This window comes from Streptomyces sp. NPDC051315 (genome assembly GCF_044455165.1).
Lineage (GTDB): Bacteria > Actinomycetota > Actinomycetes > Streptomycetales > Streptomycetaceae > Streptomyces.
Map to the genome: position 1 here is coordinate 396,774 of NZ_JBITEN010000004.1, position 55,093 is coordinate 451,866.

Sequence of the window (55,093 nt, forward strand, 5' to 3'; positions counted from 1 at the left end):
GGCATCCGCGAGGACACCTCGTACGACAGGCTCGCCGCGCTCAAGCCGGTCTTCCGGCCGGGCGGCACGGTCACGGCGGGCAACGCCTCCCCGATGAACGACGGCGCCGCGGGCCTCCTCCTGGTCAGCGAGGAGGCCCTGGACGAGCTGGGACTGGAGTCCCTCGGCCGCTACGTCGCCGGCGCCTCCGCCGGCGTCCACCCCGACGTGATGGGCATCGGACCGGTTCCCGCCACCCGCAAGGTGCTCGGCCGCGCCGGATGGAGCGTCGACGACCTCCAGGACGCCGAGTTCAACGAGGCGTTCGCCGCCCAGGCACTGGCCTGCGTGGACCAGTTGGGCATCGACCCCGACCTGGTCAATCCCAGCGGCGGCGCCATCGCCCTCGGTCATCCGCTGGGCTGCTCGGGCGCCCGGATCCTGACCACCCTGCTGCACCGGATGCGCAGGACGGGCGCGGAGCGGGGACTGGCGACGATGTGCGTCGGAGTGGGACAGGGGAGCGCGGTGCTGGTGGAACGGCGGTAGGAGGAGCCCGGCGGAGGACGAGCGCGCGGACCGTCAGCCGGGACGCTCCTCACCGGTGCCGGTTGGTTGGCCGTAGCATCGGTCTCCGCATGAACACGATGACGCACCTCACCGGCTGGGAGTTCGCCGCTCTCGCCTCCGCGGCCCTGCTGGTCGGCTTCTCCAAGACCGCCGTGAGCGGGGCCAACACGGTCAGCCTGGCGATCTTCGCAGCCGTCCTGCCCGCCCGCGCCTCCACGGGCGTACTGCTGCCCATCCTGATCGCCGGGGACGTCCTCGCCGTCCTCACCTACCGGCGGCACGCCCACTGGCCCACGCTGTGGCGGCTGTTCCCCGCGGTCGCGGCCGGCGTGGTCGCCGGCACCGCGTTCCTCATGTGGGCCGACGACGCGGTCGTACGGACGTCGATCGGCGCGATCCTGCTGTTCATGGCCGCGGTCACCGTGTGGCGGCGCCGCACGGCGGAGGCGGCCGACGACCCCGACGCCGTCGTCACCCGGGCGGGCCGCCTCAAGGCCCGCTCCTACGGCGTCCTCGGCGGCTTCACGACGATGGTCGCCAACGCGGGCGGCCCCGTGATGTCGATGTACCTGCTCTCGGCGGGCTTCCGCAAACTCGGCTTCCTCGGCACCTCCGCCTTCTTCTTCCTGATCGTCAACGTCTCGAAGGTGCCGTTCAGCGTGGGCCTCGGCCTGATCGACGGCCACTCGCTGCTGCTGGACGCCGCGCTCGTCGTGTTCGTCGTCCCCGGGGCGCTGCTCGGCAAGTGGGCGGTGCACCGCATCAACCAGCGGCTGTTCGAGCAGCTCGTCATCGCGGCGACCGTGGTCGGCGGTCTGCAGCTGCTACTGCCCTAGGCCCAGCAGCCGCGGCAGATCCGCGAAGGAGTCGACGACCCGGTCCGGGGTGCCGTCGGCCGCCTCGAGCGTCTCCGGCAGGAACTTCCCGGTCCGCACCAGCACCCCGGGAATTCCCGCCCGCTGTGCCGCCAGCACGTCCGACTCGACGTCGTCCCCCACCATCAGCGCCTGGTCCGCGCGCACCCCCAGGTGCCCGAGCGCCGCCGCGAAGAACGCCGGCGACGGCTTCCCCGTCACCTCCGCCTCCACCCGCGCGGCCGCCTCGAGCCCGGCCACGAAGGCGCCCGAGTCGAGCCGCAGCCCGTCCTCGGTACGCCAGTACGGGTTCCGGTGCATCGCCACCAGCCGCGCGCCCCGCTGGAGGTGTCCGAAGGCCCGGTCCAGTGCCGCGTACCCGAACTCCGGGCCGGCCCCGCCGAGGACGACCACGTCGACGTCGGCGGCCTCCCCGGCGTCCCCGTCGTCGTCGATCAGCGTGACCCCGGCCAGGTCCTCGCGGACGTCACCGCTGTTCAGCAGCGTGCAGCGGGCGCCGGGGTGATGCTCGGCGAGGTACGTGGCGGTCACCGCGGGGGCCGTGAGGATGTCGTCGGCGTCCACCGGGAACCCCGCCTCCGCCAGCGTCCGGGCGATCGTGGCCCGGGTCCGCGAGGTCGTGTTGGTGACGAGGGCGACGCCGAACCCGGCGTCGCGGACCGCCCGGAGCGCCTCGACCGTCCCCGGCAGCGGCTTCCAGGAGACGGTGAGGACCCCGTCGACGTCGATCAGGACGGCACGCACCGCATCCACCCGCACTGCACCCATACCGGGACGATAACGCCGGGCTCGGCCGTCCGCCGGAAGGACCGTGCAGGCCGTGGCCGGGGTCGTGGCCGCCGTCATGGTCGCGGTCGTGGTCCTGACCGGGTGGGCGGACGGTGGGAGAGGGCTGCCCGTCGGCCGGTTCCCCCGGGCGTCTTCCTAGACTGACGGCGTGACGAACGGACCGAGGCGTGCGGAGACCACCGGATCCCACGGGCGTGCGCAACCCACCGGGACGCGATCCACCGGAACCCCGCACACCCACGTGCTGGTTCTCGGCGGCACCACCGAGGCACGGGAACTCGCCGCCGCCCTGGCGGCCCGCCCCGGCGTCCGGGTGACCTCGTCGCTGGCGGGGCGGGTGTCCCGGCCGGGGGTGCTCGCAGGGGACGTTCGGATCGGCGGGTTCGGCGGAGCGGAGGGCCTCGCCGGGTGGCTGCGCGAGCAGCGGGTGGACGCGGTGGTCGACGCCACCCACCCCTTCGCCACCGGCATCACCGCCAACGCGGCACAGGCCGCGACCACCACCGGACGCCCCCTGTTCGTCCTGCGCCGGCCGGGCTGGCGGCCCGGCCCCGGGGACCGCTGGCACACCGCCGCCTCCCTGGAGGACGCGGCGGAACTGCTGCCCGGTCTCGGCCACCGGGTCTTCCTGACGACCGGTCGGCTGGGCCTCGCGGCCTTCGCCCGTCTCACCGGACTCCACTTCGTCGTACGGTCGGTGGAGCCCCCCGAGCCGCCGATGCCGCCGGACGTCGCCCTCGTCCTGGCCCGCGGCCCGTTCACCGTCGCCGACGAACTGGCGCTGCTGCGCGAGCACCGCGTCGACGTGGTCGTGACCAAGGACAGCGGCGGAGCGGCGACGGCCGCGAAGCTCACGGCCGCGCGGGAACTCGGGCTGCCGGTCGTGGTCGTACGGCGGCCGCCGCTGCCGGACGCGGTGACCGTGGTGCCGGACGTGGCGGGGGCACTGGAGCGGCTGGGGCTCGACCGGCCCTGACCGCCGGTCTCAGCGTGCCGTGACGGAGGCGCGCAGGCGGTCGATCGCGCGGAGCACCTCCGCGCGGTTCTTGGCGCTCTTGATCCAGGCGGGGAGACGGGCCACGTAGGTCATCTTCCGGCCGTGCTCGTACCACGGGTCCCGCTCCCGCAGTGAGGCGGCCACGAACCGCCTGAGCAGGTCGAGGTGTTCCAGGTTGTACGCCCACACCACTCCGTGCCGGGTCCTGGTCCGCAGCCACAGGGGTGGCTGGAACAGCCGACCGGGAGCCGACGGTCCGGTGGAGACGCGGCACAGGCCGCAGGAGCGGCACACCAGACGGAGCTCGAATCCGCTCCGGCCGCGGGCGTCGGGGGCGAGGCCCGTGCGCCGCTCGAAGTGGGCGACGCGCCGGCAGCGCGGGCAGTGGACGAGCGCCGACGAGGCGTAGGCGCACGCGGTGGTGCCGGGGTCGTGGAACCGGACGGGGGCGGCAGACATGCGGTGAGTATGACGGCCGCCCGCCCGGCCCGGCACGGGATTTCGCAGGGCGCGGCCAGGGCCCGGGCCGGCTGCGCCGCCCGGCGGGGGAGGTCGTGGGCCGGCGCGGGCGGCCGCACGGCCGGCGGCGGTGACCCCGCCGGTCCTGCCGGTTCCCGGGTGGCTGTCACGAGGGCACGGTCACACCGTCCGCCCGGCACCGCGTGCGGGAACCGTCCGCCCGTGTCCCGCCCCCGTGCGCGCCGCCCCGTACACGCACGCCCCGTACGCGCCGCTCCTGGGCCTGTCCGGCGGGTCACGTCGCGGGAGACCGGCGAGGCGGAACATCGGCAGCCGACGACAATGCCGCAGACGGGCGTGCGGATCGCCGCGTCTGCGGCATGATCCGCCGGACGGGACAGGCCCTAGACGTCCCCGGGGTTGCGGCGCAGCAGGTACGTGTCCATGATCCAGCCCTTGCGCTCGCGCGCCTCGGCCCGCAGCCGCTCGATGCGGGGGCCGGCCTCGGCGATCGGACCGGAGACGAGGATCTCGTCCGGGGTGCCGATGTAGGCGCCCCAGTAGATGTCGACGTCCTCCTCCGCGTACTTGCGGAAGGCCTGGTGGGCGTCGAGCATCACCACCACGTCGTCCACCCCCTCCGGGAAGCCCTCCGCGAGCCGCCGCCCCGTGGTGATCTGCACGGGCCGGGCCACCCGGTTGAGTCCCGTGCGGTGCCGGGCGACGAGCGCCGAGACACTGCTGATCCCGGGCACGACGTCGTACGTGAACGCCACCGTGCCCCGCGCCAGCACCTCCTCCAGGATGGCGAGCGTGCTGTCGTAGAGCGCAGGGTCCCCCCACACCAGGAACGCGCCGCTCTCGTCCTCGCCGAGCTCCTCGGAGATCAGCCGCTCGTAGATGTCGGCGCGGGCGCTGCGCCAGTCGCCGACGGCGGGGGAGTAGGCCGCGCCGCCCGCACCGCGGTCACGCTCGGGATCGCGGGCCTCGACGACCCGGTACGTCCCCTCCGGTATGTGCGTGTCCAGCATGTCCCGGCGCAGCCGCGTGAGGTCGCTCTTCACCTCGCCCTTGTCCAGGACGAAGAACACGTCCGTGCTCCGCAGCGCCCTGACCGCCTGCAGGGTCAGCTGGTCGGGGTCGCCCGCGCCGATACCGATGACATGAATCTCTCGCACGACCACGAGTCTGCCGTACGCCACCGACAGTGACGGCACCGGATCCGCCCCTCGGTCACCGGGCGCCGGCGGCGGGCCGTCCTCTCACCGCAGGCGCGGTGCCGACTCGCGCGCGTCCACCGCGGTGCCGGCGCCCTCCACGGCCTCGGCCCGTTCCCGCGCCCACGCGGTGAGACCGGCGAGATCGAGCCCGTGCGGACGCCGCCGTCCCGTGTCCCGGGCCCACTCCTCCAGCGCCCCGGCTCCGCGCCGCAGCAGCCGCGCGCCGCCCGTGACGTTGCCGCGCGCCGCGTGGGTCAGGCCCACCGCGAGCTGCGCGAGCCCCCGCCACAGCGTGCGCTCCGTCTCCGGACCCGACTTCCAGGCGTCCTCGAACACCTCGTGCGCGTGGAACGGTTTCCCCGCGTCCAGCAGGGCCTGCGCCTCCTCGACCGTCTGCCGCGGCGTGCGCACGACGCCCTCGGGCTGCCGCTCCACCCCGGGCGTGCCGTACGGCAGGGGCCGCCCCAGCCCGTCGCGGGGCCTGGCGTTGCGTGCCCGCCCCTCGTCGTCCCGGTCCCGCACGCCGGAGAGCCGGTCGTCGTCCCTGCGTCCTGTGCTGCCCATGGGGCGATTGTCCCGCGCCGGCGCCCCCTTCGGCGCAGCGCCCGGTGTGGGGTAAAGTGCTGTTCGCGCGATCACGCGGAACTCCGCGGGGAGCGCACCGGGACGTGGCGCAGCTTGGTAGCGCACTTGACTGGGGGTCAAGGGGTCGCAGGTTCAAATCCTGTCGTCCCGACCAGCTTCATCGCAGGTCGGAAGCCGCTTTCTCATCACTGGGAAGGCGGCTTCGGTGCGTTCGGGGGCGGGCGTCGCCCCGGCGGCGACCCGGTCGGGGGGCAGGCCGCCGGCAAAGGGTCTTGCCTTGGAGCGCACTTCAGCATGAAGACTCCCGTGCGAGCCGGCGAGGACCGTCGGCCCGACGGGAGGGTTCCCCATGAAGTACCGCACCATCGGCAGCGACCCCGCCACCCGGCGCGAGGTCAGCGTGCTCGCGCTCGGCGCCATGCTGTTCGGGTCGGTGACGGACGAGAAGTCGTCCTTCGCGATCCTCGACCGCTACGTCGAGGCCGGCGGGAACTTCGTCGACACGTCCGACAACTACGCGTTCTGGGTGGACGGCGGGCAGGGCGGCCAGAGCGAGGAACTGCTCGGGCGCTGGCGGCGCAGCCGCGGCGTCGGCGACGAGATCCTCGTCGCCACCAAGCTCGGCGCCCGCCCGCTGGCCCCGGGCACCGGCTACACCGACAACGCGGAGGGGCTGTCCGCGCGGGTGATCCGGGAGTCGGCCGAGCGCAGCCGCGAGCGGCTCGGGGTGGAGAAGCTGGACCTGCTCTACGCCCACATCGACGACCACACCGTCCCGCAGCGCGAGACCGTCGAGGGGTTCGCCGCGCTCGTCGCGCAGGGCACGGTCGGCCTGCTGGGAGTGAGCAACCAGGCCGTGTGGCGCGTGGAGCGGGCCCGCGCCCTCGCCGCCGCAGCCGGCCTGCCCGGCTACGAGGTGCTCCAGTACCAGCACAGTTATCTGCGGCCCCGCTTCGACGTGCCCAGCGAGCTGTTCCCCGACGGCAGCCTCGGCCACGCGGGCGGCGAGCTCCTCGGCTACCTGCGGGCGGAGCCCGGCCTGACCCTGGTCGCCTACTCGCCGCTGCTCACCGGCGCCTACGTCCGCCCGGACAAGCCCCTGCCGCCGGACTACGACCACCCGGGCACGCCCGCCCGACTCGCCGTGCTGCGGGAGGTGGCGAAGGAGACCGGCGCCACCGCCAACCAGGTCGTGCTGGCCTGGCAGCTCGGCGCGGAGCTGCCGGTCGTCCCGCTCGTGGGGGCGTCCTCGGTGGCGCAGCTGGAGGAGAACCTGGCCGCCGTGGACCTGGAGCTGACGCAGGACCAGCGGGCGCGGCTGGACTCGGCGCACTGAGGGCGTCCGGAGCCGGGCGGCATGGCGCGGGTGCGGCGCGGATAGGCTGGGATCATGCCGTCCCCCCGCCGCACCGCCCGACAGGCCGACCTGCTGGAACGACTCGTCACGCTGGTGACGGCGGAGGGGTTCTCGGACCTCACCCTGGACGACCTCGCCGAGCGGCTGCGCTGCTCCAAGACCACGCTGTACCAGCTCGCCCGCAGCAAGCAGGGGCTGGTCGTGGAAGCGGTCAAGCATTATTTCCGCGGGGCGACCGAGGCCGTCGAGAAGCGGGTGGCGCAGACCGTCGACCCGTCGGACCGCGTGCGGGTGTACCTGACGGCCGTCGCCGAGCAGCTGCGCCCGCTCTCCCGACGGTTCCTCGACGACGTGGCGGAGTTCCCGCCGGCCCGTGAGGTGTACGAGGCGAACACGCGGATGGCCGCCGAGCGGGTGCGCCGGCTGATCGCGGAGGGCGTCGACGGCGGCGCCTTCCGCGAGGTGCACGCCGCGTTCGTCGGCGAGGTCGCCGCCGCGACCATGCGCCAGATCCAGCAGGGCGAGCTCAAGGCGCGCACCGGGCTGACCGACGCCGAGGCCTACGAGCAGCTGGCCTCGCTGATCGTGCACGCCGTCTCCTCCTGACGCCGAGGCGACGCCCACGCCGACGCGACGCGAAGTCGACCCCCCCGTTCCCCCACCGCCCGCGCCGGCCGCCCTCCCACCTCCACGGCACCTTTCCCGCCCCAGCGGATGCCGTGGTGTGTCCCGGTGCCGTACTGTGAATGATACGTTCGTACGCACTCCAGTATCACTCCCAGTACTCCAGTACTCCTACGTGGAGGTCACCATGCCTGCCACTCGCGCCCTGCCGACCGAGGAAGCCGTCGAACTCATCCAGCTCACGCGCACCCTCGCCGCCAAGGAACTCGCACCCCGGGTCGCCGACGCGGAGGCGGACGGGGCGTTCCCCCGGGACGTCTTCCGCACGCTGGGCCGCAGCGGGCTGCTCGGGCTGCCGTTCGCCGAGGAGGACGGCGGCGCCGGACAGCCGTACGAGGTGTACCTCCAGATGCTGGAGGAGGTCGCCGCGGTCTGGTCGAGCGTCGCCGTGGGCCTCTCCGTCCACGCGCTGTCCTGCTTCCCGCTGGCCCGGTTCGGCACCGCGGACCAGCGGCGCACGTGGCTGCCGGAGATGCTGGGCGGGGAACTGCTCGGCGCCTACTGCCTGTCCGAGCCGCACGCCGGCTCCGACCCGGCGGCCCTGCGCACGCGCGCGGTGCGCGACGGTGACGTTTACGTCCTCAACGGCGCCAAGGCGTGGACCACGCACGGCGGCTACGCCGACTTCTACACGGTGATGGCCCGCACCTCCGACGACCGCGCCCACGGCATCTCCTGCTTCCTGATCCCGGCAGACACCCCGGGTCTGAGCGCCGACCCGCCGGAGCGGAAGATGGGTCTGACCGGCTCGGCGACCGCCACCATGCGACTCGACGACGTGCGCGTGCCGGTCGAGCGGCGGATCGGGGAGGAGGGGCAGGGCTTGAGGATCGCGCTCGCCTCCCTGGACTGCGGCCGCCTCGGCATCGCCGCCGTCGCCACCGGCCTCGCCCAGGGCGCCCTCGACCACGCGGTGCGCTACGCCCGTGAGCGGGAGACCTTCGGCAAGCCGATCATCGAGCACCAGGGGCTGGCGTTCGTCCTCGCCGACATGGGCGCCGCGATCGAGTCGGCGCGCGCCACCGCCCTCGCCGCCGCCCGGCTGAAGGACCTCGGTCTGCCCTTCACCCGGGAGGCCTCCATCGCCAAGCTCGTGGCCACCGACAACGCCATGAAGGTGACCACGGACGCCGTGCAGGTCCTCGGCGGGTACGGATACACGCGCGACTTTCCCGTCGAGCGCTACATGCGCGAGGCGAAGGTCATGCAGATCTTCGAAGGAACCAACCAGATCCAGCGCATGATCATCTCCCGTGCGCTGGACCGGAACGAGGGCGGTGTGCTCACCGTCCTCGGCAAGGAGTGATGATGCAGCTCGAGAACACCGCCGCCCTCGTCACCGGCGGTGCGTCCGGCCTCGGCGCGGCCACCGCGAAGGCGCTCGCCGAGCGGGGCGCGCGGGTCTTCGCCCTCGACCTCAAGGACGGGATCGACAAGGCCCCCGAGGTTCCGGGCGTCACCTACGTCCCCGCCGACGTCACCGACCCCGAGCAGGTGCGCGCCGCCGTCGCCACCGCGGCGGGCGCGGGCGTCCCGCTGCGCACGGTCGTCAACTGCGCCGGCATCGGCCCCTCGATGCGGATCCTCGGCAAGAAGGGCGTCCACGACCTCGGCCTGTACGCCAAGGTGATCCAGATCAACCTGATCGGCACCTTCAACGTGCTCGCGCTGGCCTCGGAGGCCATCGCCCAGACCGAGGCGGACGACAACGGGCAGCGGGGAGTGATCGTCAACACCGCGTCCATCGCCGCCTACGACGGCCAGATCGGCCAGGCCGCCTACTCCTCCTCCAAGGGCGGCGTCGTCGGCCTGACCCTCCCCGCGGCCCGCGACCTCGCCCAGTACGGCATCCGCGTGTGCACCATCGCCCCGGGCGTCGTGGAGACGCCCATGCTGGCCACCGTCTCGGAGGAGTTCCGCGCCTCGCTCGCCGCCGGCGTGCCCTTCCCGCGCCGGCTCGCCCAGCCGGAGGAGTACGCCCAGCTCGCCCTGGCGATCGTCGACCACGACTACCTCAACGGCGAGACCATCCGGATGGACGGCGCGCTGCGGATGGCGCCGCGCTGAGCCCTCCTACGGGCGCACCAGCAGCTGGAAGTCGAACGCGTACCGGGACGCGCGGTAGATGTGCGTCCCGTACTCGACCGGCCGCCCGGTGTCGTCGTATGCGGTGCGCTGCATGGTCAGCAGGGCCGCCCCCTTCTTCTCCGTGAGCAGGGCGGCCTCCTCGGCGGTGGCGGAGCGGGCGCCGATGGTCTGCCGGGCGCTGTGCAGGGTGATGCCCGCCGCGCGCAGCAGCCGGTACAGGCCGGTCTCCTCCAGCTGTGCCGTGTCGAGGTCCAGGTGGGCCGGGGGCAGGTAGTTGCACAGGAAGGCCACCGGGTGTCCGTGCGTCGAGCGCAGCCGCTCCAGGAGCGTGACCTCGGTGCCCTCCGCGATCCCGAGCGCGGCCGCCACCCCGGCGTCGGCCGGGACGCGTTCGTTGCGTACGACGCGGGTGGTCGGCCCCTGTCCGGCCGCCTCGAGGTCGTCGTAGAGGCTGCTCAGCTCCAGCGGCCGTTTCACCTGGCTGTGCACCACCTGCGTGCCCACTCCGCGCCGGCGCACCAGCAGGCCCTTGTCGACCAGGGACTGGATCGCCTGGCGGACCGTCGGGCGGGACAGGCCGAGGCGCGTCGACAGGTCGATCTCGTTGCCGAGCAGGTTGCCGGGAGCGAGCGCCCCGTGCTCGATGGCCGCCTCCAGTTGCCGGGCGAGCTGGTGGTAGAGGGGCACCGGGCTGGTGCGGTCCAGCGTGAAGCGCAGCGCGTCGAGCGCGGAGCCGGACGCGGTACGGGCGCGGTCGCCGGTCCTCGCCATCGGGGCACCTCCTGGGGTGGTGGGTGACGCCCGTGCGCACGGGGTAAGGATCGTTCCTCAGGTGTAGGGCGCGGCGGCCCGCGTGTCAACAGTTTGTTCTAACATTCGGACCTGCTCGTGAAATGATGTCCTAACAAAGTATTGACAGTGGCCGCCCCAGGGGATTGGATCCCGTCCCAACAGCGGTACGGTCCCTACCCTCGCGGATCAGGGCTCCGGACCCGCGCACGTCGACTCCCCTTCCCCGTCGTTTCCCCTGTCGCACAGTGAGGTGCAGGAAAGATGGACAGCTCTCCCTCCCGCTCCCGCAGAATCGCCCCGGTCGTGGCCATGGCCGCGGCGGTGGCCCTGACCCTCGCGGGCTGCTCCAGCAGCTCCGGCGGCAAGAAGGCCGAGGAAGGGGGGAGCGAGGCCGCCGCGGGCAAGGCCACCACGCCCCGCATGACGGTGGCGCTGGTGACCCACCAGTCGCCCGGCGACACCTTCTGGGACATCGTCCGCAAGGGTGCCGAGGCCGCCGCGGCCAAGGACAACGTCAAGCTGGTCTACTCCGCCGACCCCAACGCCGGCAACCAGGCCAACCTGATCCAGAACGCCATCGACCAGAAGGTCGACGGCATCGCGGTCACCCTCGCCAAGCCCGACGCGCTGAAGGACGTCATCAGCAAGGCCAGGGCCGCGAACATACCCGTGGTCGGCCTCAACTCCGGTGTCAGCGAGTGGAAGAAGCTCGGTCTGCTCGAGTTCTTCGGCCAGGACGAGACGGTCGCCGGCGAGGCCCTCGGCAACAGGCTGAACACCCTCGGCGCCAAGAAGGCCGTCTGTGTCATCCAGGAGCAGGGCAACATCGGCCTCACGCAGCGCTGCGACGGGGTGAAGAAGACGTTCTCCGGATCCCTCGAGAACCTCTACGTCAACGGCACCGACATGCCCTCGGTGAAGTCGACGATCACCGCCAAGCTCAAGCAGGACAGCTCCGTCGACCACGTCATCACCCTCGGCGCGCCCATCGCGCTCACGGCCGCGCAGGCGGTGTCGGAGGGCGGCAGCAAGGCGAAGATCGCCACCTTCGACCTGAACAAGGACCTGACCGGCGCCATCAGCAAGGGCACCATCGAGTTCGCCGTCGACCAGCAGCCCTACCTCCAGGGCTACCTGGCGATCGACTCGCTGTGGCTGTACAAGAACAACGGCAACTACATGGGCGGTGGCGAGCAGCCGGTGCTCACCGGTCCCGCCTTCGTCGACGAGTCCAACGTCGAGGCGGTCGCCGGCTACGCCGCGAAGGGCACCCGGTGATGAGCATGACCCAGCATGCCGGGCCGGCGGTGACCACACCGCCGGCCTCCGGCCCGAAGGAGACCGACGGCCGAACCACCCGACGACCCCTGGCCCTGCGACTGCTCGCCCGTCCCGAGGTGGGTGTCTTCCTCGGCGCCGTCGCGGTGTACGTGTTCTTCCTCGTCACCGCCTCGCCCGTGCGGGACGGCAGCTCGATGGCGAACATCCTGTACCAGTCGTCGACCATCGGGATCATGGCGCTGCCCGTGGCCCTGCTGATGATCGGCGGCGAGTTCGACCTGTCGTCCGGCGTCGCCGTCATCAGCTCGGCGCTCACCGCGGCCATGCTCAGCTACCAGCTGACGCTGAACGTCTGGATGGGCGTGATCCTCGCCCTGGTGTTCTCGCTCGGCGTGGGCCTGTTCAACGGCTGGATGCTGGTGAAGACCGGGCTGCCGAGCTTCCTGGTGACGCTCGGGACGTTCCTCATCCTCCAGGGCGTCAACCTCGCGGTGACCAAGCTGGTCACCGGCAACGTGGCGACCGACGACATCAGCGACATGGACGGCTTCGGCCAGGCCAAGGCGGTCTTCGCCTCGTCCTTCGACGTCGGCGGCGTCCAGGTGAAGATCACCATAGTGTGGTGGCTGGTCTTCGCGGCGCTGGCGACCTGGGTGCTGCTGCGCACCAAGTACGGCAACTGGGTCTTCGCCGTCGGCGGCAACAAGGAGTCCGCGCGGGCCGTCGGCGTCCCGGTGACCTTCACCAAGATCTCCCTGTTCATGCTGGTCGGCTTCGGCGCCTGGTTCGTCGGCATGCACCAGCTGTTCTCCTTCAACACCGTGCAGTCCGGTGAGGGCGTCGGCCAGGAGCTGATCTACATCGCCGCGGCCGTCATCGGCGGCTGTCTGCTCACCGGCGGCTACGGTTCCGCGATCGGCCCGGTCTTCGGCGCGTTCATGTTCGGCATGGTGCAGCAGGGCATCGTCTACGCCGGCTGGAACCCGGACTGGTTCAAGGCCTTCCTCGGCGTGATGCTCCTCGGCGCCGTCCTCATCAATCTGTGGGTCCAGCGCACGGCGACCCGGAGGTGACCCCCATGACGACCGACAACACCGGCACGCACGGAGCCGTCCTCGCGGACACCCCGCCCCCGGACGCGGACCGCCCGCTGGTCGAGCTGCGGAACGCGGGCAAGTCCTACGGCAACATCCGCGCCCTGCACGGCGTGAGCCTCGCCGTCCACCCCGGCAAGGTCACCTGCGTCCTCGGCGACAACGGCGCCGGCAAGTCCACCCTCATCAAGATCGTCTCCGGGCTGCACCAGCACACCGAGGGCGAGTTCCTCGTCGACGGCGAAGCCGTCCGCTTCGCCACCCCGCGCGAGGCCCTCGACCGGGGCATCGCCACCGTCTACCAGGACCTCGCCACCGTCCCCCTCATGCCGGTCTGGCGGAACTTCTTCCTCGGCTCCGAGATGACCAAGGGCCCCTGGCCGATCCGCCGGCTCGACATCGACCGCATGAAGAAGACGGCCGACGAGGAACTGCGCAACATGGGCATCGTCCTCGACGACCTCGAACAGCCCATCGGCACCCTCTCCGGCGGCCAGCGCCAGTGCGTCGCCATCGCCCGCGCCGTCTACTTCGGCGCCCGCGTCCTCATCCTGGACGAGCCCACCGCCGCCCTCGGCGTCAAGCAGTCCGGCGTGGTGCTGAAGTACATCGCCGCCGCCCGCGACCGCGGCCTCGGCGTCATCTTCATCACCCACAACCCCCACCACGCCTACATGGTCGGCGACCACTTCAGCGTGCTGCGCCTGGGCACCATGGAACTCTCCGCCGACCGCAGCCGGGTCAGCCTGGAGGAACTCACCAACCACATGGCCGGCGGCGCCGAACTCGCCGCCCTCAAGCACGAACTGGCCCAGGTACGCGGCGTCGACGTCGAGGAGCTCCCCGAGGAGACGGACCTCACCGCCCCCGTGGCGGGCAGCGGTGAGGGGAAGCCCTGAGACGGCGGCCGCGCTGACCGCGTCCGGGTCGGTTCGGCCCCGGCTCCCCGGGCGTCCGGTCCCGGACGACCCCCGGCAGGTGCTCTGGGAACACTTTCTCGGCGAGGTCACCGAGGCGGGCTGCTCCTGGTCCTGACCGGGTCCGCCCGGCTACCTGCCGACCGGCCGGGCCCGCCTCACCGACGAGGTCCCGCGCCCCGGGCGGGCCTGAGCCCGCGTCACCTACGCTCAGGACATGGACGACACCGAGATACGCCTGGCGGCCGCCGGCACCCCGTCGGCCTCCGCCCTGCTGCTGCGCCCGTGGCGCCCGCGGGACGCGGACGGTCTGGCCGACACGTACGGGGACCCCGTGATGCGCCGCTGGTCGGGCGTGACCATGGACGACGCGGCGGACGCGGAGCGCTGGGTGCGGGAGCAGCGACGGGGCTGGCGGACGGGCGAGCGCCTCGCCTTCGCCGTCCTGGAGGACCGGCCCGGCGGCGGGGAGGGCCGGTTGGCCGGGCATGTCGTCCTCAAGACCCCCCACGGCCCCTCCCCGGAGGTCGGTTACTGGACCGCCGCCCACGCCCGCGGCCGGGGCGTGGCCTCGCGGGCGCTCGGCGCCCTGACGGAGTGGGCCTTCACCGCCTTCCCCGGGCTGACCCGCCTCGCCCTGCTGCACCAGGTCGACAACACCGCGTCCTGCCGGGTCGCGGAGAAGACCGGCTACGGACTCGACGGCGTGCTGCTCGCCGCGCCGCCCGCGTTCCCGCTCGACGGGCACCTCCATGTGCGGGTGCGCGGCGCGGGCGACGGGCCCGCCGGGCGTGCCGGGCAGGGCGGCGAGGCGCCGGCGGCCGGATTGGGCGCGGTCACCCCGTCAGGTCCCGCGTGAACACCACCCGTGGCTGATCCGGCCCGTTGTACTCCTCCTCCAGCCGTACCGCGAAGCCGAGGCGGCGGTGGAAGGCGAGGGAACCCTCGTTGCCGGGTGTCGTGATCGCCTTGAGGCGGACGGCGCCCTGGGCGCGGACCGCCTTCGTGAAGGCCTCGTACAGGGCGCGGCCCAGGCCGGTCCCGCGGGCGTCGTCACGGGTGGCGACGAGGTGGACGTAGCCGGTGCGGTCCGGGGTGACGAAGCCGATGAGGTAGCCGAGGACGCCGTCCGCGGTGCGGGCGACCAGACAGGTGGAGCCGAACTCGTGGACCAGCGGCAGCAGATGGAGCGCGCGCAGGTCGCGCTCGCCCCAGTAGCGGTGGTGGTCGTCGAGGGCCTGCCGGATGTCGGCGACACGGGCGGGGGTGATGGGCACGGACATGGCGCCGATCCTGGCAGAGGTGTCCGGCGGGGCGGCGCCCGGGCGTCTGCCCGGCGCACGCGGGGGGCGGCGACCGCGCCGACGGGCAGCGGCCCGGGTGCGCTCCTATGCTGGTGCCGTTGGGCCGCACGCGGCCCGTGCCCCTGGTGCGGCTGTGGCCTGCGGCGACGTCTCCTCGTGGAGGAGTGAGCCCATGACACGACCGTGCACGCGACTGCGCAGGGTGGCGGTGGTCGCCACCGCGGTGGCAGCGCTGGTGGCGCCGGGCGCGGGCGGGGCCGCGACCGCGCTGCCGTCCCCGGCCCCCGTCGGGCAGACGCCCTCGCCGTCCCCGTCCGGGGGCGAGGTCCGAGAACTCACCCCCGCCGTCCAGCGCCAGATCGACCAGGCCGTGCGGCGGGTCATGCGACAGGCGAACGTCCCGGGTGTGAGCGTCGGCGTCTGGACGCCCGACAAGGGCCAGTACGTGAAGTCCTTCGGTGTCGCCGACAAGGACACCGGTGAGCGGATGCGGCCGGACCTGTACATGCGGATCGGCAGCGAGACCAAGACGTTCACCGTCACCGCGGTCCTGCAACTGGTCGACCAGGGCAGGATCGGCCTCGACGACACCATCGACGAGTACATCGACGACGTGCCCAACGGGGACAGGATCACGCTGCGTCAGCTGGCCGGCATGCGCAGCGGACTGTTCAACTACTCGCAGGACGACGACTTCTACAAGGCGCTGACGTCCGACCCGCGGCGGTCGTTCACCCCGCAGCAACTGCTCGACTACGCCTTCGAGCACCCCGTGCTGTTCCCGCCCGGGGAGAAGTTCTCCTACTCCAACACCAACCTCATCCTGCTCGGCCTGGTCGTCGAGAAGATCAGCGGGCAGTCGCTCAACGACTACATCCAGGAGCACGTCCTGTATCCGGTGGGTCTCAACGACACGCTCTTCCCGGCCGGCAGCGAGTTCCCGAAGCCGCACGCGCAGGGCTACACGGACCAGACCGCGAGCGGCAAGGTCGAGGACACCGCCGACTGGGACCCGTCCTGGGCCTGGGCCGCCGGTGCCATGATCTCCACGCTGGAGGACCTGCGCCTGTGGGCCCGCACGGTGGCCACCGGCGAACTGCCGGACGGCGGGCGGCTGATCAGTCCCGCCACACAGAAGCAGCGGCTGACCGCACCACCGACCCAGATTCCCGGCGCCGGCTACGGACTCGGCATCTTCGACGTGCAGGGATGGATCGGCCACAACGGCTCGCTGCCGGGCTACGAGTCCCTGACGATCTACCTGCCGTCGGCGCGCACGACCCTCGTCGTGGTGCTGAACACCGACATCGACTACAAGAACGAGGAACCCAGCACCCTCTTCGGCGACGCGATCACCACGATCATCTCCCCGGACCACGTCTTCGACCTGCCGGCGGAACCAGCGGCCCGGTGACCACCGTTATGACGGGTGAGAAAGGGTGAGAACACCGCGGCGGGGAGGACACGTTGACGCACGAGGAGCACGAGGAGCACGAGGAGCACGAGGACGCCACCCAGGCGGAGGACACCGCGACGACCCTGCGCCGGGCCCGGTTCGGCGCACTGCCGGAGCGGATCCGCCCGGAGGACACGGTCGAGGAGAGGCCGGCCACCGCGCCGGACCCGGCACGGGACGCCTACAACCCGGACGAGTGGATGGTCCGCTACTGCCTGTGAGCCACGTGGGGGAGACGCACGGGACCACGCGCCTCCCCCACGGCCCGTACGTCAGGCCGAGCGCACCTCCGCGATCGTCACCGGCCGGTGCTCCCGCAGCGACAGCGTGCACGCCTCCGCGATCCAGCCGGCCTCCAGGGCGTCCTCGATCGTGCACGGCGAGGGCCGGGTGCCGGCCACCACCTCGGTGAACGCGGTGAGTTCGGCGCGGTAGGCGGCGGTGAAGCGGTCCATGAAGAAGTCGTGCGGGGTGCCGGACGGGAAGGTCGCACCGGGCTCCACCGAGCGCAGCGGCAGCTTGTCCTCCAGACCGACCGCGATGGAGTCCCGGAAGCCGTGGAGCTCCATACGGACGTCGTAACCCCTGCCGTTGTGGCGGGAGTTGGAGACCACCGCGATCGTGCCGTCGTCGAGGGTGAGGACCGCGCCCGTGGTGTCGGCGTCGCCCGCCTCCCTGATGTAGTCGGCGCCCCGGTTGCCACCGACCGCGTACACCTCGGTCACCTCGCGGCCCGTCACCCAGCGGATGATGTCGAAGTCGTGCACCGAGCAGTCCCGGAAGATGCCGCCGGAGGCGGCGATGTACGCGGCGGGCGGCGGCGCCGGGTCCAGCGTGGTCGAGCGGACGGTGTGCAGCGTGCCGAGCTCGCCCGCCCGGACGGCGGCGCGGGCGGCGACGAAGCCGGCGTCGAAACGGCGGTTGTAGCCGATCTGGATCGGCACGTCCTTGTCCTCGACGGCCCGGAGCACCTCGACGCCCTCGGCCATCGTGCGGGCCACGGGCTTCTCGCAGAAGACGGGTACACCCGCCGCCACGGCGGCGAGGATCAGCCCCGGATGGGCGTCCGTCGCCGCGGCGACCACCACCGCGTCCACCCGGGCGGCCAGCACCGCCTCGGGGGAGTCCGCGACCTCCGCGCCGAACCGCTCCGCGGCCGACTTGGCGGCCTCGGCGAACGGGTCGGCGACGACGAGCGACTCGACGGCGTCGAGTCCGGACAGGGTCTCGGCGTGGAAGGTGCCGATGCGGCCGAGGCCGAGGATTCCGATGCGCATGGGGGTGCAGCTCCTTGGAGGTCGTACGAGGAGGGGGAGGTCCAGGACGTGTCCGGCGGATCACGCCGCGCCGGTGAGTCACCACCGGTCTGCTGCGACGTGGTCCGCCGGACAGGCCCTAGTCGAGGCCGCCGAGCACGTTCTGGTCCCAGTCGATCACCGAACCGGTGACCACGCCCGACCGGTCGGACAGCAGGAACACCACGAAGTCGGCGATCTCGTCCGGCAGGCCGAGCCTGCCCATCGGCAGCCGCGCGGCCGCCTGCTCGCGCCAGTCGTCCCCGGCGCCGTGGAAGGCCCGCTGCGTCGCGTCCTCGCCCTCGGTCGCCGTCCAGCCGATGTTCAGGCCGTTGACACGGATCCGGTCGAAGCGGTGGGCGTGCGCCACGTTGCGGGTCAGACCCGCCAGCCCGGCCTTCGCGGCCACGTACGGCGCCAGGAACGGCTGCCCGCCGTGCGCCGAGGACGTGATGATGTTGACGACCGTGCCGGGCGCACCCCGGCCCAGCATGTCCGCGACCGCCGCCTGCATGGCGAAGAACGGCGCCCTGAGGTTGATCGCGATGTGCTGGTCGAACAGCTCGGGTGTGGTGTCCACCAGCGTGCCCCGCGAGGTCAGCCCGGCGGAGTTCACCAGGCAGTCGACCCGGCCGTAGGCCTCGACCGTCCGGGTGACGGAGGCCTTCGCCTGCTCGGCGTCGGCCAGGTCGGCGCGGAGGAACGTCGCCTTGCCGCCGGCCGCCGCCAGTTCCGCCACCAGGGCCTCACCCGGTTCCGGGCGCCGGCCGGTGACCGCCACGACCGCGCCCTCGCGGACCGCGGCCCGTGCGACGGCGGCGCCCACACCCTGGCTGCCGCCGTTGACGAGGACGACCTTGTCGTCGAGAAGTCCCATGAATGGGGTTGTCCTTTCCGTTCGCGCCGTTCGGACGTCAGCTCTCGCGCCGCTCGGCGCCGGCCCTCAGTGCGTCCCGCAGTGCCCGCGGGGTCCATGTCTCCCGCAGCGCCCGCCGTACCGTGTCCGCCGGGGAGGGCGGGGCCAGGCCGTCGACCGGCGGGTCGCTGTCGAGGTTGGTCGGGAAGGGGTAGCCCTCGGCGCTCGCGGCGACCACCCGCTCCAGCCAGGCCTCGTCCGCGCCGTCGGCCGCGCGCGCGAGCAGCACGGGGTAGACCGCGTTCGTGATCGCCTCGCGGTCCACGGTCTCCATGGCCCGCCCGAACGCGGAGGACACCTGGAGCAGGTTGGCCGTGCGCCGGATGCCGGTGGAGCGGTTGGTGCCGGCCGCGTGGAAGAGGGCCGGGTTGAAGAACACGGCGTCGCCCTTGGCCAGCGGGAGCTGGACGTGATGGGCGTCGAAGTACGCCCGGAACTCCGGCAGCCGCCACGCCAGGTAGCCGGGCTCGTACTTCTGCGAGTGCGGCAGGTACATCGTCGGGCCGGACTCGACGGGCATGTCGCAGTGCGCCACCGCGCCCTGCAGGGTGAGCACGGGGGAGAGGCGGTGGACGTGCGCCGGATAGGCGGCCGCGGCCTCGTTCGGGAGGAATCCCAGGTGGTAGTCGCGGTGCGCGGTCTGTGCCGCGCCGCCGGGGTTGACCACGTTGACCTGGGAGGTGACCTGGTAGCCGGGGCCGAGCCAGGCGGCCGAGACCAGGGCGAGCAGGTCGTTGGCGTAGTAGTCGGCGAAGGCCTCCGGGTCGAGCAGCGCGGCCTTCTCCAGGGCGTTCCAGACGCGGTCGTTGGCGCCCGGCCTGGCGAAGTGGTCGCCGGCGGTGGCGCCCGAGGCGCGCTGCTCGGCGATCAGGGTCTCGAAGACGGCCGTGAGCCGGTCGACGACCGCGGGGTCGGGGAAGGCGCCCCGCAGGACGACGATGCCGGGACCGTCGGCGAGCGCGCGGACCAGTTCCGTGCGCAGCGCCGGCCCGTCGGCGGCGCGCATCCGGTCGCCGTCGTAGACGGGGACGTTGCCCTCCACCGAGGTGGCGTGGGGGTGGTCGGCGAGGTCCGTGGCGCGCTCGACGAGCCCGCGGAAGGCGGCGAGGTCGCAGTCCCGTTCGCTCAGCCAGGCGGAGGGCGCTGCGGAGGTGAAGGACATCGTCGTCCCTTCGGTCACGGGGAGCCGGGCGGCTCTGTCATTCTTGTCAGTACAAACCCCTCGAACAACCGGCAGCGAGCCATCAAAAACCCCTCAGGAGCCTGCGGTGGGCCACCCCTTCCCGATCCGTGAGATCGCACGTCAGGCAGGTCTGAGCGAGGCCACCGTGGACCGGGTCCTCAACGGCCGGGGAGGGGTGCGCGCGTCCACCGCCCAGGAGGTGCACCGGGCCATCGCCGACCTCGACCGGCAGCGCACCCAGGTCCGGCTCGTCGGCCGCACCTTCATGGTCGACGTCGTCGTCCAGGCGCCGGAACGCTTCACCACCGCCGTGCGCGCCGCCCTGGAGGCCGAGCTGCCCGCCCTGCACCCGGCCGTGCTGCGCTCCCGCTTCCACTTCCGCGAGACCGGTCCCGTCGAGGAGCTGACCGCCACGCTGGACCGGATCGCCCGGCGCGGCTCGCAGGGCGTCGTCCTCAAGGCGCCCGACGTTCCCGAGGTCACGGCGGCGGTCGGCCGGCTGGCGGCCGCCGGCATCCCGGTCGTCACCCTCGTCACCGACCTGCCCGCCAGTGCCCGCCTGGCGTACGTCGGCATCGACAACCGGGCCGCCGGCGCCACCGCCGCCTACCTCGTGGGACAGTGGCTGGGCGAGCGCCCCGGCCATGTGCTCACCAGCCTCAGCAGCGGCTTCTTCCGCAACGAGGAGGAGCGCGAGATGGGCTTCCGCAGCGCCATGCGCGCCCGCCACCCCGAACGCTCCCTCGTCGAGCTCACCGAGGGCCAGGGTTTGGACGCCACCCAGTACGACCTGGTCCGCGCCGCCCTCGCCCGCGACCCGGACATCCGGGCCGTCTACTCCATCGGCGGCGGCAACATCGCCACCCTGCGCGCCTTCGCCGACCTCGGCCGGAAGTGCGCGGTGTTCGTCGCGCACGACCTCGACCACGACAACACGCGCCTGCTGCGGGAGCACCGGCTGTCCGCCGTCCTCCACCACGACCTGCGCCACGACCTGCGCGAGGCCTGCCACGTCGTGATGCGCGCGCACGGCGCGCTGCCGCCCGCGGGTCCCGTCCTGCCGTCCGCGATCCAGGTGGTGACGCCGTACAACATGCCTCCGGCGCCGCCGGGCTGAGGAGCGCGCCCGCGAGGTGACCGCGGCCGGGGCTACGACGCCCGCACGTCCACCCACGCCCCGCTCTGCGCCGAGCGGGTCATCGCGTCCAGCACGGCCGCGCTGTGCACGGCGTCCGCGAGCGTCGCCCCGTACGGCGTGCCCTCGGCGATCGAGCGCAGGAAGCGGTACGCCTCGATCACCTTCAGGTCGTCGTAGCCCATGGCGTTCGCCGCGCCCGGCTGGAACGCGCCGAACTCGCCGGCGTCCGGGCCGACGTACACCGTGCTGACGGGCTGGTCCTGGTAGGTCGTGCCGCGGCTGACGGCCAGTTCGTTCATGCGGCGGAAGTCCCAGAAGACGGCGCCCCTGGTGCCGTGCACCTCGAAGCCGTAGGTGTTCTGCTCGCCGACCGAGACGCGGCAGGCCTCCAGGACGCCGCGGGCTCCGGAGGCGAAACGGAGCAGGCAGTTGACGTAGTCCTCGTTCTCGACCGCGCCGAGGTCGCCGCCGGTGGCCAGGGTGTGGCCGGCGGTGGCACCGGTGGGCCGGGCGCGCCGCGGCAGGAAGACAGCGGTGTCGGCGGTCAGCGAGGTGATGTCACCGAGCAGGAAGCGAGCCAGGTCGGCGCCGTGCGAGGCCAGGTCGCCGAGCACCCCGCTGCCCCCGCGCTCCCGTTCGTAGCGCCAGGTCAGGGCGCCGTCGGGGTGGGCCGCGTAGTCGCTGAAGAGGCGGACGCGGACATGCGTGACCGCGCCGATCTCCCCCGAGGCGATCAGCTCGCGGGCCGCCTCCACGGCGGGCGCGTTGCGGTAGTTGAAGCCGACCGCGGCCTGGACGCCCGCCTCGGCGACCGCGTCCGCGACCGCGCGGGCGTCGTCGGCCGTGAGGCCCACCGGCTTCTCGATCCACAGGTGCTTGCCCGCCTCGGCCATCGCGACGCCGATCTCGCGGTGCAGGAAGTTCGGCGCGGTGACGCTGACCGCCCGCACGCGCGGGTCGGCGGCGACCTCACGCCAGTCGCGGGTCGTCGACGCGAACCCGTACCGCGCGGCGGCCTCCTCCGCCCGGCCCGGGACCTCCTCGGCGACGGTGACCAGCTCCGGCCGTACGGTCAGCCCCGGGAAGTGGTGGAGCACGCGCGCGTACGCCTGTGTGTGCACCCGGCCCATCCAGCCGAACCCGACGACCGCGACACCCAGCGCATCCCGCATGACGGCCCCTCTCAGTCCCTCTTTGGACCGATCCACATCCTGTGCAGGCCACCCTGGGGGCCGTTCGCCGCAGGTGTCAAGCCTTTGACAAGGGGGAGGAGTCGTGGAACGGTCCAATCATGAGACCGCCGACCATCCGTGACGTCGCCGAGCGGGCCGGGGTGTCCAAGTCGCTGGTCTCCCTGGTGCTGCGCGGCTCCGGCCAGGTGCGTGCCGAGAAGCGGGAGGCCGTGCTGCGGGCCGTGCGCGAGCTGGGCTACCGGCCCAACGCGGCCGCCCGCAGCCTCAGCGAGCAGCGCGCCCTCCCCGAGTCCCGGCCGCGTTCGAGCGGGGGGAGCCCCATGGTCGGCGTCCTCCTGAACGACCTGCGCAACCCCTGGTACGTCGACCTCCTCGACGGCCTCAACTCCCTGCTGAACGCGAGCGGCCGGCACATGCTGCTCGCCGACGCCCGTCTGAACCGCCGGGTCGGCCACGACCTCGCCGGCCCCTTCCTCGACCTCGGGGCCGACGGTCTGGTCGTCGTCGGGACGCTGCCCGACCCTGCCGCCCTGGACGCGGTCGCCGCCCGCATCCCGGTCGTCGTCGCGGCCGCCCGTGAGCCGGTGCCGGCCGGTGTGGACGTGGTCGCCAACGACGACGAGCGGGGTGCCCGGCTGGTCACCGAGCACCTGCTCGGCCTCGGCCACCGGCGGATCGCGCATGTCGCGGGCTACGGCGCCGTCGGCGAACTGCGCCGGCGCAGCTTCGAGGCGACGATGCGGGCGCACGGCCTGGACCGGCCGCCGGTCGAGCCGTGCGACATGACGGAGGAGGGCGGTTACCGCGCCGCCGTCCGGCTGCTGGCCCGCCCCGACCGGCCCACCGCCCTCTTCGCGGTGAACGACATGGCCTGCGTCGGCGCCCTGTCGGCGGCCGGGGAACTGGGCCTCGCCGTCCCGCGCGACCTGTCCGTCGCCGGTTACGACAACACGAGCGTCTCCCGGCTGCGCCATGTGTGGCTCACCACCGTCGACCACGCCGGCCACGAGGTCGGCCGCCGCGCCGCCCGCTGCCTCCTCGACCGCCTGGAACGGCCCGGGGGAGAGGGGCGGGTGCGGCTGGCGGCGCCGACGCTTCAGGTGCGGGGGACGACGGGGCCGCCCCGAGGGGGCGGCGACTGATCCGCGGAGTGGGGAGTGACGCAGGTCGTAGGCCCGGTGGTGCCGTCGCGCCACCGGGCCTCCGTCGTTCGTGCGGCCAGATTCGTCCCCCAATACAGCGGACAAAATTGTTGACAATCTTGTTTGGCTAGATTTAGGTTCGACAGGCACTCACTCAGGGAGGGCACACATGCCGAAAGAAGCCCGTCCGAGCACCGGGGAGCAGGCCAAACAGCACGCGCTCGCGCAGCTGAGGCAGGCGATCCTGCACGGCGAGATGGCACCGGCACAGCGGCTGGTGGAGAACGAACTCGCCGAGCAGCTCGGTGTGACGCGGGCCAGCATCCGCGCGGCACTCATCGACCTCGAGGCCCAGGGCCTCGTCGAACGGATCCGCAACCGCGGCTCGCGGGTGCGAGTGGTGACCGTGGAGGAAGCGGTCGCCATCACCGAGTGCCGCATGGTCCTGGAGGGGCTGTGCGCCGCGAAGGCGGCCGTCGGGGCCAGCGACGAGCAGCTGGGCGAGCTGAAGGAACTCGGTACGGCGATGACCAAGGCCGTGGCCGACGGCGAGCCGATGACCTACTCCGAACTCAACCAGGCCCTGCACGCCCGTATCCGGGAGTTCTCCGGCCAGCAGACGGCCGTGGACCTGCTGGAGCGGCTCAACGCGCAACTGGTGCGCCACCGTTTCCAGCTGGCGCTGAGGCCGGGGCGTCCGCAGCACTCCCTGAACGAGCATCTGGCGATGATCGAGACGATCACGGCCAGGGACCCGCAGGCGGCCGAGGCGGCCGTCCGCGCCCACCTCACCAGTGTGATCGAGGCGCTGCGCGACTGAGCGCCGGAGCACGCGAGGCGGGCGCGTCCACCTGTCACCAAGGAGATGTCAGCATGACCCAGGCCAACGCGCCCGCCACCCCACGATCGACCCTCGTCGTCACCGCGCACGCCGGGGACTTCGTGTGGCGTGCGGGCGGCGCCATCGCCCTGGCCGCCTCCCGGGGAGAGAAGGTCACCATCGCGTGCCTGACCTTCGGCGAGCGCGGCGAGTCCGCCAAGGCGTGGCGCGAGGGCAAGAAGCTCGACGAGATCAAGGCGATACGCCGGGACGAGGCCGAGCGCGCCGCCGCCACCCTCGGCGCCGAGGTCCGCTTCTTCGACGCCGGCGACTACCCGCTGGTCGCCACCGCCGAGCTGACCGACCAGCTCGTCGCCGTCTACCGCGAGACCCAGCCGGACGTCGTGCTCACGCACCCGACCGAGGACCCGTACAACGGTGACCACCCCGCCGCCAACCGCATGGCGCTGGAGGCCCGGGTCCTCGCCCAGGCCATCGGCTACCCGGGCGAGGGCGAGATCATCGGCGCCCCGCCGGTCTTCTACTTCGAGCCGCACCAGCCCGAGATGAGCGGCTTCAGGCCGGAGGTCCTCCTCGACATCACCGAGGTGTGGGAGACCAAGCGCAAGGCGATGGAGTGCCTCGGCGCCCAGCAGCACCTGTGGGACTACTACACCGACCTCGCCGTCCGTCGCGGCGTCCAGCTCAAGCGCAACGCCGGCCCGAACCTGGGCCTCGCCCACAAGACCATGGCCGAGGCGTACATGCGCCCGTACCCGCAGATCGCGAAGGAGCTGGCGTGAGCGGCGTGATCGTCACCAACCCGCCGAAGGCGGACCTGAAGGACGTCGACGCGCTGGCCGGTTTCGGGGTCGCGACGGTCAGCGAGGCGATGGGCCGGACCGGCCTGCTGGGCCCGGGCATCCGCCCCGTCCAGCAGGGCGTACGGGTCGCGGGCACGGCCGTCACCGTGCTCAGCTGGCCCGGCGACAACCTCATGATCCACGCCGCCGTCGAGCAGTGCGGCGAAGGCGACGTCCTGGTCGTCACCACGACCTCGCCGTCCACCGACGGGATGTTCGGCGAGCTGTTCGCCACCGCGCTCCAGCAGCGCGGGGTGCGCGGCCTGGTCATCAACGCCGGCATCCGCGACACCCAGGAGCTGCGCGAGATGAACTTCCCGGCCTGGTCGCGGGCCGTCTCCGCGCAGGGCACGGTGAAGGCCACCGGCGGGTCGGTGAACGTCCCGGTCGCCGTCGACGGCCAGGTGATCCGCCCCGGTGACGTGATCCTCGCCGACGACGACGGCGTGGTGGTCGTCCCGCGCGAGCGCGCCCGCGCCACCGTCGAGGCGTCCGAGGCCCGCGAGGCCAAGGAGGCGAAGTCCCGCGCCGCCTTCATCGACGGCGAACTGGGTCTGGACCGCTACGGGTTGCGCGACACGCTCAAGCGGCTCGGGGTCGAGTACCGGACCTACGAGGAGTACACCGGCGAGGGGGCGGGGTCGTGACCCGCGTGCCCGAGGAGGTGCCCTGCCTGCTGATGCGGGGCGGCACCTCCAAGGGCGCCTACTTCCTCGCCGGTGACCTGCCCGCCGAACCGGCCCCGCGCGACGAACTGCTGCTGCGGATCATGGGCAGCCCCGACGACCGCCAGATCGACGGGCTGGGCGGCGCCCACCCGCTCACCAGCAAGGTCGCCGTGATCTCGCCCTCGGCCGACCCGGACGCCGACGTCGACTACCTCTTTCTCCAGGTCGTGGTCGACCGGCCCGAGGTGAGCGACCGTCAGAACTGCGGCAACATCCTCGCCGGTGTCGGCCCGTTCGCCGTCGAGCGGGGGCTGGTGACAGCGGGGGAGGAGGAAACGTCCGTCCGCATCCGCATGGCCAACAGCGGCGACCTCGCCACCGCCACCTTCCCCACCCCCGGGGGCCGGGTCGACTACACCGGGGACGCCGAGATCTCGGGTGTGCCCGGCACGGCGGCCCCGGTGGTGATCGAGTTCCCGCCGAGCGCGACCCCGCTGCTGCCCACCGGCAACGTCCGTGACGAGATCGACGGCGTCCAGGTCACCTGCGTGGACAACGGCATGCCGACCGTGCTCATCGCCGCGACCTCGCTGAAGGTCACCGGGTACGAGACGCCCCGGGAGCTGGAGGGGGACGCGGCGCTCGCGGACCGGCTGCGGACGATCCGTCTCGCCGCCGGCCGGCTGATGGGCCTCGGGGACGTCTCGGACGCCACCGTGCCCAAGCTCACGCTCCTGGCGCCGCCCCGCGACGGGGGCGCGGTCACCACCCGCACCTTCATTCCCGTGCGCTGCCACCCCTCGATCGGGGTCCTCGGCGCTGCCAGCGTGGCAGCAGGCCTGCGGATCGAAGGCGGCGTCGGTGCGGACCTCGCGCGACTCGATGCCGGAGGTGACCGAGTCCGCATAGAACATCCCACCGGGTTCCTCGACATCGAAAGCAGCCTCGGGGCCACACCCGACGGCCTCCCCTCCGCCCGCCGCACCGCCGTGGTCCGCACGGCCCGCAAGATCTTCGACGGCACCGTGTTCCCCCGGTCCGCCGAGACGGCACCGATCCCCCCGCAACCCCAAGGAGGTCAACGATGACTCCGCCGCTCGGCGACATCGCCCACATCGGCCACGCCCAGCTCTTCACCCCGGACCTGGACGCCAGCGTCGGCTTCTTCACCGACTACCTGGGGCTCACCGTCAACGGTCAGGCCGGCGACACGGTCTACCTGCGGACCTTCGACGACTACGAGCACCACAGCCTGGTCCTCACCGCCCGCGAGCAGCCCGGCCTCGGCCGGCTCGCGCTGCGCACCTCCAGCGAGGAGGCGCTCCAGCGCCGTGTCGAGGCGGTCGAGACGGCGGGCGGCACCGGCACCTGGGTCGAGGACGAGCCCGGCCTCGGCAAGCTCTACGTCACCACCGACCCGGACGGCCACGAGCACGCCCTGTACTGGGAGAGCGAGTACTACCGGGCCCCCGACGAGCTGAGGCCCGCGCTGAAGAACCAGCCGCAGGCCAAGCCCAACCGGGGCGTGGGCGTACGGCGCCTGGACCACATCAACTTCCTCGCCGCCGACGTCCTCGCGAACGCCGAGTTCCAGCAGAACGTCCTCGGCGCCCGGCCGACGGAACAGATCCGGCTGGACAGCGGGAAGATCGCGGCGCGCTGGCTGACGTACACCGACAAGTCCTACGACGTCGTCTACACCTCGGACTGGACCGGCTCCGCCGGGCGGCTGCACCACATCGCCTTCGCGACCGACACCCGCGAGGACATCCTGCGCGCCGCCGACCTCGCCATCGACACCGGTGTGTTCATCGAGACGGGCCCGCACAAGCACGCCATCCAGCAGACGTTCTTCCTGTACGTCTACGAGCCCGGCGGCAACCGGATCGAGCTGTGCAACCCGCTCACGCGGCTCGTGCTGGCGCCCGACTGGCCGCTGATCACCTGGACCGAGGAGGAGCGGAAGAAGGGCCAGGCCTGGGGCCTGAAGACCATCGAGTCCTTCCACACGCACGGCACCCCGCCGGTCGCGTAGCGAGGGGTTCGGCACCAGGGGGGTGGGTCGCGCACGAGGTCGTGCGCGCCCGCCCCTTTGCCGTGTCCCACCCCGCTCATCACGGTTGCGGATCGCTGATGAGATTGTTGACAAAAGCGTTGACACTCCTGGGGTCGGTCCTTAGCGTCTAGCGCACCGGGTCAGCCGCACGAGCCGCGTCGACCCGCCTCATCGAGTCCCCTTCCAGGGAACGCCTCCTGGACGAGAGGAAAACAAAGATGTCCTCCTCCCCCGCTCTGTCCGCCCGCGGCAGCAGACTGGCCTTCCTGGTCGTCGGCCTGTGCTGGCTGGCCGTCCTCTTCGACGGCCTGGACATGTTCATCTACGGCTCGGTGCTGCCGCACCTGCTGGAGACGAAGACGTTCGGCCTCACCCCGGACCAGGCCGGTGACCTCGGCAGCTACGCCACCTTCGGCATGCTGGTCGGCGCCCTCACCGCCGGCACCGTCGCCGACCGGATCGGCCGCAAGAAGCTGATGGTCGCCTGTGTGGCCCTCTTCTCGCTGGCCTCCGCGGTGTGCGCGACAGCGGACAGCGTCGCGGTCTTCGGCCTCGGCCGGACCGTGGCGGGCGTCGGCCTCGGCGGTCTGCTGCCGACCGCGATCAGCATGGTCTCGGACTACGCCCCGCGCGGCCGCGGCGCCATCGTCATCGGCCTGCTGATGACCGCCCACCACGCCGGCGGCATCCTCTCCGCCTACGTCGCCAAGTGGCTGATCGACCCGGTCGGCTGGCGCGCGGCCTTCTGGGTCTGCGTGCTGCCGCTGCTGTTCGCGCCGGTGCTCGCGAAGTTCCTGCCCGAGTCGCTGAGCTTCCTCGTCGCCAAGGGCCGCACCGAGGAGGCCCGTGAGCTGGCCGCCCGCTACGACGTCGAGCTGCCCGCCGCCAAGTCCGGCAAGGAGGGCGCGGCCGACCGCTGGACCAACCTGCTCAACCTCTTCCGCGGCGGCGAGTGGGTGCAGACCGTGCTGTACTGGCTGGCCTCCTTCGGCGGCCTGCTCCTGGTCTACGGCGTCGCCACCTGGCTGCCCACCCTGATGCGGGCCGAGGGCTACGAGCTGGGCTCCGCCCTGTCCTTCGTGGTCGTCTTCAACCTCGGCGGCATCGTGGGCATGGTGGTGGCCGGCCGGGCCGCGGACCGCTTCGGCGCCCCGCGCATCTCGGCGATCTGGTTCGCGCTGACCGCCGCCGGCGTCTTCCTGCTCAGCGTGCACATGCCGCTGACGGTGACGATGATCGTCGTCTTCCTCACGGGCGTCTTCCTCAACAGCGCCCAGACGATGATCTACGCGACGGTCTCCATCCGCTCCCACCCCGACAGCCGCGCCACCGCCGTCGGCTGGACCTCCGGCATGGGCCGCTTCGGCGCCGTCTTCGGCCCGTGGCTCGGCGGCCAGCTGCTCGCCGCGAACCACGGCGACTGGGGCTTCACCGCCTTCGCGCTCGCCGGTCTCTCCTCCATGGTCTTCATCGGGATCGCCGCGCTGCGCACCCCGAAGGCGACCGGACAGAGCACCGGTCAGCAGGAACTCGTCGGGACGCACTGACCACCGCGACCGGACCGACCGGGGGTACGGACGAACGCCGGCCACCGCACGAGCGAGGTGCGGGGGCCGGCGTTCGGCGTGCGCGGCCGAGACCGTGAGGAGGGCGGGGCCTCTCGGGTGTCGGCGCCGTCGCGGCGATGCCGGGCGCGGGATCCGGGCGGCGGTCGGACAGCCGACGTGGTGCCCTTCTTCTTCGGTGGGTCTTCGGTGGGTTCGTTGCCGGCCGGAGGTGGGCGCCGGCGGGGAAGAGGGCGTGGCCGGGGGCGACGAGCAGGCGGAGCCCCCTCGTGGCCGACGAGGTCGGCGTCGTGCGGCTCGGGGAGACGAGGTCACGTCGTACGGCTCGGGCCGACGGGGTCACCGCCGTACGTCTCAGGGGCCGTGGGCCGGGCGCGCAGTCGGTGGGAGTCGGCCGCCGGGTCAGTCGTCCGAGCCCATCTGGTCCTCCGCCGACAGGTGTTCCACCGTCTTGCCCGTCTCGGTGAACGTGCGGGTCACATGGCCCGAGGAGTACACCCACAGGATGCGCAGCGGGCGGTCGCCGACGTTGCGGAAGAGGTGGGGGACGGGAGAGGGGATGTACGTGGTGTCGTACTGCTCCAGTCTGGTCGCCACGCCGTCGACCCAGACCTCGGCCTGGCCGTCGAGGATCGTCACGTGCTCGTCGCAGTTGTGCGAGTGCAGGGGCGCCCCGGAGCCGACCGGGTAGACGCTCATCCCGCTGGTGATCCGGTTCTCGCCGTTCGCCGACGGCGTGGTGATCAGCGGCGTCGTGACGACCGAGCCGCCGCGGTCCAGCAGCGGGACCGACGCGACCTTGATGATGGTGGTCATGCGGAGTTCCTCGTTCCTCTCCACTTCGCAGGGCATTGCGTCGAACGACGTTAGGTCGCGGCCCCGTGAATGGGGGGCCTCCGGCGCGCAGCTTTACCTTGCGTTCCGAGAAGGGTGAGCTGCTCGAACACGGCTGTACCTTCACCTGCACCGCACGGCATCACGACCCGTGCCCGTCATGCGCCGGAAAGAAAAGGCAGGTATCGGCCGATGAGGCTCCCCGTACTCGACGAAGAGGAAATGGATGCGCGGCAGCAGGAGCTGGCCGCCCGCATCGCCGGCCGCCGCGGTGCCGTCCGCGGTCCCTTCCGGGTCTGGCTGCACAGCCCGGAGATGTGCGAACGGGCGGAGTCACTCGGCGCCTTCGCCCGTTTCGACTGCAGCCTCCCCAGGCATCTGCGCGAGCTGAGCCTGCTGATGGCCGCCCGCAACTGGGACGCGCAGTACTCGTGGAACGCCCATGTGCACCAGGCCATCGAGGCCGGCATCCCGGAGGCCGCCGTGAAGGCGATCGCCGAGAAGCGGCAGGCCGTCTTCGACAGCGAGGCCGACCAGGCCTTCTACCAGTTCTGCCGCGAGATCCTCCAGGACCACTTCGTCACCGACGAGACCTTCGCCCGCGCCCACGAGCACTTCGGCGCCAAGGGCCTGGTCGACACCATCGGCGCGCTCGGCAACTTCACCATGCTCGGCATGTGCCTGAACACCTTCCAGGTGGACCTGCAGGCCGACAAGGAGCCCCCCTTCCCGGACATCCGCGGCTACGGGCGCGTGGCCCCCGACGGCGACCAGCCGTGACACCCCTCACGGACGAGAGCACGCAGGGAGGCACCGCTGTGACCCCCAGGACACCGGCCGGGTCCCCGGCCGACAGCGGCGCCGGCGCGGCACCCCGGGACGCGGTCATGCGCGTCCGGGGCGTCACCAAGAGCTTCGGTGGGGCCGCCGCGCTGAAAGGCGTCGATCTCGACCTGTACCCCGGTGAGATCCACGCGCTGATGGGCATGAACGGCGCCGGCAAGTCGACCCTGGTGCAGGTGCTGTCCGGCGTCCACCAGGCCGACGGCGGCAAGATCGAGGTCGACGGACGGGAGCAGCACGGGGTCACCGTGCGCAAGGCCCGCAAGCTCGGCATCGCCTGTGTGCCGCAGCGCCGCGAACTGGCCACGGGACTGACCGTCGCCGAGAACGTCATGCTCGGTGACCTGCCCACCCGCGGCCGTACCGTGCGCTGGAAGGAGGTCCGGGACGAGGCGCGCAGGGCGCTGACCGACCTCGGCATCGCCATCGACGTCGACCGGGTCGCCGGCACCCTCACCGTCGCCGAGCAGACCATGGTCGAGGTGGCCCGCGAGGTCCGCCGCGGCGGGCGCATCCTGATCCTGGACGAGCCGACCGCCTGCCTGAGCGCCAAGGACGCCCACCAGATCCGCTCCCTGGTGCGCACCCTGCGGGACGACGGTGTCGCCGTCGTCTACATCTCGCACTACATCGACGAGGTCATGGCCGTCGCCGACCGGCTCACGGTCCTGCGCGACGGGGCGGTGGTGACCAGCGCCCCGGCCGGGGCGATGGACCCCGCCTCCCTGGTGCGCAGCATGGTCGGCCGCGACGTCGTCTCACGCAGGCCCGAGCGCCCCGCGGCGAAGGACGAGAGCGGCCTGTCCGTACGCGGTCTGAGCCACGGCCGGGCCATCCAGGACTTCACCGTCGACGTGCGCAAGGGCGAGATCGTCGCCGTCCTCGGACCGGCGGGCGACGCCCAGTCGCGGCTGTTCGACCTGCTCTCCGGACGCCTGCGCCCGGACGGCGGCGAACTGCGGGTCGACGGCAGGGCCGTGCCCTTCGGCCGGATCCGCGCCTCGCTCGCCAGCGGCCTGCGCTGCGTCACCGGTGACCGCCGGACGCTGGGTCTGGTCCAGGGGATGTCCCTCGACGAGAACCTGATGCTGGCCGGCGACCGCTTCGCCCGCCGCAGGCTGCACCGCCGTAGTGAACTCGCCCGCCGCGCCGCCCCGTTGCGCGACAGCTACGGGGTGGTCTCCCTCGCCGGCAACCCGCCGGTGGGTGCGCTGTCCGGCGGCAACCAGCAGAAGGTCCTGCTCGGCAAGTGGCTGGAGACGGAGCCGGTCGCCTGCTTCCTCGAAGACCCCACCAACGGTGTCGACGTCGCCGCCATGGCCGACATCCACACCCTGGTCGACGACCTCGCCTCGCGCGGCGTGGCCGTGCTGCTCGCCTCCTCCTCCGCCGAGGAGGTCATGCGCCTCGCCGACCGTGTCGTCGTCGTCAGCGCCGGCCGCACGGTCGCCGAACACGACATCACCGCCATCACCCGCGACGAGCTCGTCGCCACTGCACTCGGAGGTCAGCCGCAGTGAGCCTCAAAGCCCCTTTCGCCACCCCGGACGTGGAGGCCGGCCCTCCGGAGCGCCCCACGCCCCGCCTGTCGGCGCAGGCCCTGCTGCGGATCCCGCACGGCGGTCTGATCGTCGTCCTCGTCCTGGTCGCGGTGTTCACCGCCGTCCAGGCGGACTCCTTCACCAGCTCGCAGAACCTGCTCAACGTGCTCCGCCAGATCAGCGTCACCGCCGTCATCGCGGCCGGACTGACCCTGCTGATGACCGCCGGCGGCATGGACTTCTCCATGGGCAGCAACGCGGCCGTGACCGTGTCGGTCGGTGCGACCCTGCTGCACGACGGCCGGTCCACCTTCCTGACCGTCGTCGTCACGCTGCTCCTCGCCACCGTGATCGGCCTGGTCAACGGCCTGGTGGTGACCTACACCCGGGTCGCCCCGTTCGTCGCCACCCTCGCCTCGGCGATGCTGCTGGACGGTGTCGCCCTGCTCGTCCTCAACGGCGAGTCCCTCACCATCGGCCAGCGGATGTGGGCGCTCGGCAACGACAAGGTGCTCGGCATCCCGTATCTGTGCGTCGTCGCGATCCTCGTGCTCGCGCTGATCGGGCTGGCGATGCGGTTCACCACCTTCGGCCGGGACGCCTTCGCCATGGGCGGCAACGAGCACGTGGCCCGCCTGAGCGGCATCAACGTCTCCGGACGCAAGCTCGCCCTGTACGCCCTCGCCGGTGCTCTGGCCGGTCTGGCCGGGCTCATGCTGCTCTCCCGGCTCGGCGCCGCCGCGCCCAACACGGGCGGCCTGCAACTGCAGTTGACCGCTGTCGCGGCGGTCGTCATCGGCGGCACCTCGCTCGCCGGCGGCCACGGCACCGTCGTCGGCACGGTCCTCGGCGTGGTCCTGCTCGGTGTGGTCGCCAACGCGCTGAACCTGCTCCAGGTCAACAGCTACTACCAGTTCGTCGTGACCGGCGGGGTGCTCCTCGTCGCCGCGATCATCAACGAGTTCCAGCGCACGTCCTCGCCGGGCCACTAGCGCCGTACGGACAGCAGCGCTCCGCCGGGCCCGCGCCTCCCCCTTCCCCGCCGCGCGCCCCCACGCCGTCGCACCACCACCTTCTCTTCGACGATGCAGGAAAGGCCCACCCCATGAAGCCCATCGCCCTCCCCCGCGCTCGAACGCACTGGCGCGGGGGAACCCCCCGCCGCACCGCCGCGGTCTCCCTCGTCGGCACCGCCGCCCTGGTGCTCGCCGGCTGCGGCCCGGCGAACGACGCAGCGGGTTCCGCCGAGGGGTCGGTCACCCTCGGATTCGTGAACGGCGCCAACACCCATTTCCACCAGTGTCTGCTCAAGTCCGTCGAGCAGACGGCCAAGGCGGAGGGGGCCGAGGTCCTCACGGCCAACTCCAAGCAGGACGCCGGTACGGAGCTGTCCAACATCGAGGACATGATCTCCCGGAGCGTGGACGCCCTGATCGTGCAGACGGTCAACGTGGACGCCCTCGAGGGCGACATCGCCAAGGCGAAGAGCGCCGGTGTGCCGATCTACCTGACCTCCGTCGCCACCTCCGACACGTCGGACGTCCTGGGTGTCGCCAAGGTCGACCTGAAGAAGGTGGGCGCACTGGACGCCGGCTGGATAGCCGAGGACGCGGCCGGCGAGGACGTGCAGGTCGGCATCGTCGCGGGCGCCCCGGGGGCGGCCTCGGACCTGCTCGTGGGCGGCTTCAAGGGGGCGCTGCCGGCCACCGCGAAGGTGGTCGCGAACCAGCCCGGAATGTTCAATCCCGCAAAGGCCCAGGACGTGGCCGAGAACATGATCCAGGGCAATCCGGACCTCGACTACGCCTTCGTCGCCAACGAGGAGATGGCCTTCGCCGTCCGCAAGGCGTTCGACGCCGCCGGTGCGAAGAACGTCAAGATCGTCACCGTGAACGGCACCGAGGACGGCCTGGCCGCCGTCAGGAGCGGCCAGCTGTCGGCGACCGTCGCGAACTCGGCGAAGACGATCGGCGAGACGGCCGTGAAGAACACCATCGCGCTTCTCGACGACAGGAAGGTTGACAAGATTGCTGACATTCCTCTTGTGTTGGTGACCAAGGACAACCTGAGCCAGGCCCCCCAGTACTGCCCGGAGTGACGACGTCCCGGGCACACCCGGTGGACCCCTTTGCTCCCGCCCTCGACGCCGCGGTCGGGAGCCGCAATCGGAGGAATCATGGACCGCTTGCTGCTGATGCACAGTTTCGTCACTGTCGCTCAGGCCGGAAGCTTCAACGGGGCCGCCAGGAAACTGGGCTCCTCGGGTTCCCTGGTCTCACGGCACGTGGCGGAGCTGGAGCGACAGGTGGGGGTCCGCCTGGTCAACCGCACGGCCCGCTCGGTGAGTCTCACCGAGCCGGGACTGCGGTACGCGGAATTCGCCGCCCGCATCCTGGACGAGATCGAGGCGCAGGACGCGGCGATCGCCGACTCGCACGACCGTGCGGAAGGCACGCTGAGCATCATCTGCCCGAAATGGATAGGCAGCCTGGACCTCGGTGACGCGATAGCCGCCTTCTCCGCCGCCCATCCGAAAATCCAGGTCCGTTTCGAACTCGGCGGAATGTCCGACCGCACCTACGATTTCCTGGACAGCGGATTCGACATCGCCTTCCACACCCGGGACCTGCGCGACTCCAGCGTCCGTCTGAAGAAGATCGCCTCCCTGCCCTTCGTCCTGTGCGCCTCGGCCAAGTACATCGAGCGGCGCGGCACCCTCGCGCACCCCAACGACGTCGCCCACCACGACTGCCTGGTCCACGTCAACGACCCGGTCTGGCGCATCGGCCACGGCCACGCCAGCACCCTGCACAAGATCCGCAACATCGCCTTCTCGTCCAACTCCTACCTGGCCCTGCAGAAGGCCGCCGTGCACGGCCGCGGCATCGCCCTGGTGCCCCAGCGGCCGGCCTACGACGACCTCGTCTCGGGTGCCCTGCAGGTCCTGCTGCCGGAACTGGCGGTCCCGGACCGCCCCCTGTACGCGATCTACGGCCCCGGCCAGGACACCCCGCGCAAGATCAGCGTGTTCCTGGACTTCCTCTCCGAGTGGTTCTCACAGAACCCGATTCCGGCGATCCGGTAACCCGGGCGTCGCCGCCGGTATCGGCGGCTGCGGCACAGGGGCGCCGGTGCGGGGACGCGGGCGCAACAAAGGATTGCGAGTTGTGCACAGCTCGGCCCATTGAGGCCCCGGCGACCCCGAACCTACGCTCACCAGGCGACCCGGAAACGAGGAATGCATGGGAATCCAGAGAATCGAATCGGTCACCTACGGCATCGCCGACCTCGACGAATGCGTCCGGTTCTTCGACGACTTCGGTCTGTTCCTGGTGGAGCGGACCGAGGAACACGCGGTGTTCGAGACGCTCACCGGGCAGACGCTCCACCTCGACACCGACCCGAGCCCGCTGCTGCCCCCGCCGGTGGAGGACGGCCCCACCCTGCGCGAGGTCGTGTGGGGCGTCGACACCCGCGAGGAACTGCGGCGGCTGGTGACCGCCGTCGGCCGTGACCACGCGGTGCGCGAGAGCGCCGACGGCGTCTTCCACACCGTCGACCGCAGCGGCTTCGGCGTGGGCCTGACCCTCGCCCGGCCGAAGAGGACGGCGGTCGAGCCCCGGCCCGCCAACACCCTCGGCAGCGTCAACCGCTGGAACACCGCCCTGGAGCCGCTCACCCGCGCCCACCCGCTGCGGATGTGCCATGTCGCCCTCAACATCGCCAAGGAGGGCAGGGGCGAGGCGGTCGCCTTCTACACCGACCTCCTCGGTTTCCGCCCCACCGACGTCGTGGAACCGATGGGCGTCTTCATGCAGGCCCCCGGCGACGACGACCAGCACACGATGCTGCTGTGCCACCGCCCCGACCGCGTGAGCGTGAACCACATCGCCTACGAGGTGCCCGGCTTCGACGACGTGATCGAGGGCGGCAACCACATGATCGAGCGGGGCTGGCGGGAGGCCCGCAGACTCGGCCGGCACACCATCGGCTCCAACGTCTTCCGCTTCCTGCACGCCCCGTGCGGGGGCCGCGTCGAGTACGCCGCCGACATGGACCGCGTCGACGACGGCTACGAGACCCGCGTCCACGAGACGACCCCGCCGCACCACATCTGGGCCCTGCGCACCCACCGCGACCAGGACGCCACCACCGCGCCCTGAGCCCCACCCGGCTCTCCCGCCGACCCTCTCCCGGCCGCCGAAGACCGGGGGAGCCCATCTCGCTCCGCTCGCCTGAGAGGGCACCCACCCATGACCACCGACCACGGTTATCCCGCCGTCCGCCTGTACATCGCGGGCGAGTGGTGCCAGGGCGGCACCGGACGTACCGCCCCGATCGTGAACCCGGCCACCGAGGAGGTGATCGGAGAAGTACCCCTGGCCACCCCCGCCGACCTGGACCGCGCGCTCGACGCCGCCGCGGAGGGCTTCCGTACGTGGCGCGCCACGCCCGTGGCCAGGCGCACCGCGATCCTGCACGCCGCCGCCGGCCTGCTCGCCGAGCGCGCCGCCGAGGTCGGGCGGATCATGACGCTGGAGCAGGGCAAGCCCCTCGTCGAGGCCACCGGCGAGACCCGTCGGGTCGCCGACACCCTGCGCTGGCACGCCGACGACGCCCGCCGCGCCTACGGCCGCCTCATCCCCTCCGCGCCCGGCACCGTGCTCTCGGTGCGCCGCGAGCCGATCGGCCCCGTCGCCGCCTTCGTCCCGTGGAACTTCCCGGCCGGCGGCCCGATGCGGAAGATCTCCTCCGCGCTCTCGGCCGGGTGCTCGATCGTGATCAAGGCCTCGGAGGAGACTCCGGCCACCGCCATGGAACTCGTGCGCTGCTTCGTCGACGCCGGGCTGCCGGCCGGCGTCCTCAACCTCGTCTTCGGCGAGCCCGCCGAGGTCTCCGCCCACCTGATCGCCTCCCCGGTGATCCGGCTGGTCGCCTTCACCGGCTCGGTGCCCGTCGGCAAGCTGCTCGCCGCGCAGGCCGGGGAGGTCATGAAGCCGTCCCTGATGGAGCTCGGCGGCCACGCCCCGGTCATCGTCTGCGCGGACGCCGACCCCGTGCGGGCCGCCCGCAGGGCCGCGCGGGCCAAGTTCGTCAACGCCGGCCAGGTCTGCACCTCGCCCAGCCGCTTCCTCGTCCACGAGAGCCTCGTCGAGGAGTTCACCGCCGCGTTCGTGAAGGCGGCCGAGGCGGTCGTCGTCGGCGACGGGCTGGCCGAGGGCACCACCATGGGCCCGCTCGCCAACGAGCGCCGGCTGAAGGCGCTGGAGCGGCTCACCGCCGACGCCGTCTCCCGCGGCGCCACGGTCCTCACCGGCGGGGAGCGCCCGGACCGCCCCGGCTACTTCTTCGCGCCGACCGTCCTCACCGGCGTACCCGAGGAGGCGGAGCTGCTGCGGGAGGAGCCGTTCGGGCCGATCGCGCCGATCCTGCCGTTCGCCGACCTCGACGAGGCGCTCGCGATCGCGAACGCGCTGCCGTACGGACTGGCCGCGTACGGGTTCACCGACTCCGCCGCGACCGCGGAGAGGCTGTCCGGCGAACTGGAGGCCGGCATCCTGTCGATCAACCACTGCGGCGGCTCCGTCCACGAGGCCCCCTCCGGCGGCGTCAAGGACAGCGGCTACGGCCGCGAGGGCGGGCCCGAGGCGCTGGACGCCTATCTGGTCACCAAGCGCGTCTCCCACCTGCTGGTGCCATGAGGTACGCACGGCTGTCGGTCGGCGGACGGGCGGTGTGGGGCCGGGTGGGGGAGACGGACGTGGAACTGCTGTCCGGCTCGCCGATCGACGGCGACCCCCGTGTCATCGGCACCGTCCAGCGCGAGACGGCCGTCTGGCTGCCGCCCGTCGTCCCTCCCGTCTTCTACGCCGTCGGTCTGAACTACCCCCGCCACATCGAGCACGCGGCCAGGCTCGGCAACGCGGCCGCCGTCCTGCCCGAGCGCCCCGAGGTCGGCTACCGCGCCAACAACGCGCTCACCGGTCATCTCCGTCCCGTCGTCAAGCCGGCGTCGGCGCAGGGGCGGTTCGAGGCCGAGCCCGAACTCGTCGCCGTCATCGGCCGCACACTCAGGTACGCCAGCCACGCGGAGGCCCGCGCGTCGGTCTTCGGCTGGACCATCGGCAACGACGTCAGCGCCCGTACCTGGCAGCACCAGGACCGCACCTTCTGGCGCAGCAAGAACAGCGACACCTTCAAGCCCATGGGGCCGTGGATCGAGACCGACGTCGACGCCCTGGCCCAGACGACCACGCTCCGCGTCAACGGTGAGGAGCGGGCCTCGTTCCCCACCGGCGACATGGTCTTCGACCCCTTCGACTACATCGTCGAGATCACGAAGCACATCACCATGCACCCCGGTGACGTGCTGTGGATGGGCGCCGAGTCGACCTGCGGGATCGAACCCGGGGACACCGTGGAGATCGAGATCACCGGCATCGGTGTGCTGTCCAACCCCGTTCACCTCGAAGGGAATCACCCGTCATGAGCGCAGAACCCCGCTACATCCACCACGTCAACTTCCCCACCACCGACCCCGACCGGACCGCCGAGTGGTACGCCAAGGTCTTCGGCATGAAGCGGATCATGCCCAAGTCCAACACCCGTGTGGTGCTGATGACCCGGGGCAACTTCGACCTCCACTTCACGCCGGTGGAGGAGATGGAGCGGATGGCTCCCTACCACTTCGCCGTCGAGGTCGACGACTGGGACGAGTTCCTGGCGCACCTCGAGGAGCTGGGCATCCGGCACACCCGCCCGATCCAGCGCCCCGAGAACCAGTCGAAGTTCTGCTACATCCACGACCCCGACCACACCATGATCGAGCTCGTCCACCACGCCAAGCGCCCCCACTGAGCCCGCACCCACAGGAGTTCTCTCCCATGCCCCTCGCCGACTCCGACGGCACCTCCCTCTACTACGAGCGCCACGGCAGTGGTCCGGCGATCCTGTTCGTGCACGGCAGCGGCGGCCACCACGCCGCCTGGTGGCAGCAAGTGGCCGCCCTGCGTGACGAGTTCACCGTGGTCACCATGGACCTGCGCGGCTTCGGCAAGTCCGACGCGCCCATCCCCGCGCACTCGTCCCGGCCCGTGTTCGACGGCCAGGCCTTCCCCGGTGACGTCGTCGCCGTCCTCGACCAGGAGGACCTCACCGACGTCATGCTGGTCGGCCAGTCCATCGGCTCGGTGGCCGCCCTGCGCGCCGGGCTGACGCGTCCCGAGCGGGTCTCCTCCGTCGTCCTCGGCCACTCCCTGGGCGGCATCAGCCACCCCGAGCTGAAGGAGCTCGCCGCCGCCGACCGCGCCGAGGCCGTCAAGCTCCCGGTCGTCGACCGCCTGCTGACCCGGCGGTTCCAGCAGGAGCGCGCCGACCTCACCTTCCTCTTCCAGCAGATGGGCACCTTCAACGTGGCCCGGATGCAGGACCTGCGCAACCTCGACACCGACGGCCCCTCCCTGGAGGAGATCGAGGCGTCGGGCGTGAAGGTCGCCTTCCTGGCGGGCGAGAAGGACGCGGTCCTGAGCGTCAGGACCGTCACCCGCGCCCACGAACTGCTGCCCGGCTCCCACCTGGAGATCGTCCCGGGCGCCCCGCACTCCATGTACTGGGAGACGCCGGGCCCCTACAACGCGGCGGTCGCCCGTCTGCGCCGCACCCTCACCGCACCGAAGGAAGCCGCATGAGCAGCCTGACCCTGGCCGCCGCCGAGGAGATCGTCGAAGCCGCCCACCAGCGGGCCCTGGCCGTCGGGAAGGCGGTGAGCGTCGCCGTCGTGGACGCCGGCGGCTTCCCGGTCGCCATCCGCCGCCCGGACGGCGCCCGCCCCCTCACCCCGGACATCGCCCGCGCCAAGGCCTACACCGCGGCGATCATGCAGCGCCCCGGCACGATGCTGAAGAAGTGGCAGGAGAGCCAGCCCGTCTTCTTCTCCCAGCTCTCCCAGCTGCCCGGCGCGGCGCTGCCGATCATGGCCGCGGAGGGCAGCGTCACCATCAAGAAGGACGGCGAGATCATCGGCGGCCTCGGCATCGCCGGCGGCACCGCGGACGAGGACCAGCAGATCGCCGAAGAGGTCCTCGCCTCCCTCGGCTACGAGCTGGAGTTCGCCGCCTGGGGCGTCGCGGGCCGGCCGGCCGGGTCCGGAAAGGACGCGTGACCCATGGCGGACACCTTCAACTACCGCATCGACCACCACGGCAGCCTGGTCCGCCCGGCCGAGCTCACCGCCGCCCGCGCGGCCGGTGACCCTGAGGCCCTGCGGGAGGCCGAACTCAAGGCGGTCCAGGACGCGGTCGTCCTCCAGCGCAGGCTGCGCTGCACCGTCGTCACCGACGGCGACTACCCGCGCGAGGACTTCCGCAGCGCCGTCCTCGACGCGGTCTCCGGCTTCCGCCGTACGGAGGATGTCGGCCCGGACGGCCTGGTGCGCTGGGTCGCCGAGTCCCTCCCCAAGGCCGACGGCCCGCTGCTCGCGGACTGGGCCGGCCGGCTCGCCGAACTGACGGTGATCGCCCCCAAGGCGTCCCTGCCCTCCCCGGCGTACCTGGCCGCCACCACCTTCCGGCCCGGCCTCGGCGTGTCCTCCGCGAGGGAACTCGGCGAGGCCCTCGCGGAGATCGTCCGGGCGGAGATCGCGCTGCTGGTCTCCCGGGGGGTACGGCTCGTCCAGCTCAACAACCCGCTCCTGCTCGGCCAGCTGGCCACCGACCCGGCCGGCCCCGGCGCCCTGTCCTTCGAGGACGCCCTCGCCGTGGAGGCCCTCGCCGTCCGGCTGGACGAGCGTCCCGAGGGCGTCCGCATCGGCCTCGCGCCCGGCTGGGCCGCGCCGGCGGAGGTGGACCGGGCCCGCGCTGAGAAGCTGTACGGCGAGGTCGGAGCCGACCGCTGGATCCTGCCGTTCGACCAGGGCACCCCGGCCGAGCTCGACCTGGTGCGGGCGTTGCCGGAGGGCCGGGACGTGTGCCTGGGCGTGGTGGACGCGACCGTGCCGGAACCGGAAAACATCGACACGGTCATGAGCCGCATCGACGCGGTCGGCGCGTTCAAGGACCTCGAGGACGCGGCCGTGTCCCCGTCCCGCGGCTTCGCCGACGTGGCGGGCCGGCCGCTGCTCGGCGCCGAGGACCAGCACCGGAAGCTCGTGCTGGTGGAGACCATCGCCCGCTACTGCTGGGGCAACGAGTTCTGACGACACGCAGGGCCGGGCGACTCGGGGGAGTGCCCGGCCCTGACGACGAAAGGACGGGCGACTCAGGGGACGGACCGGCCCTTCGCCCGTGCCTACAGCACCTCGGCGAACGTCACCGTCCGGTCCGTCAGCAGCGGCCACACCGTCTCCACGATCAGCTCCCTGAAGTGGTCGGCGGCCTTGTGCGCCTCGAAACCGGCCCGGTCGGCGTACCGCTCGTACAGCAGGAAGCCGCCGGGCCGCCCCTCCACGGCGTGCACCTCGTACCCCTCGTTCGCCGGTTCGGCGCGGGTGTGCTCGCGCACCTTCAGCAGCGCGGCGCGCACGCCCGCCTCGTCGGCGGGCTCGCAGCGGTAGTGGGCGACGACTGCGTAGGCCATCTCTGTCTCTCCTCACGTCCTAATCACCGTGCCTGTGGCCCGGTGATTCCAGCACGGACCCGGCCCTGTCCGACCCGCGCACGGTGCAACCAATGCCTGCTGCCCCGGGGCTGGTGGCACCGCCCCGACGTGGTGTGTTGTCGCTTCCGGCCCCAGCCCAGACCGCACGGCCCCGCACCGTGGCCGACGAAGGAAGTGACCCGACATGCGTACCGTGGAAACCCTCTCCGGCGGGGAGTGGTTGGCGACCGCCGAATGGATCGACGTCCTCGACCCCGCTGACGTCCGCACCCCGATCGCCCGCGTCCCGGCCCTCGCCGCCAAGGACGTCACCCGGGCCTTCGACCACGCCGAGCGCGGCTTCGCCGTCTGGAAGCGCACCAGCCCCTTCGAGCGGGCCCGCGTCTTCACCGACGCCGCCCGGCTGATCCGCGACCGGGTCGAGGAGATCGCCGCCGACGTCACCGCCGAGAACGGCAAGACCCTGGCCGAGGCCACCGCCGAGACCCTCAAGGCCGCCGACTTCCTGGAGTACTACGCGGGCCTGGCCCGCCAGGGCTACGGCACCCTCCTGCACGACGTACGGCCGCACCACCGCACCCACACCCAGCGCGAGCCGATCGGCGTGATCCTGGTGATCAGCCCGTGGAACGATCCGCTGATCACCCCGGCCCGCAAGCTCGCCCCGCTGCTCGCCGCCGGCAACGCGGCCGTGTTCAAGCCGGCCACCGAGACCCCGCTCTCCGGCCTGCACTTCGCGCGCGCCCTGCACGACGCGGGCCTGCCCGCCGGGGTGCTGAACGTCGTCACCGGCCGCACGGCGGAGATCGAGCAGGCCCTCCTCGACGACCCGCGGATCGCCGGCATCACCTTCACCGGCTCCAACGCGGTCGGCAACCGCATCCGCCGCCGCCTCACCGACCGCAACGTCCGCTTCCAGGGCGAACTCGGCGGCAAGAACGCGTCGGTGGTCCTCAGGGACGCCGACCTGCCGGCCGCCGCCCGGGCCGTCGTCGCCGCCGCCTTCGGCCAGGCCGGCCAGCGCTGCACCGCCACCAGCCGGGTGATCGTCGAGCAGCCGGTGTACGAGGAGTTCACCCGCCTGCTGGTCGCCGGGGTCGAGGCGCTCCGGGTCGGCCCGGGCAGCGACCCGGCGACCACCCTGTGCCCGCTGTCCAGTCCCCGGCAGCGCGACAGCGTCCTCGCCGACCTGGCCCGGGCCGTCGAGCAGGGCGCCACCGTCCTCACCGGCGGCGAGGCCGACACCGAGGGCGAGCGGGCGCACGGCTGCTACGTGCGGCCCACCGTGCTCGCCGACGTGACGCCCGGGACGGCGATCTGGCGCGAGGAAGTCTTCGGACCGGTGCTCGCACTGCGAGCCGTACCCGGCTTCGAGGCGGCCGTCGAGGCCGTCAACGACTCCGGCTTCGGGCTGGCCGCCGCCGTCTTCACCCGTGACCTCGCCGCCGCGTACCGCTTCGCGGACGAGGCCGAGTGCGGGCAGGTCGCCGTCAACACCACCACCACCGGGTGGGACGTCCATCTGCCGTTCGGCGGGTTCCGGGACTCCGGCACCGCCTACAAGGAGCAGGGCGAGGAAGTCCTGCGTTTCTCCACGCGCGTCAAGACGGTCGCCGTCCACTTCGGCGCCTGACGATCGGGAGCGGCAACACGAGAGAGGAGGATGCCGATGGCTGACGAGACGATCGGCGTCGTCGGCGCCGGGATCGTGGGTCTGGCCACGGCCCGCGAGATCGCCCTGAGCCGGCCCGGCACCCGGGTCGTGGTCCTCGACAAGGAGCGGGAGGTCTCGCTCCACCAGACCGGCCACAACTCGGGCGTCGTCCACGCCGGCATCTACTACACGCCCGGCAGCCTCAAGGCCGACCTGTGCGTGCGCGGCGTGTCCCTGCTGCGCGAGTACTGCCAGGAACGGCGGCTGCCCTACCGGGAGATCGGCAAACTGGTCGTCGCCGTCCGCGAGGACGAACTCGGCCGGATGAACGACCTCCACGAGCGGGCCAGGAACAACCACGTGCCCGACCTGAGGAAGATCTCCCGGGAGGAGATCCGGGAGCTCGAACCGCACGCCGGCGGCGTCGCCGCGCTGCACTCGCCGCGCACCGCGATCACCGACTACCCGGCGGTCGCCCGCGCCTTCGCCCAGGACGTCGTCGACGCGGGCGGCGAGGTACGGCTCGGCTTCCCCGTCACCGGCATCACGAACGTGCCGGGCGGCATCGAGGTGGCCTCCGGGCAGGAGCGGGTGCGCGTGGACCGGCTGGTCCTGTGCGCGGGCCTGCACTCCGACGCCGTGGCGCGGCTGGCGCGGGACGGACGGGAACCGCGGATCATCCCGTTCCGGGGCGAGTACATGCTGCTCAAGCCGGAGAGGACGGACCTGGTGCGCGGCCTGATCTACCCGGTGCCCGACCCGCGCTACCCCTTCCTCGGCGTGCACTTCACCCCCCGCGTGGACGGCTCCGTGGAGGTCGGCCCCAACGCGGTCCTGGCCCTGGCCAGGGAGGGCTACACACGGACCAGGATCTCCCCGCGGGACCTGCTCGCCCTCGCCGCATATCCCGGCGCCTGGAGGATGGCCGCCCGGCACTGGCGCACCGGCATCAAGGAGTACCGCGGCTCCTTCTCCACGGCGGCCTTCATGAAGGACGCCGGGCTGTACGTCCCCGGCGTCGGCGTCCAGGACGTCGTACGCGGCGGGGCGGGCGTGCGCGCCCAGGCCCTGGACCGCGACGGCACCCTGGTCGACGACTTCCGCATCCATCGGCTGGGCCGGGTCACCGCCGTCCGCAACGCGCCCTCGCCGGCCGCGACGGCCTCCATGGCGATCGCCGAGCACATCGTCGGCGCCGTGTTCGGGGACCCGTCCACCCCCTGACACCCCTGCGTGGAACGCCCTGCGTACAGCGCCTTTTCACGCAACAACAGCTTGCGCTCCCAGGGGCTCCGCAAGGCCGCACGGCCCGCCTAGCGTTCCCCCCGCAACGCCCCGCACGCGCACCATCCCGCCCGCTCCACCGAGAGAGAGAAGCACCGGACATGTTCGTCGTCGACACGCAGATCCACATCTGGAAGGAAGAGACCCCGGACCGCCCCTGGGTCCCGGGCGCGCGGGAGCGCATCCGCCTCAACGGCCACCGCGAGGACCCCTTCTCCTACGAGGAGGCCCTGGAGCTGATGGACGAGGCCGGCGTCAACCGGGCGCTGATCCTGCCGCCGTCCTGGGAGGGCGACCGCATCGACTACGCGCTCGAGGCGTGCGAGGCGCACCCCGACCGCTTCGGCATCATGGCCCGCATCCCGCAGAACAAGCCCGAAGAGGGCAAGGCCATGCTGAAGGACTTCGCGCAGAACCCGCACGTCAAGGGCACCCGCCTGACCTTCCACCGGCCCGTCGACCGCAACTGGATGATCGACGGCACCAACGACTGGTACTGGCCGGTCGCCGAGGAGCTGCGCATCCCGACGATGGTCCACGCGCCGATCTGGAAGAAGGAGCTCGGCGAGATCGCCGCCAAGCACCCCGAGCTGAAGATCATCATCGACCACATGGGCATCATGGCCCGCTGCGTCGACGACGCGATCGGCTACTGGGTGCAGGAGACCGCGGACCTGGCCGTCCACCCGAACATCTACGTCAAGGTCTCGGCGCTGCCCGGCTACTCCACGCAGCCCTTCCCCAACAACAACATCCAGAAGTACGTGCGCGAGATGGTCGACAAGATGGGCCCGCAGCGCTGCTTCTACGGCACCGACATCACCCGCCTGCTGGGCCACGGCATCACCTACACCGACACCATCGAGCAGTTCACCAAGCACTGGGACTTCACCCCCGAGGAGCTGGAGTGGATCATGGGCCGCGGTATCTCCGAGGTCCTGAACTGGCCGATCGAGGGCTGAGGAACCACCAGAGATGACGGACAGCGTGAACACGCCCGGCGGGGACGGCGGGGAGGCCGTCGTATCCGCCTTCGACGCCGTCGGCGCCGACTACCTCTTCTGCTCGTCGGGGTCCGAGTGGGCCCCGGTGTGGGAGGCGCTGGCCCGGCGTCACCGCGACGGTGAACCGGCGCCGGAGTACCTGGACCTGACCCACGAGACCGTCGCCGTCGGCATGGCCACCGGTTACGGCCTGGTCCGGCGGCGCCCCCAGGGCGTGCTCCTGCACGCGGCCCCCGGCCTGCTCCAGGGGTCGATGGCGGTGCACGGCGCGCTGCTGGCGGGCGTGCCGATGGTGGTCACCTCCTCGGAGTCGGCCACCTACGGCGACGCCCCGGGCCACGATCCGGGCGGCCAGTGGTACCGCAACCTGTCGATCGTGGGCGGGCCGCACGGCGTCGCGCAGCCGTTCACCAAGTGGTCCACCGAGGCCGCGAGCGTGCACACGCTGCCGACGATGATCACGCGGGCGGCGGAGCTGGCCTGGCGCGCCCCGGCGGGCCCGGCCTACCTCAACATCCCGCTGGAGATCCTCCTGGAGGACTGGGACGGCCGCGAGGCCAAGCCCGTCGTCGCGCCGGGCTCCACGCACAGCTCGCCCGAGGAGGTCGACCCGGTCGCGCAGATGATCCGGGAGGCCCGCAACCCCGTGATCGTCACCGAGACGGTCGGCCGTGAGGCGGGCGGCTTCGAGGCGCTCGTCGCCTTCGCCGAGGCCTGGTCCATCCCCGTCGTCGAGCCGGACTCGGCGGTGTGCGGCAACTTCCCGCGCACCCACCCGCTGCACGCCGGCAGCGACATCGGCCCCTGGATGGACACGGCGGACCTGATCCTCCTGGTCAACTGCCGCGCCCCGTTCTACCCGCCGTCCCGCCGCCCGTCCACGGCGCGGATCGTCGTCATCGACGAGGTGCCGCAGCGCCCGCACGTCGTCTACCAGGTCCTGTACGCCGACAGGTACCTGGAGGGCAACGTCGCCAACACCCTGCGCCAGCTGGCCAAGCGGGCGAAGGACCTCGACGGGCCGGCCGTGGCCGAGCGCCGGGCCGCGCAGGAGGCCCGGTTCGCCGCCGAGCAGACGGCGATCGAGCAGGCCGAGGCGAAGGCCGCGCGGGCCGAGGGCGTCGACCCGGTCCTGATCGCCGCCACCCTGCGCGCCCTGCTGCACGGCAGCAACGGCATCGTCGTCGACGAGACCATCACCCACAGCCGCGTCGTCAAGCGACACCTGCGGACGTCCGACCCCGACTCGTACTTCTACGTCCAGGGCGGACTGGGCCAGGGCATCGCGGTCGCCCTCGGCGTCAAACTCGCCGCGCGGGAACGCCCGGTGGTCCTCACCATCGGCGACGGCGCGTTCGCGTACAACCCGGTGATCCCGTCGTACGACGCCGGCAGGACGTACGGACTCCCGCTGTTGATCGTGGTGTTCAACAACCGCGTGTACAAGTCGATGAACCTGAACCACCGCAGGTTCTACCCCGAGGGCGCGGCCGCCGAGACCGGTGAGTGGCTCGGCACCGACCTGCACCGTCTGCCCCGACTGGCTGCCTTCGCCGAGCCGTTCGGGATGCACACCGAGACCGTCGACACGCCCGGGGCGCTGACGCCCGCGCTGGAGCGCGCGCTCAAGGCCGTGGCGGAGGGCACCACCGCCGTCGTCGACGTCCTCGTCACCCGCTGAACCAGGAGGCACCCGCCACCATGTCCGACACACCATCGAAGGTCCCGGTGTCCGCTGATGACCTGCGCACCTTCTCCGCGGCCCTCCTCGAGAAGGGCGGCCTGAGCGCCGAGCACGCCCGCACCACCGCCGACGTGTTCGTCTGGGCGGCGCTGCGGGGCGTCGACTCGCACGGCATCGCCCGGGTCCCCGCCTACCTGGACCTGCTGGAGAAGGGTGTCGCCAACGCCGACGCCCGGATCGCCGTCGAGTCCACCACCCCGGCGGCGGCCGTCCTCGACGCCGACCGCGCCCCCGGCCCGGTCGCCCTGTCCGCGGCCGCCGAGGAGGCAGTGACCCGGGCGAGGACGACCGGCGTCGCCGCGGTGGGCGTACGCCGCACGGTGCACACCGGCGCCATCGGCTACTACGTCTCGAAGATCGCCGAACAGGGGCTGGTCGGTATCGGGTTCGTCGCCGGCATGCCCAACATGGGATACACCGGCGTCAAGGGCGCTGCGGTCGCCACCAGCCCGCTCGCCATCGCCGTACCGGCGCGGCGGAACGCGCCGCTCCTCCTCGACATGGCCACCGCCACCATCGCCCTGGGCAGGATCCGCCAGGCGAAGGCGAGCGGCACCCCCCTGCCCGAGGGCGCGGCCGCCACCGAGGACGGCACCCCGACCACCGACCCGGAGCAGGCGGTCATGCCGCTGCCGCTGGGCGGGGCCAAGGGTTCCGGTATGTCGCTCGCGTTCGAGCTGCTGACCAGCGTGCTCGTCGGCGCGCCGATCTTCTCGTCCTTCCACTCGGACGACCCGGCCGGGCGCAAGCACCGCCAGAACGCCCTGCTCATCGCCGTCGACCCGGCGGCCTTCGGCGGCGCGGACGCCTTCACCGAGGCCGTCGACGCGACCCTGAGCACCGTGAAGGGCCTGCCGGCGGCGGACGGCGCCGAGGGCGTGTTCTACCCCGGTGAGCGCAGCGCGGCCGTGGCCGCGGAGCGGGGGGAGAAGGGCATCCCGGTGGCACCGAAGCTGTGGCGCGAGCTGTCGGAGCGCGCCGAGAAGCTGGGGGTGGCCCTGCCGCAGGCCGCCGGCCAGGGCAGGCGGCCGGCCTCCCGGGCGACGTAGGGCCGCTGCGGGAGGCCTGCGTCCGGGAGGTCCGTGTCCCGGGAGGCCTGCGTCTCGGAGGTCGTGTCCGGGGGCCCGTGTTCCGGAGGTCCGCGTCTCGGAGGTCCGCGTCCCGTGGGACGCGGGCACTCCGGCGCCCGTCCCGATCACGAGGCGAGGTGAGGCCGGCCCGGGGCGTCCGTCCGGCCCTGCCCCGTCCCCTCAGTCCCGCCGCGCCACCAGCCGGTACGCGTTGGACAGGCCCAGCCGGTGCGACAGCGGCCGGACCGCGAACCGGTCGAGGAGCGTGCCCGCGATCAGCGCGGGGATCCCGGCCACCAGCAGCGCCGCGCGCAGCGTGCGGCGCAGCGCGTTCGGCGGCCCGGGCAGCCACGGCGCGTCCTCGCGCGGCGCCACGTGGTCCAGTGCCAGCCACACGGCGGCCAGCAGGTCCACCGGGTCGTGCGGCTCGGCGTGCTGCTCCGTGACCACCGTGAACCCCAGCTCCGCCAGCCGCGCGCGCAGATTGGCCACCGGTACGAAGTGCAGGTGCTGCGGCTGGAGCCAGGGCAGCCACCAGCGGCCCAGCAGGCGCGCGTAACGGCTCTCCGGGTCCGGCACCTCGATGAGCAGATGCCCGCCCGGCCGGACCACCTCCCGGGCGGCGCGCAGCTCGCGGTCGGGGTCGGTGCTGTGCTCCAGGTAGTGGAACATGCTCACCACGTCGTAGCGGCCGGCCAGTTCGGGTGCCAGCTCGGGGAAAGCGCCCCGGTAACCGCGCTCCACGCGGCCCTCCCGCTCGGCGAGTTCCACGCCGTCGGTGAAGTCGAGCCCGTCGAACGTCGTCCCCGGCAGCACCTCGCGGGCGGCCGCGCAGAAGTGACCGTGCCCGGTGCCCACGTCGAGCCAGGTCTTCGGCCCGGGATCGTGCGGCAGCATCGACTCCGCCCGCCCCCGGTACATCGTCGTGCGCCCGCCGAAGGTGTCGCCCAACTTCTTCTCGCCGAGCCCGTCGTAGAAGTCGCGGTAGTAGAACTCCAGCCCCTCCGGGCTCAGTCGCGGGTTCTGGAAGGTGTGCCCGCAGCCCCCGCACCGGTCCAGGACGAAGCGGCCGGGCTTGTGCTGGAGCAGGTCGGTGGTGCGCAGCCGTGTCGTCAGCCGGTCCGAGCCGCACCACGGGCAGGTGGTGCGCCGGGGCTCGAAGAAACGGTCCGGGCCGGCCGCGAGATCGGCCTGGTAACCGGGGCGCAGCGCGGCGATCCGCTCGGTGGGTTTGCTCTCGTCGCTCATCACAACTCCCTGGCCAGCTCGTCGAGATGGTCGGCCGCGGCGGGCGCGCCGCCGGCGGCGCGGAACGCCGTACGGATCCGGTCGGCCGCCGCCCGGTACCCGGGTTCGCGCAGCACGGAGTCGAGGGCCGCGCCCAGCTTCGGCACGGTGACCCGGCCGAACCGCACCCGCACTCCGGCGCCGGCGTCCGCGACCTGCCCGGCCACGACCGGCTGGTCGTCGCGGATGGGTGCCACCACGAGCGGGACCCCGTGCCACAGGGCCTCGCACACCGTGTTGTGCCCGGCGTGGCAGACCACCGCGTCCGCGCGGGCCAGCAGGGGGAGTTGAGGAACGAAGGGCACGACCAGCACGTCCTTGCCGTCGTCCGCCCCGCCGAGGGTCGCGCCGGGGTCGACGATCACCCCCTGCACCCGGTCCGCCCGCTCCCGCAGCGCATCACGGCACACGTCGAGGAAACGGCCGCCCACGTCGGAGTTCGCGGTGCCGAGCGTCACCAGCACGGTGGCCCGTCCGGCGTCGAGCCACTCCCACGGGAAGCCGGTCGCGGAGGGACGGGCCGCGATGGACGGGCCCACCCAGCGGACACCGCCGACGGCTCCCGCCGGCCCCGCCGCGGGCACGGCCAACTCCGGTGTGCTGAAGGCGAGGACGAGATGCGGGGAGAACCGCGGGTCCGAGCCGCCCGCCGGATCCCCGATCGCCGCCCGCAGCCCGGCCAGCCGCTCCTCCAGCCACGCACGGACCCTGGGCAGCCCGGCCAGTGGGTCGGTGAACTCGGCCGACGTGGTCGCCGAGGTCGCCCACACCACCCCCAGCCGCTCCGCCACCAGCGCGCCCGCGAAGGCCTGCTGGTCGGCGACCACCACGTCCGGCCGGAACGCCTCGACGGCCGCCCGCACACCCGGCGCCATCGCCTCGGCCAGCGGCAGCAGATACCACTCCCACAGGAACCTCAGCGCCTCCGGCCCGCGCAGCTCGGGCGGCCGGCTCCCCTCGGCGGCCCCGGCACAGGGGAACACCCGGGCCCGGTCGCCCGCGAGCCGCCGGACCAGCGCGGGATCGGGGCACACCCACGCCACCCGGTGTCCGCGCGCGTCCAGTTCGGCGGCCACGCCGACGGCCGGATTGATGTGCCCGGTCAACGGTGGTACGACGAAGAGGAATCCGCTCACCGTGCCTCCGCCGCGCCCGTCGGCACGGCCCCCCGCACCAGCGCGAGGACGTGACCGCCCACGGTCCCCGCCGCCTCCACCAGGACGGAGTGCTCGTGCCCCGGGATCACCACCGTCCGGCAGTCGGGCAGCGACGACTCCAGCCAGGGCGCGAGGTCCGCCAGGTCGGAGTCACCGCCGTACACGCCGAGGACCGGGCAGCGCACCGCCCGGATCTCGTCCTCCGTCAGCACCCGGCTGGCCGGGATGTCCCGGCCGAGGGTGGTCTCCCGGGCGAGCCGCGCCGCGCCCCTGGCCAGGCGGGCGGTGTTGTGGCCGCGGTGCGCGGTGATCCAGGCGATCGCGTCGGGCTCGTTGTGCGCGAGCTCGGTGACCACCCGGCGCAGGATGCCGCCCAGCTTCACCGCCCAGGCGGCGGTGGCCGGTTCGGACTCGATCAGGGTCACGCTCGCCGCCCGCTCCGGGTGGCGGGCGGCGTAGCCGAACGCGATCGTGCCGCCGTAGGAGTTGCCGACCAGGTGCACCGGGCCGGTCACCGACAGGCGGTCGAGGAGCGCCTCCAGGTCGTCGATGCCGTGGTCCAGGGTGTAGCCGTCGGCGGGGCGTTCGCTGCGGCCGTGGCCGCGCAGGTCGTACATGACGACGTCGAGACCGGCGGCCGCGAACGCGGGGGCCACGGTGAAGTAGTAGCTGGCCAGGCTGTCGGTGAGCAGGCCGTGCACCAGCACCGCGGTGCCGGTGACCGGCCGGCCGCCCGGAGGGCCGAGCCTCTGCACGTGCAACCGGACGGCGCCGGTGTCGACCATCGCCATGGTCAGCTCGCCTCCGCGGCCTTCAGGCCGGTCACCACGTACTCGACGAGCCGGCCCACGGTCAGTTCGATGATCTCGTCGAACTCCATGCCGGCCAGGAACTCCGCGAAGTTGACCCGCTCGCCGTACCGCTCCTGGAGCATCCCGGCCAGGGTGACCAGGTCGATGCTCTCCAGCTCCAGGTCTCGGTTGAAAGTGGTGTGCATGCCGATCTCGACGTCGTCGAGGCCGTACTCGTCCTCCAGAAGGCGCGCCAGCATGCCCGTGAGGTCCGCGAGGACGGCCTCCTCGTCGGCGGTGACGGGGGTGTGGGGGGTCATCGGTCGTACTCCTTCGCTCGAGTGGGTCCCGTCCGCGTCGGTCTCGTCTGTGTGCGGCCTGTCCGCGTGGGTCCCGTCTGTGTGTGGCCCGTCTGTGTGTCGCCCGCCCGGGTGGGTCACGTCCGCGTGGGTCCCGTCGTCCAGGCCACGACGTAGGTGCGGTCCGGCAGGCCGGGCGGGTTGGCGGCGGGTGCGCAGTGCACGGTGTAGGCGCGCTCCAGGCGGCCCGACACGGTGAGCCGGTCGCCGTCCGGTGTCGCGTCGAGGACGACGAAGTCCCGCGGCCGGCCGCCGAGTCCGGTGCCCTCCGCCTTGGCGACCGCCTCCTTCGCGGTCCAGAAGCGGGCGAACCACACCGCCTCCGAGTCGCCGCCGGCGTCCGACAGCCCCCGCAGCAGGCGCAGTTCGTCCCCGCCGAGGGCGACGGCCAGGGTCTCCGCAGCGCGGTCGGTGACCTCCTCGATGTCGATGCCGGGGCCCGGGCCGGGGGTGTGGGGCCGCACGATCGCCACTCCCGCCTCCGCGCAGTGGGCCAGCGACACGTCGAGCGGGGGCAGGACACGGCCGTGCACGCCGGTGACGTACGGGCGGCCCACCCCGTCGTTGCGCACCCGCAGCTCCGCCGGGAAGACCGGGCCCTCGCCGTGGTCCCACAGCCACCGCCGTACGGCGTCCTTGGCCGCGATCCGGCCCAGCAGCCACTGCCGGCGCCCGCGCGGGGCGTGCTCGGCGTACTCCGAACGCTCCGGGCCGCCCAGTGAGTTGCGCATGATCAGCTCGCGTGAGGCCAGGTCCGGCCAGCGCTCGTGGAGCAGCGACCAGCCGCCCGGCCGGGTCTCGGAGAGCGTGTTGCGCTCCGGGAAGCGCTCCACGGGCCGCGTCCTCGGGTCGTTGTCGAAGCGGCGGTCCTGCCAGCCGTACAGCTCCGCCCACACCGTGCCGTCGACCGTCAGCTGGACGTCGGCCTCCAGGACGGTGTCGGTGAGCGAGGTGATCCGCACCAGGCACGCCACCTCGGTGCCGGGCGCGGGGTGCGGGCCGTAGAAGCGCATCTCCCGCATCCCGACCGGGAACACCACGGTCCGCTCGGTGCGCGTCGCCATGATCCAGTAGCCGAGGATCTGGCCGACGTTGTCCAGCAGGGCGCCGGGCGCGGGCGGGGTCGTGATCACCCCGCGCACATGCCGGTCGCCGATCGCGGTGAGCTCGGTGACGCCCTGGAACGCCGGGCCGTGGAACATCCAGCGGTCCGCGTAGAGCTGAGCGGCGGTGTGGTCGGGGACGCGCTCGCCGACGGGGTCCGTGGTCCAGGGCGCCGGGCCGGGGGACGGGTGGGCGGCGGCGAGTTCGACGGTGGCGCGGGCCCGGGGGCCGAAGGAGACCGCCAGCCGGTCCGGGCCCTCGGGGGTCGCGGTCACCGGGACGTCCACGGCGGGCGTGGCGGTGAGCCACTCCTCGAACCGCGCCCCGTGCACGGCGACCGGCACCCGGCCGGGGGCGGCCTCCCGCGCGGTGTCCATGATGTGCTGCACGATCGTCGTCGCCGGCACGACCGGCCACCGGTCGGCCACGTCCGGCCAGCCGGGCCGCTGCGGGAAGAAGCAGTGGTCCAGCAGGTACGGCATGGTCCGCGGGGAGACCCGGACGGTGGTCCGGCGGGGAGCCAGGGCGGGGGGCGGCGGGGGTGCCGTACGGGCCCGGGGGCGGACCGGTGCCGTCCCGGGTGCCGCCATGAGGGCGGCGGCCGTGTCCGCCGTCTCCTGCAGCAGGGCGCTGAGTTCGGCGGCGGCGGGGGAGCGGGCGCCCAGGGCGTCGAGGGCGTCGAGCGCGTTGCCGCCCGCGGGATCCGCCGTGCGGGCGGCAGGCCCCGCCGTGCGCGCGGGGCGCAGTGCGGGGCGCAGTTCGGCACGGAGCGCGGCCAGCCTCGCGGGCTCCAGGGAGACCAGGGCGCCGTCCATGTCCAGCCGGACCGGCGGCCGTGCGGGGCGTGGGCCGGCGGTCGGGGCGGCCGGGGCGGCGTTGGGCGACGGCGCCGGGCTGGTGGGGGCGGCCGGGTCCGCAGGGGCGGCCGGGGCTGCCGGGCCGGTCCCGGCCCCCGCCGGGGCGAGGCCGATCCCCGCCGCGGTGGTCCCGGACCCCGCGGGGCCGCCGGTGGTGCGGGGCAGTGCCGGGGCCACCCGGGCTCCCGCCGTCCACAGCGCCGTCGCCACCCGGCGGAGCTGGGCGAGACCCGTGCGGTGGGGGGAGTTGGCGGCGACCACCAGGTGATCGTGGCCGCCGAGGGTGTCGCCGACGAGGGAGCCGAGCTGACCGGGGCCGACCTGGACGTACACCCGGTGGCCCGCCGCGTACAGGGCCTCGGTCAGCCCGCGGAAGCGGACCGGTTCCAGCAGGTGCCGGACGAACAGGGCCCGCACCCGTGCCTCGTCCTCGGGGAAGGGGGCGGCGGTCGTCCCCGACCACACCGGGGTGTGCGGCGGGTGCAGCCGGAAGCGGTCGGCGGCCTCCTGGAACGGGCCGAGGTGGGGCTCGAGCATCGGCGTGTGGAAACCGGACCGGAACGGCAGCACCTGGCTGAGCACGCCCCGCGCCCGGAACGCCCGCACGCACGCGTCGACGGCCGCGTCCGGGCCGCACACCATCGACTGTCCGGGCGCGTTGTCGTGCGAGAGCACCAGGCCCGC

55 protein-coding genes and 1 tRNA gene (2 of these 56 only partly in view) are annotated in these 55,093 nt (G+C 72.7%); 39 read left to right on the plus strand and 17 right to left on the minus strand.

Annotated elements, in window-relative coordinates; translation table 11 throughout:
- On the plus strand, positions 1–528 hold the 3' portion of the coding sequence (locus ACIBBD_RS11000) for a thiolase family protein (RefSeq protein WP_399419012.1). 660 nt of this gene lie to the left of the window's left edge; only the last 528 of its 1,188 coding nucleotides appear in the window; its start codon lies off the left edge, out of view; it ends in the stop codon at positions 526–528.
- Positions 529–617: 89 nt separating this feature from the next.
- Entirely contained in the window at positions 618–1,385 is a 768-nt protein-coding gene (locus tag ACIBBD_RS11005) for a sulfite exporter TauE/SafE family protein (RefSeq protein ID WP_399419013.1), read from the plus strand.
- Here ACIBBD_RS11005 and ACIBBD_RS11010 read toward each other — a convergent pair.
- Positions 1,374–2,192, minus strand: coding sequence for an HAD-IIA family hydrolase (locus tag ACIBBD_RS11010; protein WP_399419014.1), 819 nt, complete (start codon positions 2,190–2,192; stop codon positions 1,374–1,376). The two genes, ACIBBD_RS11005 and ACIBBD_RS11010, sit on opposite strands and share 12 nt — an antisense overlap.
- A gap of 262 nt (positions 2,193–2,454) precedes the next feature.
- Here ACIBBD_RS11010 and ACIBBD_RS11015 point away from each other — a divergent pair, with 262 nt between their 5' ends.
- Positions 2,455–3,189, plus strand: a complete 735-nt coding sequence (locus ACIBBD_RS11015) for a cobalt-precorrin-6A reductase (protein ID WP_399419109.1) — start codon at positions 2,455–2,457, stop codon at positions 3,187–3,189.
- A 9-nt stretch (positions 3,190–3,198) separates the two neighbouring features.
- Here ACIBBD_RS11015 and ACIBBD_RS11020 read toward each other — a convergent pair whose 3' ends face one another.
- The 3 genes from ACIBBD_RS11020 to ACIBBD_RS11030 form a co-directional block, all read right to left on the minus strand.
- Positions 3,199–3,669: a hypothetical protein gene (locus tag ACIBBD_RS11020; protein WP_399419015.1), complete on the minus strand. Its 471-nt coding sequence runs from the start codon at positions 3,667–3,669 to the stop codon at positions 3,199–3,201.
- A gap of 404 nt (positions 3,670–4,073) precedes the next feature.
- On the minus strand, positions 4,074–4,847 hold the full coding sequence (gene cobF / locus ACIBBD_RS11025) for a precorrin-6A synthase (deacetylating) (RefSeq protein ID WP_399419016.1): 774 nt from the start codon (positions 4,845–4,847) through the stop codon (positions 4,074–4,076).
- An 84-nt stretch (positions 4,848–4,931) separates the two neighbouring features.
- Positions 4,932–5,453, minus strand: a complete 522-nt coding sequence (locus tag ACIBBD_RS11030; protein ID WP_399419017.1) for a DUF309 domain-containing protein — start codon at positions 5,451–5,453, stop codon at positions 4,932–4,934.
- Positions 5,454–5,551: 98 nt separating this feature from the next.
- Between ACIBBD_RS11030 and ACIBBD_RS11035 the strand changes: the two genes are divergently transcribed.
- The 5 genes from ACIBBD_RS11035 (at position 5,552) to ACIBBD_RS11055 (ending at position 9,582) form a co-directional block, all read left to right on the plus strand.
- Positions 5,552–5,628, plus strand: a tRNA-Pro gene (locus ACIBBD_RS11035).
- Between the two features lie 195 nt (positions 5,629–5,823).
- Positions 5,824–6,810 (plus strand): aldo/keto reductase, encoded by a 987-nt coding sequence (locus tag ACIBBD_RS11040; protein WP_399419018.1) that lies wholly within the window; start codon positions 5,824–5,826, stop codon positions 6,808–6,810.
- Positions 6,811–6,864: 54 nt separating this feature from the next.
- Positions 6,865–7,437 (plus strand): TetR/AcrR family transcriptional regulator, encoded by a 573-nt coding sequence (locus ACIBBD_RS11045; protein ID WP_399419019.1) that lies wholly within the window; start codon positions 6,865–6,867, stop codon positions 7,435–7,437.
- Between the two features lie 205 nt (positions 7,438–7,642).
- On the plus strand, positions 7,643–8,821 hold the full coding sequence (locus ACIBBD_RS11050) for an acyl-CoA dehydrogenase family protein (protein ID WP_399419020.1): 1,179 nt from the start codon (positions 7,643–7,645) through the stop codon (positions 8,819–8,821).
- Between the two features lie 2 nt (positions 8,822–8,823).
- The gene (locus ACIBBD_RS11055; RefSeq protein WP_399419021.1) at positions 8,824–9,582 is read left to right on the plus strand and encodes an SDR family NAD(P)-dependent oxidoreductase; all 759 of its coding nucleotides are present in this window, start codon (positions 8,824–8,826) and stop codon (positions 9,580–9,582) included.
- A 6-nt stretch (positions 9,583–9,588) separates the two neighbouring features.
- Here the strand turns inward: ACIBBD_RS11055 and ACIBBD_RS11060 are convergent, their stop codons facing one another.
- Positions 9,589–10,374 carry a GntR family transcriptional regulator gene (locus tag ACIBBD_RS11060; protein ID WP_399419022.1) on the minus strand — a complete coding sequence of 262 codons (786 nt, stop codon included), beginning with the start codon at positions 10,372–10,374 and terminating at the stop codon, positions 9,589–9,591.
- A 282-nt stretch (positions 10,375–10,656) separates the two neighbouring features.
- Between ACIBBD_RS11060 and ACIBBD_RS11065 the strand changes: the two genes are divergently transcribed.
- The 4 genes from ACIBBD_RS11065 (at position 10,657) to ACIBBD_RS11080 (ending at position 14,546) form a co-directional block, all read left to right on the plus strand.
- Positions 10,657–11,673, plus strand: a complete 1,017-nt coding sequence (locus tag ACIBBD_RS11065; RefSeq protein ID WP_399419023.1) for a sugar ABC transporter substrate-binding protein — start codon at positions 10,657–10,659, stop codon at positions 11,671–11,673.
- Positions 11,673–12,749, plus strand: coding sequence for an ABC transporter permease (locus ACIBBD_RS11070; protein WP_399419024.1), 1,077 nt, complete (start codon positions 11,673–11,675; stop codon positions 12,747–12,749). The genes ACIBBD_RS11065 and ACIBBD_RS11070 overlap by 1 nt, the downstream gene beginning before the upstream one ends.
- A 5-nt stretch (positions 12,750–12,754) precedes the next feature.
- Entirely contained in the window at positions 12,755–13,669 is a 915-nt protein-coding gene (locus ACIBBD_RS11075) for an ATP-binding cassette domain-containing protein (protein WP_399419025.1), read from the plus strand.
- A 235-nt stretch (positions 13,670–13,904) separates the two neighbouring features.
- Positions 13,905–14,546: a GNAT family N-acetyltransferase gene (locus ACIBBD_RS11080; RefSeq protein WP_399419026.1), complete on the plus strand. Its 642-nt coding sequence runs from the start codon at positions 13,905–13,907 to the stop codon at positions 14,544–14,546.
- Here the strand turns inward: ACIBBD_RS11080 and ACIBBD_RS11085 are convergent.
- Positions 14,524–14,970, minus strand: a complete 447-nt coding sequence (locus ACIBBD_RS11085) for a GNAT family N-acetyltransferase (protein ID WP_399419027.1) — start codon at positions 14,968–14,970, stop codon at positions 14,524–14,526. The genes ACIBBD_RS11080 and ACIBBD_RS11085 overlap by 23 nt on opposite strands.
- Positions 14,971–15,163: 193 nt before the next feature.
- On the opposite strand from ACIBBD_RS11085, the gene ACIBBD_RS11090 reads away from it, so the two are divergent.
- Together ACIBBD_RS11090 and ACIBBD_RS11095 are read left to right on the plus strand one after the other, a co-directional pair.
- Complete coding sequence (locus ACIBBD_RS11090) at positions 15,164–16,405, plus strand: serine hydrolase domain-containing protein (protein ID WP_399419028.1); 1,242 nt, start codon at positions 15,164–15,166, stop codon at positions 16,403–16,405.
- 53 nt (positions 16,406–16,458) lie between these two features.
- Positions 16,459–16,668, plus strand: coding sequence for a hypothetical protein (locus tag ACIBBD_RS11095; RefSeq protein WP_399419029.1), 210 nt, complete (start codon positions 16,459–16,461; stop codon positions 16,666–16,668).
- A 51-nt stretch (positions 16,669–16,719) separates the two neighbouring features.
- Here ACIBBD_RS11095 and ACIBBD_RS11100 read toward each other — a convergent pair whose 3' ends face one another.
- From ACIBBD_RS11100 to ACIBBD_RS11110, 3 genes are all read right to left on the minus strand, one after another.
- Positions 16,720–17,724 (minus strand): Gfo/Idh/MocA family oxidoreductase, encoded by a 1,005-nt coding sequence (locus ACIBBD_RS11100; RefSeq protein ID WP_399419030.1) that lies wholly within the window; start codon positions 17,722–17,724, stop codon positions 16,720–16,722.
- A 118-nt stretch (positions 17,725–17,842) separates the two neighbouring features.
- Entirely contained in the window at positions 17,843–18,619 is a 777-nt protein-coding gene (locus tag ACIBBD_RS11105; RefSeq protein ID WP_399419031.1) for an SDR family oxidoreductase, read from the minus strand.
- Positions 18,620–18,656: 37 nt separating this feature from the next.
- Positions 18,657–19,820 carry a phytanoyl-CoA dioxygenase family protein gene (locus ACIBBD_RS11110; RefSeq protein ID WP_399419032.1) on the minus strand — a complete coding sequence of 388 codons (1,164 nt, stop codon included), beginning with the start codon at positions 19,818–19,820 and terminating at the stop codon, positions 18,657–18,659.
- A 106-nt stretch (positions 19,821–19,926) separates the two neighbouring features.
- Here ACIBBD_RS11110 and ACIBBD_RS11115 point away from each other — a divergent pair, with 106 nt between their 5' ends.
- Positions 19,927–20,958, plus strand: a complete 1,032-nt coding sequence (locus ACIBBD_RS11115) for a LacI family DNA-binding transcriptional regulator (RefSeq protein WP_399419033.1) — start codon at positions 19,927–19,929, stop codon at positions 20,956–20,958.
- Between the two features lie 32 nt (positions 20,959–20,990).
- Here ACIBBD_RS11115 and ACIBBD_RS11120 read toward each other — a convergent pair whose 3' ends face one another.
- A complete protein-coding gene (locus ACIBBD_RS11120; RefSeq protein ID WP_399419034.1) occupies positions 20,991–22,151 on the minus strand; it encodes a Gfo/Idh/MocA family protein in 1,161 nt (386 codons plus the stop codon).
- A 119-nt stretch (positions 22,152–22,270) separates the two neighbouring features.
- Here ACIBBD_RS11120 and ACIBBD_RS11125 point away from each other — a divergent pair, with 119 nt between their 5' ends.
- From ACIBBD_RS11125 to ACIBBD_RS11155, 7 genes are all read left to right on the plus strand, one after another.
- Positions 22,271–23,314, plus strand: coding sequence for a LacI family DNA-binding transcriptional regulator (locus tag ACIBBD_RS11125; RefSeq protein WP_399419035.1), 1,044 nt, complete (start codon positions 22,271–22,273; stop codon positions 23,312–23,314).
- A gap of 169 nt (positions 23,315–23,483) precedes the next feature.
- Entirely contained in the window at positions 23,484–24,134 is a 651-nt protein-coding gene (locus tag ACIBBD_RS11130) for a GntR family transcriptional regulator (RefSeq protein WP_399419036.1), read from the plus strand.
- Positions 24,135–24,187: 53 nt separating this feature from the next.
- Complete coding sequence (locus tag ACIBBD_RS11135) at positions 24,188–24,937, plus strand: PIG-L deacetylase family protein (protein WP_399419037.1); 750 nt, start codon at positions 24,188–24,190, stop codon at positions 24,935–24,937.
- A complete protein-coding gene (locus ACIBBD_RS11140) occupies positions 24,934–25,644 on the plus strand; it encodes a 4-carboxy-4-hydroxy-2-oxoadipate aldolase/oxaloacetate decarboxylase (RefSeq protein ID WP_399419038.1) in 711 nt (236 codons plus the stop codon). The genes ACIBBD_RS11135 and ACIBBD_RS11140 overlap by 4 nt, the downstream gene beginning before the upstream one ends.
- On the plus strand, positions 25,641–26,753 hold the full coding sequence (locus ACIBBD_RS11145) for a 4-oxalomesaconate tautomerase (protein ID WP_399419039.1): 1,113 nt from the start codon (positions 25,641–25,643) through the stop codon (positions 26,751–26,753). Before ACIBBD_RS11140 ends, ACIBBD_RS11145 begins: the two co-directional genes overlap by 4 nt.
- Positions 26,750–27,700: a catechol 2,3-dioxygenase gene (locus ACIBBD_RS11150; protein WP_399419040.1), complete on the plus strand. Its 951-nt coding sequence runs from the start codon at positions 26,750–26,752 to the stop codon at positions 27,698–27,700. Before ACIBBD_RS11145 ends, ACIBBD_RS11150 begins: the two co-directional genes overlap by 4 nt.
- 239 nt (positions 27,701–27,939) lie before the next feature.
- Positions 27,940–29,268: an MFS transporter gene (locus ACIBBD_RS11155; RefSeq protein ID WP_399419041.1), complete on the plus strand. Its 1,329-nt coding sequence runs from the start codon at positions 27,940–27,942 to the stop codon at positions 29,266–29,268.
- 420 nt (positions 29,269–29,688) lie between these two features.
- Here the strand turns inward: ACIBBD_RS11155 and ACIBBD_RS11160 are convergent, their stop codons facing one another.
- Positions 29,689–30,102 (minus strand): cupin domain-containing protein, encoded by a 414-nt coding sequence (locus ACIBBD_RS11160; RefSeq protein WP_399419042.1) that lies wholly within the window; start codon positions 30,100–30,102, stop codon positions 29,689–29,691.
- A gap of 240 nt (positions 30,103–30,342) precedes the next feature.
- On the opposite strand from ACIBBD_RS11160, the gene ACIBBD_RS11165 reads away from it, so the two are divergent.
- The 12 genes from ACIBBD_RS11165 (at position 30,343) to ACIBBD_RS11220 (ending at position 41,697) form a co-directional block, all read left to right on the plus strand.
- Entirely contained in the window at positions 30,343–30,900 is a 558-nt protein-coding gene (locus tag ACIBBD_RS11165; RefSeq protein ID WP_399419110.1) for a carboxymuconolactone decarboxylase family protein, read from the plus strand.
- A gap of 38 nt (positions 30,901–30,938) precedes the next feature.
- Complete coding sequence (locus ACIBBD_RS11170; RefSeq protein WP_399419043.1) at positions 30,939–32,483, plus strand: sugar ABC transporter ATP-binding protein; 1,545 nt, start codon at positions 30,939–30,941, stop codon at positions 32,481–32,483.
- Positions 32,480–33,496, plus strand: coding sequence for an ABC transporter permease (locus ACIBBD_RS11175; protein WP_399419044.1), 1,017 nt, complete (start codon positions 32,480–32,482; stop codon positions 33,494–33,496). The genes ACIBBD_RS11170 and ACIBBD_RS11175 overlap by 4 nt, the downstream gene beginning before the upstream one ends.
- A gap of 113 nt (positions 33,497–33,609) precedes the next feature.
- Positions 33,610–34,602, plus strand: a complete 993-nt coding sequence (locus ACIBBD_RS11180) for a sugar ABC transporter substrate-binding protein (RefSeq protein WP_399419045.1) — start codon at positions 33,610–33,612, stop codon at positions 34,600–34,602.
- A gap of 78 nt (positions 34,603–34,680) precedes the next feature.
- Positions 34,681–35,589: a LysR family transcriptional regulator gene (locus tag ACIBBD_RS11185; RefSeq protein ID WP_399419046.1), complete on the plus strand. Its 909-nt coding sequence runs from the start codon at positions 34,681–34,683 to the stop codon at positions 35,587–35,589.
- Between the two features lie 157 nt (positions 35,590–35,746).
- Positions 35,747–36,667, plus strand: coding sequence for a VOC family protein (locus ACIBBD_RS11190; RefSeq protein ID WP_399419047.1), 921 nt, complete (start codon positions 35,747–35,749; stop codon positions 36,665–36,667).
- Positions 36,668–36,757: 90 nt separating this feature from the next.
- Entirely contained in the window at positions 36,758–38,206 is a 1,449-nt protein-coding gene (locus ACIBBD_RS11195; RefSeq protein WP_399419048.1) for an NAD-dependent succinate-semialdehyde dehydrogenase, read from the plus strand.
- Complete coding sequence (locus tag ACIBBD_RS11200) at positions 38,203–38,994, plus strand: fumarylacetoacetate hydrolase family protein (RefSeq protein ID WP_399419049.1); 792 nt, start codon at positions 38,203–38,205, stop codon at positions 38,992–38,994. The genes ACIBBD_RS11195 and ACIBBD_RS11200 overlap by 4 nt, the downstream gene beginning before the upstream one ends.
- Complete coding sequence (locus tag ACIBBD_RS11205; RefSeq protein ID WP_399419050.1) at positions 38,991–39,362, plus strand: VOC family protein; 372 nt, start codon at positions 38,991–38,993, stop codon at positions 39,360–39,362. The genes ACIBBD_RS11200 and ACIBBD_RS11205 overlap by 4 nt, the downstream gene beginning before the upstream one ends.
- A gap of 26 nt (positions 39,363–39,388) precedes the next feature.
- On the plus strand, positions 39,389–40,192 hold the full coding sequence (locus ACIBBD_RS11210) for an alpha/beta fold hydrolase (RefSeq protein WP_399419051.1): 804 nt from the start codon (positions 39,389–39,391) through the stop codon (positions 40,190–40,192).
- Complete coding sequence (locus ACIBBD_RS11215) at positions 40,189–40,665, plus strand: heme-binding protein (protein WP_399419052.1); 477 nt, start codon at positions 40,189–40,191, stop codon at positions 40,663–40,665. The genes ACIBBD_RS11210 and ACIBBD_RS11215 overlap by 4 nt, the downstream gene beginning before the upstream one ends.
- A gap of 3 nt (positions 40,666–40,668) precedes the next feature.
- Positions 40,669–41,697, plus strand: a complete 1,029-nt coding sequence (locus ACIBBD_RS11220) for a methionine synthase II (cobalamin-independent)-like protein (protein WP_399419053.1) — start codon at positions 40,669–40,671, stop codon at positions 41,695–41,697.
- A gap of 92 nt (positions 41,698–41,789) precedes the next feature.
- On the opposite strand, the gene ACIBBD_RS11225 is transcribed toward ACIBBD_RS11220, so the two are convergent.
- Positions 41,790–42,077 carry a putative quinol monooxygenase gene (locus ACIBBD_RS11225; RefSeq protein ID WP_399419054.1) on the minus strand — a complete coding sequence of 96 codons (288 nt, stop codon included), beginning with the start codon at positions 42,075–42,077 and terminating at the stop codon, positions 41,790–41,792.
- 205 nt (positions 42,078–42,282) lie between these two features.
- Here ACIBBD_RS11225 and ACIBBD_RS11230 point away from each other — a divergent pair, with 205 nt between their 5' ends.
- The 5 genes from ACIBBD_RS11230 (at position 42,283) to ACIBBD_RS11250 (ending at position 48,833) form a co-directional block, all read left to right on the plus strand.
- Positions 42,283–43,731, plus strand: coding sequence for an aldehyde dehydrogenase family protein (locus ACIBBD_RS11230; RefSeq protein WP_399419055.1), 1,449 nt, complete (start codon positions 42,283–42,285; stop codon positions 43,729–43,731).
- 36 nt (positions 43,732–43,767) lie between these two features.
- On the plus strand, positions 43,768–44,976 hold the full coding sequence (gene lhgO / locus ACIBBD_RS11235; RefSeq protein ID WP_399419056.1) for an L-2-hydroxyglutarate oxidase: 1,209 nt from the start codon (positions 43,768–43,770) through the stop codon (positions 44,974–44,976).
- Positions 44,977–45,137: 161 nt separating this feature from the next.
- Positions 45,138–45,998: an amidohydrolase family protein gene (locus ACIBBD_RS11240; protein ID WP_399419057.1), complete on the plus strand. Its 861-nt coding sequence runs from the start codon at positions 45,138–45,140 to the stop codon at positions 45,996–45,998.
- Between the two features lie 13 nt (positions 45,999–46,011).
- Positions 46,012–47,721 (plus strand): thiamine pyrophosphate-dependent enzyme, encoded by a 1,710-nt coding sequence (locus ACIBBD_RS11245; RefSeq protein WP_399419058.1) that lies wholly within the window; start codon positions 46,012–46,014, stop codon positions 47,719–47,721.
- A gap of 20 nt (positions 47,722–47,741) precedes the next feature.
- A complete protein-coding gene (locus tag ACIBBD_RS11250) occupies positions 47,742–48,833 on the plus strand; it encodes an Ldh family oxidoreductase (protein ID WP_399419059.1) in 1,092 nt (363 codons plus the stop codon).
- A 201-nt stretch (positions 48,834–49,034) separates the two neighbouring features.
- On the opposite strand, the gene ACIBBD_RS11255 is transcribed toward ACIBBD_RS11250, so the two are convergent.
- The 5 genes from ACIBBD_RS11255 to ACIBBD_RS11275 all read right to left on the minus strand — a co-directional run.
- Positions 49,035–50,102, minus strand: a complete 1,068-nt coding sequence (locus tag ACIBBD_RS11255; RefSeq protein ID WP_399419060.1) for a class I SAM-dependent methyltransferase — start codon at positions 50,100–50,102, stop codon at positions 49,035–49,037.
- Entirely contained in the window at positions 50,102–51,277 is a 1,176-nt protein-coding gene (locus ACIBBD_RS11260) for a glycosyltransferase (RefSeq protein WP_399419061.1), read from the minus strand. Before ACIBBD_RS11260 ends, ACIBBD_RS11255 begins: the two co-directional genes overlap by 1 nt.
- Positions 51,274–52,089, minus strand: a complete 816-nt coding sequence (locus ACIBBD_RS11265) for an alpha/beta fold hydrolase (protein WP_399419062.1) — start codon at positions 52,087–52,089, stop codon at positions 51,274–51,276. Before ACIBBD_RS11265 ends, ACIBBD_RS11260 begins: the two co-directional genes overlap by 4 nt.
- 2 nt (positions 52,090–52,091) lie before the next feature.
- Positions 52,092–52,409 carry an acyl carrier protein gene (locus ACIBBD_RS11270; protein ID WP_399419063.1) on the minus strand — a complete coding sequence of 106 codons (318 nt, stop codon included), beginning with the start codon at positions 52,407–52,409 and terminating at the stop codon, positions 52,092–52,094.
- 116 nt (positions 52,410–52,525) lie between these two features.
- On the minus strand, positions 52,526–55,093 hold the 3' portion of the coding sequence (locus ACIBBD_RS11275) for a beta-ketoacyl synthase N-terminal-like domain-containing protein (RefSeq protein ID WP_399419111.1). The gene runs 2,106 nt beyond the window's last position; 2,568 of the gene's 4,674 nt are visible here — the last part of the coding sequence; the start codon falls outside the window, past its right edge; the stop codon is at positions 52,526–52,528.

Bases quoted from the DNA above. Each gene is read 5' to 3' on its own strand.
- ACIBBD_RS11005 (WP_399419013.1), top strand. From the start codon at position 618: ATGAACACGATGACGCACCTCACCGGCTGGGAGTTCGCCGCTCTCGCC.
- ACIBBD_RS11010 (WP_399419014.1), bottom strand. From the start codon at position 2,192: ATGGGTGCAGTGCGGGTGGATGCGGTGCGTGCCGTCCTGATCGACGTC.
- ACIBBD_RS11020 (WP_399419015.1), bottom strand. From the start codon at position 3,669: ATGTCTGCCGCCCCCGTCCGGTTCCACGACCCCGGCACCACCGCGTGC.
- ACIBBD_RS11030 (WP_399419017.1), bottom strand. From the start codon at position 5,453: ATGGGCAGCACAGGACGCAGGGACGACGACCGGCTCTCCGGCGTGCGG.
- ACIBBD_RS11040 (WP_399419018.1), top strand. From the start codon at position 5,824: ATGAAGTACCGCACCATCGGCAGCGACCCCGCCACCCGGCGCGAGGTC.
- ACIBBD_RS11045 (WP_399419019.1), top strand. From the start codon at position 6,865: ATGCCGTCCCCCCGCCGCACCGCCCGACAGGCCGACCTGCTGGAACGA.
- ACIBBD_RS11050 (WP_399419020.1), top strand. From the start codon at position 7,643: ATGCCTGCCACTCGCGCCCTGCCGACCGAGGAAGCCGTCGAACTCATC.
- ACIBBD_RS11055 (WP_399419021.1), top strand. From the start codon at position 8,824: ATGCAGCTCGAGAACACCGCCGCCCTCGTCACCGGCGGTGCGTCCGGC.
- ACIBBD_RS11060 (WP_399419022.1), bottom strand. From the start codon at position 10,374: ATGGCGAGGACCGGCGACCGCGCCCGTACCGCGTCCGGCTCCGCGCTC.
- ACIBBD_RS11065 (WP_399419023.1), top strand. From the start codon at position 10,657: ATGGACAGCTCTCCCTCCCGCTCCCGCAGAATCGCCCCGGTCGTGGCC.
- ACIBBD_RS11070 (WP_399419024.1), top strand. From the start codon at position 11,673: ATGAGCATGACCCAGCATGCCGGGCCGGCGGTGACCACACCGCCGGCC.
- ACIBBD_RS11075 (WP_399419025.1), top strand. From the start codon at position 12,755: ATGACGACCGACAACACCGGCACGCACGGAGCCGTCCTCGCGGACACC.
- ACIBBD_RS11080 (WP_399419026.1), top strand. From the start codon at position 13,905: ATGGACGACACCGAGATACGCCTGGCGGCCGCCGGCACCCCGTCGGCC.
- ACIBBD_RS11085 (WP_399419027.1), bottom strand. From the start codon at position 14,970: ATGTCCGTGCCCATCACCCCCGCCCGTGTCGCCGACATCCGGCAGGCC.
- ACIBBD_RS11090 (WP_399419028.1), top strand. From the start codon at position 15,164: ATGACACGACCGTGCACGCGACTGCGCAGGGTGGCGGTGGTCGCCACC.
- ACIBBD_RS11100 (WP_399419030.1), bottom strand. From the start codon at position 17,724: ATGCGCATCGGAATCCTCGGCCTCGGCCGCATCGGCACCTTCCACGCC.
- ACIBBD_RS11105 (WP_399419031.1), bottom strand. From the start codon at position 18,619: ATGGGACTTCTCGACGACAAGGTCGTCCTCGTCAACGGCGGCAGCCAG.
- ACIBBD_RS11110 (WP_399419032.1), bottom strand. From the start codon at position 19,820: ATGTCCTTCACCTCCGCAGCGCCCTCCGCCTGGCTGAGCGAACGGGAC.
- ACIBBD_RS11120 (WP_399419034.1), bottom strand. From the start codon at position 22,151: ATGCGGGATGCGCTGGGTGTCGCGGTCGTCGGGTTCGGCTGGATGGGC.
- ACIBBD_RS11125 (WP_399419035.1), top strand. From the start codon at position 22,271: ATGAGACCGCCGACCATCCGTGACGTCGCCGAGCGGGCCGGGGTGTCC.
- ACIBBD_RS11130 (WP_399419036.1), top strand. From the start codon at position 23,484: ATGCCGAAAGAAGCCCGTCCGAGCACCGGGGAGCAGGCCAAACAGCAC.
- ACIBBD_RS11135 (WP_399419037.1), top strand. From the start codon at position 24,188: ATGACCCAGGCCAACGCGCCCGCCACCCCACGATCGACCCTCGTCGTC.
- ACIBBD_RS11150 (WP_399419040.1), top strand. From the start codon at position 26,750: ATGACTCCGCCGCTCGGCGACATCGCCCACATCGGCCACGCCCAGCTC.
- ACIBBD_RS11155 (WP_399419041.1), top strand. From the start codon at position 27,940: ATGTCCTCCTCCCCCGCTCTGTCCGCCCGCGGCAGCAGACTGGCCTTC.
- ACIBBD_RS11160 (WP_399419042.1), bottom strand. From the start codon at position 30,102: ATGACCACCATCATCAAGGTCGCGTCGGTCCCGCTGCTGGACCGCGGC.
- ACIBBD_RS11165 (WP_399419110.1), top strand. From the start codon at position 30,343: ATGGATGCGCGGCAGCAGGAGCTGGCCGCCCGCATCGCCGGCCGCCGC.
- ACIBBD_RS11180 (WP_399419045.1), top strand. From the start codon at position 33,610: ATGAAGCCCATCGCCCTCCCCCGCGCTCGAACGCACTGGCGCGGGGGA.
- ACIBBD_RS11185 (WP_399419046.1), top strand. From the start codon at position 34,681: ATGGACCGCTTGCTGCTGATGCACAGTTTCGTCACTGTCGCTCAGGCC.
- ACIBBD_RS11190 (WP_399419047.1), top strand. From the start codon at position 35,747: ATGGGAATCCAGAGAATCGAATCGGTCACCTACGGCATCGCCGACCTC.
- ACIBBD_RS11195 (WP_399419048.1), top strand. From the start codon at position 36,758: ATGACCACCGACCACGGTTATCCCGCCGTCCGCCTGTACATCGCGGGC.
- ACIBBD_RS11200 (WP_399419049.1), top strand. From the start codon at position 38,203: ATGAGGTACGCACGGCTGTCGGTCGGCGGACGGGCGGTGTGGGGCCGG.
- ACIBBD_RS11205 (WP_399419050.1), top strand. From the start codon at position 38,991: ATGAGCGCAGAACCCCGCTACATCCACCACGTCAACTTCCCCACCACC.
- ACIBBD_RS11210 (WP_399419051.1), top strand. From the start codon at position 39,389: ATGCCCCTCGCCGACTCCGACGGCACCTCCCTCTACTACGAGCGCCAC.
- ACIBBD_RS11215 (WP_399419052.1), top strand. From the start codon at position 40,189: ATGAGCAGCCTGACCCTGGCCGCCGCCGAGGAGATCGTCGAAGCCGCC.
- ACIBBD_RS11220 (WP_399419053.1), top strand. From the start codon at position 40,669: ATGGCGGACACCTTCAACTACCGCATCGACCACCACGGCAGCCTGGTC.
- ACIBBD_RS11225 (WP_399419054.1), bottom strand. From the start codon at position 42,077: ATGGCCTACGCAGTCGTCGCCCACTACCGCTGCGAGCCCGCCGACGAG.
- ACIBBD_RS11230 (WP_399419055.1), top strand. From the start codon at position 42,283: ATGCGTACCGTGGAAACCCTCTCCGGCGGGGAGTGGTTGGCGACCGCC.
- lhgO (WP_399419056.1), top strand. From the start codon at position 43,768: ATGGCTGACGAGACGATCGGCGTCGTCGGCGCCGGGATCGTGGGTCTG.
- ACIBBD_RS11240 (WP_399419057.1), top strand. From the start codon at position 45,138: ATGTTCGTCGTCGACACGCAGATCCACATCTGGAAGGAAGAGACCCCG.
- ACIBBD_RS11245 (WP_399419058.1), top strand. From the start codon at position 46,012: ATGACGGACAGCGTGAACACGCCCGGCGGGGACGGCGGGGAGGCCGTC.
- ACIBBD_RS11250 (WP_399419059.1), top strand. From the start codon at position 47,742: ATGTCCGACACACCATCGAAGGTCCCGGTGTCCGCTGATGACCTGCGC.
- ACIBBD_RS11255 (WP_399419060.1), bottom strand. From the start codon at position 50,102: ATGAGCGACGAGAGCAAACCCACCGAGCGGATCGCCGCGCTGCGCCCC.
- ACIBBD_RS11265 (WP_399419062.1), bottom strand. From the start codon at position 52,089: ATGGCGATGGTCGACACCGGCGCCGTCCGGTTGCACGTGCAGAGGCTC.
- ACIBBD_RS11270 (WP_399419063.1), bottom strand. From the start codon at position 52,409: ATGACCCCCCACACCCCCGTCACCGCCGACGAGGAGGCCGTCCTCGCG.